This window comes from Gilliamella intestini, assembly GCF_900094935.1.
In the GTDB taxonomy this organism is placed as follows: Bacteria; Pseudomonadota; Gammaproteobacteria; order Enterobacterales; family Orbaceae; genus Gilliamella; species Gilliamella intestini.
Genome location: NZ_FMBA01000018.1, coordinates 1 through 46,484, shown reverse-complemented (window position 1 = coordinate 46,484; position 46,484 = coordinate 1). Strand labels below are relative to the sequence as shown.

Annotated in this window: 37 protein-coding genes; 13 read left to right on the top strand and 24 right to left on the bottom strand. The window is 34.4% G+C overall.

Features of this window, described 5'->3' with window-relative positions; translation table 11 throughout:
* The 4 genes from GA0061080_RS06390 to ubiG form a co-directional block, all read right to left on the bottom strand.
* Window positions 1-515: PoNe immunity protein domain-containing protein (locus tag GA0061080_RS06390; protein ID WP_091122832.1), on the bottom strand; the 515-nt coding region annotated here is incomplete at its 3' end.
* A 750-nt stretch (window positions 516-1,265) separates the two neighbouring features.
* On the bottom strand, window positions 1,266-2,732 hold the full coding sequence (gene guaB, locus GA0061080_RS06385; protein WP_091122827.1) for an IMP dehydrogenase: 1,467 nt from the start codon (window positions 2,730-2,732) through the stop codon (window positions 1,266-1,268).
* A gap of 206 nt (window positions 2,733-2,938) precedes the next feature.
* Window positions 2,939-4,261 (bottom strand): gluconate transporter, encoded by a 1,323-nt coding sequence (gene gntT, locus GA0061080_RS06380; protein ID WP_091122825.1) that lies wholly within the window; start codon window positions 4,259-4,261, stop codon window positions 2,939-2,941.
* Window positions 4,262-4,386: 125 nt separating this feature from the next.
* Window positions 4,387-5,085 carry a bifunctional 2-polyprenyl-6-hydroxyphenol methylase/3-demethylubiquinol 3-O-methyltransferase UbiG gene (gene ubiG / locus GA0061080_RS06375; RefSeq protein ID WP_091122821.1) on the bottom strand — a complete coding sequence of 233 codons (699 nt, stop codon included), beginning with the start codon at window positions 5,083-5,085 and terminating at the stop codon, window positions 4,387-4,389.
* Between the two features lie 191 nt (window positions 5,086-5,276).
* Here ubiG and GA0061080_RS06370 point away from each other — a divergent pair, with 191 nt between their 5' ends.
* The 9 genes from GA0061080_RS06370 to GA0061080_RS06330 all read left to right on the top strand — a co-directional run bounded on the left by GA0061080_RS06370 (window position 5,277) and on the right by GA0061080_RS06330 (window position 16,935).
* Complete coding sequence (locus tag GA0061080_RS06370) at window positions 5,277-5,537, top strand: hypothetical protein (RefSeq protein ID WP_091122817.1); 261 nt, start codon at window positions 5,277-5,279, stop codon at window positions 5,535-5,537.
* A gap of 227 nt (window positions 5,538-5,764) precedes the next feature.
* Window positions 5,765-7,126, top strand: coding sequence for a sodium-dependent transporter (locus tag GA0061080_RS06365; protein ID WP_209435756.1), 1,362 nt, complete (start codon window positions 5,765-5,767; stop codon window positions 7,124-7,126).
* A gap of 336 nt (window positions 7,127-7,462) precedes the next feature.
* Window positions 7,463-9,337 carry a molecular chaperone HtpG gene (gene htpG / locus GA0061080_RS06360; RefSeq protein ID WP_091122814.1) on the top strand — a complete coding sequence of 625 codons (1,875 nt, stop codon included), beginning with the start codon at window positions 7,463-7,465 and terminating at the stop codon, window positions 9,335-9,337.
* Window positions 9,338-9,523: 186 nt separating this feature from the next.
* The gene (licT, locus tag GA0061080_RS06355) at window positions 9,524-10,366 is read left to right on the top strand and encodes a BglG family transcription antiterminator LicT (protein ID WP_091122808.1); all 843 of its coding nucleotides are present in this window, start codon (window positions 9,524-9,526) and stop codon (window positions 10,364-10,366) included.
* A gap of 193 nt (window positions 10,367-10,559) precedes the next feature.
* Window positions 10,560-12,470 carry a beta-glucoside-specific PTS transporter subunit IIABC gene (locus GA0061080_RS06350; RefSeq protein ID WP_091122804.1) on the top strand — a complete coding sequence of 637 codons (1,911 nt, stop codon included), beginning with the start codon at window positions 10,560-10,562 and terminating at the stop codon, window positions 12,468-12,470.
* A gap of 3 nt (window positions 12,471-12,473) precedes the next feature.
* On the top strand, window positions 12,474-13,868 hold the full coding sequence (locus GA0061080_RS06345) for a glycoside hydrolase family 1 protein (RefSeq protein WP_091122800.1): 1,395 nt from the start codon (window positions 12,474-12,476) through the stop codon (window positions 13,866-13,868).
* 269 nt (window positions 13,869-14,137) lie between these two features.
* Window positions 14,138-15,469: an OprD family porin gene (locus GA0061080_RS06340; RefSeq protein WP_091122795.1), complete on the top strand. Its 1,332-nt coding sequence runs from the start codon at window positions 14,138-14,140 to the stop codon at window positions 15,467-15,469.
* A gap of 13 nt (window positions 15,470-15,482) precedes the next feature.
* Window positions 15,483-16,247, top strand: a complete 765-nt coding sequence (locus GA0061080_RS06335) for a histidine phosphatase family protein (protein WP_091122835.1) — start codon at window positions 15,483-15,485, stop codon at window positions 16,245-16,247.
* Window positions 16,248-16,389: 142 nt separating this feature from the next.
* Window positions 16,390-16,935 carry a methylated-DNA--[protein]-cysteine S-methyltransferase gene (locus GA0061080_RS06330; protein WP_091122791.1) on the top strand — a complete coding sequence of 182 codons (546 nt, stop codon included), beginning with the start codon at window positions 16,390-16,392 and terminating at the stop codon, window positions 16,933-16,935.
* Window positions 16,936-16,959: 24 nt separating this feature from the next.
* Here the strand turns inward: GA0061080_RS06330 and GA0061080_RS06325 are convergent, their stop codons facing one another.
* The 6 genes from GA0061080_RS06325 to GA0061080_RS06300 form a co-directional block, all read right to left on the bottom strand.
* Window positions 16,960-17,844, bottom strand: coding sequence for an ATP-dependent metallopeptidase FtsH/Yme1/Tma family protein (locus GA0061080_RS06325; RefSeq protein WP_091122788.1), 885 nt, complete (start codon window positions 17,842-17,844; stop codon window positions 16,960-16,962).
* A 42-nt stretch (window positions 17,845-17,886) separates the two neighbouring features.
* A complete protein-coding gene (locus GA0061080_RS06320) occupies window positions 17,887-18,801 on the bottom strand; it encodes a LysO family transporter (protein ID WP_091122784.1) in 915 nt (304 codons plus the stop codon).
* Window positions 18,802-18,885: 84 nt separating this feature from the next.
* Window positions 18,886-19,812 carry a VirK/YbjX family protein gene (locus GA0061080_RS06315; protein WP_167349193.1) on the bottom strand — a complete coding sequence of 309 codons (927 nt, stop codon included), beginning with the start codon at window positions 19,810-19,812 and terminating at the stop codon, window positions 18,886-18,888.
* A 242-nt stretch (window positions 19,813-20,054) separates the two neighbouring features.
* Complete coding sequence (gene eno, locus GA0061080_RS06310) at window positions 20,055-21,356, bottom strand: phosphopyruvate hydratase (RefSeq protein WP_091122775.1); 1,302 nt, start codon at window positions 21,354-21,356, stop codon at window positions 20,055-20,057.
* Between the two features lie 47 nt (window positions 21,357-21,403).
* Window positions 21,404-23,041, bottom strand: a complete 1,638-nt coding sequence (pyrG, locus tag GA0061080_RS06305) for a glutamine hydrolyzing CTP synthase (RefSeq protein WP_091122769.1) — start codon at window positions 23,039-23,041, stop codon at window positions 21,404-21,406.
* A gap of 233 nt (window positions 23,042-23,274) precedes the next feature.
* Window positions 23,275-24,987 (bottom strand): IgaA/UmoB family intracellular growth attenuator, encoded by a 1,713-nt coding sequence (locus tag GA0061080_RS06300; protein ID WP_091122766.1) that lies wholly within the window; start codon window positions 24,985-24,987, stop codon window positions 23,275-23,277.
* 848 nt (window positions 24,988-25,835) lie between these two features.
* Between GA0061080_RS06300 and GA0061080_RS13115 the strand changes: the two genes are divergently transcribed.
* Entirely contained in the window at window positions 25,836-25,991 is a 156-nt protein-coding gene (locus tag GA0061080_RS13115) for an integrase core domain-containing protein (RefSeq protein WP_091122756.1), read from the top strand.
* A gap of 36 nt (window positions 25,992-26,027) precedes the next feature.
* On the opposite strand, the gene GA0061080_RS06285 is transcribed toward GA0061080_RS13115, so the two are convergent.
* From GA0061080_RS06285 to ilvI, 4 genes are all read right to left on the bottom strand, one after another.
* A complete protein-coding gene (locus GA0061080_RS06285; protein WP_091122753.1) occupies window positions 26,028-28,628 on the bottom strand; it encodes an IgaA/UmoB family intracellular growth attenuator in 2,601 nt (866 codons plus the stop codon).
* A gap of 106 nt (window positions 28,629-28,734) precedes the next feature.
* On the bottom strand, window positions 28,735-30,912 hold the full coding sequence (locus GA0061080_RS06280) for an IgaA/UmoB family intracellular growth attenuator (protein ID WP_091122749.1): 2,178 nt from the start codon (window positions 30,910-30,912) through the stop codon (window positions 28,735-28,737).
* 156 nt (window positions 30,913-31,068) lie between these two features.
* A complete protein-coding gene (ilvN, locus tag GA0061080_RS06275) occupies window positions 31,069-31,563 on the bottom strand; it encodes an acetolactate synthase small subunit (protein ID WP_091122746.1) in 495 nt (164 codons plus the stop codon).
* Entirely contained in the window at window positions 31,563-33,281 is a 1,719-nt protein-coding gene (ilvI, locus tag GA0061080_RS06270; protein WP_091122742.1) for an acetolactate synthase 3 large subunit, read from the bottom strand. The genes ilvN and ilvI overlap by 1 nt, the downstream gene beginning before the upstream one ends.
* Window positions 33,282-33,717: 436 nt before the next feature.
* On the opposite strand from ilvI, the gene ygfZ reads away from it, so the two are divergent.
* Window positions 33,718-34,593: a tRNA-modifying protein YgfZ gene (gene ygfZ, locus GA0061080_RS06265; protein WP_091122739.1), complete on the top strand. Its 876-nt coding sequence runs from the start codon at window positions 33,718-33,720 to the stop codon at window positions 34,591-34,593.
* 70 nt (window positions 34,594-34,663) lie between these two features.
* On the opposite strand, the gene GA0061080_RS06260 is transcribed toward ygfZ, so the two are convergent.
* The 5 genes from GA0061080_RS06260 to ppdD form a co-directional block, all read right to left on the bottom strand.
* Entirely contained in the window at window positions 34,664-35,821 is a 1,158-nt protein-coding gene (locus GA0061080_RS06260; protein ID WP_091122736.1) for a M20 aminoacylase family protein, read from the bottom strand.
* A 211-nt stretch (window positions 35,822-36,032) separates the two neighbouring features.
* Entirely contained in the window at window positions 36,033-36,782 is a 750-nt protein-coding gene (locus GA0061080_RS06255) for a prepilin peptidase (protein ID WP_091122733.1), read from the bottom strand.
* Window positions 36,782-37,957 (bottom strand): protein transport protein HofC, encoded by a 1,176-nt coding sequence (gene hofC, locus GA0061080_RS06250; protein WP_091122730.1) that lies wholly within the window; start codon window positions 37,955-37,957, stop codon window positions 36,782-36,784. Before hofC ends, GA0061080_RS06255 begins: the two co-directional genes overlap by 1 nt.
* Window positions 37,954-39,063, bottom strand: a complete 1,110-nt coding sequence (locus GA0061080_RS06245) for an ATPase, T2SS/T4P/T4SS family (RefSeq protein WP_091122727.1) — start codon at window positions 39,061-39,063, stop codon at window positions 37,954-37,956. Before GA0061080_RS06245 ends, hofC begins: the two co-directional genes overlap by 4 nt.
* 39 nt (window positions 39,064-39,102) lie before the next feature.
* The gene (ppdD, locus tag GA0061080_RS06240) at window positions 39,103-39,534 is read right to left on the bottom strand and encodes a prepilin peptidase-dependent pilin (RefSeq protein ID WP_091122723.1); all 432 of its coding nucleotides are present in this window, start codon (window positions 39,532-39,534) and stop codon (window positions 39,103-39,105) included.
* A gap of 197 nt (window positions 39,535-39,731) precedes the next feature.
* On the opposite strand from ppdD, the gene ampD reads away from it, so the two are divergent.
* A complete protein-coding gene (ampD, locus tag GA0061080_RS06235) occupies window positions 39,732-40,583 on the top strand; it encodes a 1,6-anhydro-N-acetylmuramyl-L-alanine amidase AmpD (protein WP_091122719.1) in 852 nt (283 codons plus the stop codon).
* A 121-nt stretch (window positions 40,584-40,704) separates the two neighbouring features.
* On the opposite strand, the gene mltG is transcribed toward ampD, so the two are convergent.
* The 3 genes from mltG to GA0061080_RS06220 all read right to left on the bottom strand — a co-directional run bounded on the left by mltG (window position 40,705) and on the right by GA0061080_RS06220 (window position 43,356).
* Window positions 40,705-41,727: an endolytic transglycosylase MltG gene (gene mltG / locus GA0061080_RS06230; protein ID WP_091122716.1), complete on the bottom strand. Its 1,023-nt coding sequence runs from the start codon at window positions 41,725-41,727 to the stop codon at window positions 40,705-40,707.
* Window positions 41,720-42,820 carry an alanine racemase gene (gene alr, locus GA0061080_RS06225; RefSeq protein WP_091122713.1) on the bottom strand — a complete coding sequence of 367 codons (1,101 nt, stop codon included), beginning with the start codon at window positions 42,818-42,820 and terminating at the stop codon, window positions 41,720-41,722. The genes mltG and alr overlap by 8 nt, the downstream gene beginning before the upstream one ends.
* A 206-nt stretch (window positions 42,821-43,026) precedes the next feature.
* A complete protein-coding gene (locus tag GA0061080_RS06220; protein WP_091122709.1) occupies window positions 43,027-43,356 on the bottom strand; it encodes a nitrous oxide-stimulated promoter family protein in 330 nt (109 codons plus the stop codon).
* A 70-nt stretch (window positions 43,357-43,426) separates the two neighbouring features.
* Between GA0061080_RS06220 and GA0061080_RS06215 the strand changes: the two genes are divergently transcribed.
* Window positions 43,427-44,257 (top strand): shikimate 5-dehydrogenase, encoded by an 831-nt coding sequence (locus GA0061080_RS06215; RefSeq protein ID WP_091122705.1) that lies wholly within the window; start codon window positions 43,427-43,429, stop codon window positions 44,255-44,257.
* Window positions 44,258-44,313: 56 nt separating this feature from the next.
* Here the strand turns inward: GA0061080_RS06215 and ycaO are convergent, their stop codons facing one another.
* Together ycaO and GA0061080_RS06205 are read right to left on the bottom strand one after the other, a co-directional pair.
* On the bottom strand, window positions 44,314-46,080 hold the full coding sequence (ycaO, locus tag GA0061080_RS06210) for a 30S ribosomal protein S12 methylthiotransferase accessory factor YcaO (protein ID WP_091122701.1): 1,767 nt from the start codon (window positions 46,078-46,080) through the stop codon (window positions 44,314-44,316).
* Window positions 46,081-46,280: 200 nt separating this feature from the next.
* Window positions 46,281-46,484, bottom strand: a 204-nt coding sequence (locus tag GA0061080_RS06205) for an IS3 family transposase (RefSeq protein ID WP_141671739.1), incomplete at its 5' end; no start/stop codon positions are given.

The following is a 46,484-nucleotide window of genomic DNA, read 5'->3' as shown; positions in this document are numbered from 1 at the left end:
GCCAATGAAATAATGTCTTGGGTTGCTTTATAAGGTCTTGGAAATTCAAACTTTGCCGTTTGTTTGCTCCATTGGGTACTGTTTTGTAAAAGAAAATCAACCAGATAATCATTGAGATGATCCCTTTTAACCAAAGATTTTAATTTTTCAAATATATCTGGCTCTGCTTCCAGCATAATACCGATAGACAACATCCAAACCATATCAATATAACCGGATATTGCTTTCCAACCTTTTTCCATAAAAGAAACACTTCTTTTATAATCTTCTATTAAGTTTGGTATAGGTTGTCCTATGGAGTATTTGGCAATTAAAATATCAGATTGATAAATGAAAATACCTTTGTATGTCGATTTTATAATTTCATTATTTGGTTTGGGGTGTTTCTGTATTCCTTCCTTTTCATCTTGTTTTAAATTTTCAATTTTTTCAAAACGTTCTTTAATGAACTGTATCTTTAAATCTATAATTTCTTGATACCCTTCTAGGGAGTTTAATTTGTCTCTTAGTTCCATATAGTTATCTCTTTTTTTGGTAAAATTAATTATTTTTTAGTTAAGACCAAGGGCTGACTGATCCTCTAAAAACGCATAAGGCGTTTTCCCTAAAATCATTTTATGCAGTTTAGCGGTATTATAAAAATTAATAAAACATTTAAGTATTTGTTGTCTTTTTTGTATCACTAAATATTTGTTGATTATGCCATATTTCAATTTAAAGTTCATATCACTCTTTTCATTTTTTAATCTCCAGACGGTATAGACTCCTGAATATTTTTTACAAAAATTTAACCTAAAAAATTACACTTTTATTAGTGTGTTATATTCAGAGGAGTGATGTTATTTAATGTTAAATGCGTTTTTTGAGGTTATAAATAGCATGTTCTAGATAGAAATCGCATTTTGACAGGCAGTTTTTTATAGTGTTCATTCTAGCAGGTTAAAAGAACTGACAGCTTTCATCAGGCTTGTTTAGCATATTATAAATGCTCTAGCGAATGACCATAGAGCGTTTGGCCTAATTAGTGACGGTTATTTTTCTTTATGATATCAGCGCCCTATTTCTTGTCTGTGATAGGGCGTTAATTTTGGTTTTTTATGTATATTTATTACAGTAGTTTTTCAAATTACTACAAACAACACGAGGAATTGCTATACTTTAAGTAAGTTTTGTTAAAAAATTAACAAGTAGAAATATTTATTTTTTAGTAAAAACCAAATCAAAATCTAACAAAAATACAAAATAAAAAGAGGGGTTCCCCTCTTTTACGCACCAGCTCGATAATTAGGTGGCTCTTTGGTAATAAGAACGTCGTGGACGTGGCTTTCTTTCATACCTGCCCCCGTAATACGATAGAATTTAGACTTAGTTCTTAATTCATCAATCGTTGCACAACCTGTTAATCCCATACAAGATCTTAAACCACCCATTTGTTGGTGAATAATCTCTTTTAATTGTCCTTTATAGGCAATGCGTCCTTCTATGCCTTCTGGCACAAGTTTATCAGCAGCGTTATCGGTTTGAAAATAGCGATCAGAAGATCCTTTAGCCATGGCACCAAGGGATCCCATACCTCGATATGATTTATAGGCTCTACCTTGGAATAGTTCAATTTCGCCTGGCGCTTCTTCAGTACCTGCAAACATGGAACCAACCATCACACAAGACGCGCCTGCAGCAATCGCTTTAGCAATATCGCCAGAAAAACGAATTCCACCATCAGCAATAACTGGGATACTGTGCTTTTGCGCTACTTCGACTGCGTCCATAATAGCACTAATTTGTGGTACACCAACGCCAGTGACAATACGAGTTGTACAAATAGAGCCTGGGCCAATTCCAACTTTAATTGCACTAACGCCGGCATCAATTAAGGCTTTAGCACCTTCGGCTGTAGCAACATTACCTCCAATAATTTGTAGTTCTGGATAGGTCTTTCTTGCTTGGCGAATGCGTTCAAGTACACCCTCGGAATGACCGTGTGACGAGTCAATTAATAATACATCAACACCTGCTTCAACTAATGCTGCAATGCGCTCTTCATTACCAGCGGCTGCGCCAACAGCTGCTCCAACACGCAAACGACCTTTTTCATCTTTACAGGCATTCGGCTTTTGTTCTGCTTTATTGTAATCTTTGACGGTGATCATGCCTTTTAGATGGAATCGTGAATCAACAACAAGAACCTTTTCTACCCGGTGTTCGTGCATTTTTTGTAGTACAATTTCGCGTTGTTCACCTTCATTGACCGTAACTAAACGGTCTTTTGGTGTCATAACTGCGGTAACAGGTAAAGATAAGTCTGTGGCAAAACGTACATCACGCGCGGTAATAATACCAACAAGCTCTTGGCTTTCGGTCACAACAGGAAATCCTGCAAAACCGTGCTCTTTAGCAAGTTCAATAACCTGCTCTATGGTAGCAGTTGGTAAAACAGATACAGGATCTTGTACAATACCACTTTCGTGCTTTTTAACTCGTCTTACATGATTGGCTTGACTTTCAATTGACATATTTTTGTGTATAAAACCAATTCCACCTTCTTGGGCTAATGCAATAGCAAGATCTGATTCGGTGACGGTATCCATTGCTGCTGACAGCATTGGAATATTTAGCTTTATGGTTTTAGTTAGTTGAGTAGAGATATCAGCTGTATTAGGTAAGACGGTTGAGTGAGCTGGAACTAATAACACGTCGTCAAACGTGAGGGCTTCTTTAACTATGCGAGACATGACAATATTCACCATTGAGTTGAATTGTTGATAAAATATTGCCAAAGCATTCTATCTGCTTTTAATTTAAAAAACCAGTAAAATTTTATTTTCTATTAAAATAGAAAATAAATAAAAATGAATGAGTTCAAAATGTGTGAAGATATAGGAAAAATACCTCATCAGTAAGATAAACCTGATGAGGTAAAATAGACGATGAAGCTTGATTAAATAAACATATTAATCACTAAGCAACCTGCTAACCCACAAACAGAAATTATTGTTTCTAACAATGACCATGATTTCATTGTTTCAGTAATGCTTAAATTGAAATACTCTTTAAATAACCAAAACCCTGGATCATTAACGTGTGAAAACACAACGCTACCTGCACCCGTTGCAATAACCATCAGCTCAGGACTTACTCCTGTTGAGGCAATTAGTGGAAATACAATACCACCAGCAGTTAATGCTGCTACTGTCGCTGAACCTAGTGCCAAACGTAATAATGCCGCAATTAACCAAGCCATTATAATAGGTGAAATATTCGATGAATGCATCATTTGTTCAATGTAAACTTTTACACCACTATCAACTAGCACTTGTTTAAATGCTCCACCACCACCAATAATTAATAACATCATGGCAATAATTTTGATTGAATCAACTAGAGTAGCATTAACCTCAGTCATGGTTCGTCCACGTAAAAGACCAAATGTAAATACCGCAACTAATACAGAAATTAAAGTTGCAATGACTGGATCACCTAGAAACTCTACATAAGGTAATACTACATGTCCTTTATCTAAAGTCATATCGCAAACCGCACGAATTGACATTAAAATAACCGGAATTAAAGCAGTAAAAACACTGACAGCAAAGCTTGGCATTTGCTCATCAGTAAATTTTTTAGAATTATATAAACCTTCTTCAATTGGATGATTAATTACGCGAATAAATGGTAATCTTGCTAATACTGGCCCTGCTAAAATTACTGTTGGGATACCGATGATAGTACCATAGAGTAAGGTACGTCCCATATCTGCTTTAAAAATTTCTGCAATAGCTGTAGGGCCAGGATGAGGAGGTAAAAAGCCATGGGTCACAGATAAAGCCGCAGCCATAGGAATACCAATATATAGTGGCGATATACGTAACGTGGCAGCAATAGTTAATACTAATGGTAATAACAGAACAAAGCCAACTTCATAGAAAAGTGCAAAACCAACAATAAAACCGGTAAGTGTAACCGCCCATTGGATTTTCTTGTCGCCAAATGTTTCAATTAGCGTTGTTGCGATACGTTGAGCTCCACCACAATCGGCCAATAGTTTTCCCAACATTGCTCCAAAGCCCATAATTAAGGCTAAACTACCAAGCGTACCACCTACTCCATTTTTTATGGATTTCACCACATCCATAACTGGCATGCCTTCCATTACACCAACACTTAGTGCAACTAGAATTAGAGCAATGAAACCATTGACTCGAAGTGGTAACATTAAAATAAGTAGCAGTGCTACACCAATAGCAATTATTATTAACGGCATAAATAGATCCTCTAAAATAAATTATCCCTTGTTATCGGTAACATGCTAAATTATAGAGGATTTAAAAAAAAATACAGGGGGAAAATATCTAAAATGAGAATTTGATCACATTTTTAAAATAAATCTTATTTTTGTGCCATTAATATATAATTTATATCCACATTTGAACTTAATTTAAATTGATTTTTAAATAAAAGATATTCCATACCAATAATAGCCTCCACATCTAAATTTGCTTGCTCAACAAGTGCCATTAACTCTGATGGGCGAATAAAACGGTTAAAGTCGTGCGTACCTTTAGGCACTAAGCGAGCAATATATTCAGCCCCATAAATTAATAATAATTTGGCTTTATGATTGCGATTAATGGTTGATAAAAATAATTTTCCATTAGGTTTAAGTAATACTGAGCAAGCTTGAATAACTGAAAATGGATCTGGCACATGCTCTAATAATTCCATACAGGTAATTACATCATAATGCTCAGGGTGTTGCTGTGCATGTTCTTCAACTGTTTGCTTTTGATAATTAATTGTAAGATCATTTTGCTCAGCATGCATTTTAGCAACAGCAAGCGACTCATCAGCAAGATCAATAGCGGTAACATTTGCCCCTAATTTAGCTAGGCTTTCAGACAAAATTCCGCCACCACACCCTACGTCTAACACAGTTTGGTTAGTTAACGATCCGCATTTTTGTTGTATATAATCCACTCGCAATGGATTGATTATATGCAGTGGCTTACATTTGCCATTGGGATTCCACCAATCGACAGCAAGTTGTGAAAATTTGTCGATTTCGTTTAGATCAATATTTTGTGACATGGTTGCTCTTTAATATCAATAAAATCTGCAATCAACTATATGCTATGTCCTTGTAATTATCAATAAACAACCCTAATTATTCTTGTCTGTTTTAGAAATGGTATAGCAAACTACACGATTTGATATATAATTTAAGTTTAAAAAATCATCATATCAATAAGTTAAATATCTAGCAGGAATTTAATTTAAATATGATTATTTCACTTAAAACAACCTATGCTTGCTTAAACAGTGTAATGCACGTTTCTGTGATTGGTGCTTATGTTATTTTCTTATTGGCGATCATTCCTATTACTATTATTATTGATGCAATATGGCCTTATGGCTATACTCACGAAACCGCTATTATTCAAATACTGGTCACCTTTTATAATGCTATCTTGTCTTTTATTTTTAAAATCAAAAATTGCGATTATGTTTGTTCCTTGTTGGTTGTTATTTTCCTTTTTTAGGGTATTACAGATGTTCAATATGATATAAGTGCTAATATATACGCCTTAAAATTACAGATAATACCTGTCATTTGACCTACTAGGTTTTCTAGCAAATATAGCTAATAACCTGAATAATGTCTTGTTTATAGATTTATTTCATGGCATGATTAAAAGTTTACTAACGAAAATGTACTATTTTTACAACAACGCTGAATTAAACTAATTGAGATTAAAGGAAAATATTAATGAGTACTGGTACTATGAAAAAAAGCCACTCACAGTGGAGTTCACGCATGGGATTTATGCTAGCTGCAGCGGGTTCTGCTGTTGGGTTAGGTAACATTTGGAAATTCCCCTATATGGCAGGTCAAATGGGGGGGTCTGCATTTGTGCTTACCTATTTGCTATTTATGTTCGTTATAGGTTTACCAATTTTAGTTTTAGAATGGCTGATTGGTCGTCGTGGACAAAAAAATCCAATTCATACAATGGAAGATGTAGCTGTTTCAGAAGGCCGTTCTAGATCATGGCGTTGGGTCGGCATCATTGGCGTTGTAGGTTCATTTTTAATTTTATCGTTTTATAGCGTTATTGGTGGTTGGGCGACCGATTATATTTTTATAGCAGCTAAAGGCTCATTTAATGGAGCAAATGGTACAATTACACAACAAATTTTTGATGATTTCCGTGGTAACGTAAGCCATTTATTAACTTGGCATACCGTATTTATGGCCATCACTGCACTTATCGTTGCCTTAGGTGTTGGTGCTGGTTTAGAGCGTGCTTGTAAGCTGATGATGCCAGGATTAGGTATTTTATTATTAATTCTTGTTGGCTATGCGTGTTATGTTAGTGGTCCGTCTTTTTGGGTTGCATGTAAATTCTTATTTTCACCTAATTGGTCTGCATTAAGTGGTAATGCTATTTTAGCAGCATTAGGACATGCATTTTTTAGCTTATCATTAGGCATGGGTATTATGATGGCATATGGCTCATACCTAGGAAAAGACGTCAACTTATTATCAACTGCGCGTACAGTTGTAATATTAGATGTTATTGTCGCGATATTATCTGGTTTAGCTATTTTCCCATTAGTTTTTGCTAACGGTTTAAAAGTTGCCGTAGGCGAAGGACTTATTTTTGTTACTTTACCTATTGCATTTGGTAATATGGCTGGTGGTACGATTTTAGGTATATTGTTCTTTATATTCTTAACTTTTGCGGCATTAACGTCTTCTATTTCGTTACTTGAACCAACCGTTGAATTATTAGAAGAAAAAACTCCACTAGGCAGAAAATCAGCAACCATTGCAAGTAGTATCGTCATTTGGGCTTTAGGTATTGCTTGTTTGCTATCCTTTAACTTATGGTCCGACGTTAAACTCTTCGATAAACACATTTTTAATTTATTAGACTATTTAACAAGTAAAATCATGTTACCTGTGACTGGTTTAGGTACAGTAGTTTTTGGGGCTTGGATGATGAATCAAAAACGCATCCGTGAAGAATTAAATTTAAGTGATTTTTGGTTTAGTGTTTGGACTTTATTATCACGATTCGTTATTCCTATTGCGGTTATCCTAATTCTTATTTATGGATTTATGTAATTGCCATTGAGCATAATGTGTTTATGAGTAAAAAAGCCTTGATTCGCTCAAGGCTTTTTTACTCCATTTTTGTAGTGGTTTCAGTTAGGGTTGTTAACAAAAAACAACCAAACAATATTTAAATAATGAATAAATTTACTCATTTCTATTGAAATTCTCTTTTTTATTCCCATATAGCAATACATCAATAAATCAAACCATTATGTTAATTTTATTCAGTTAATACTAACTACAATGCGCCAAAAAATGGTGCAAAATGATAAAAGTGGTTATAACAAGATCATTTTTATTGTTAGCATTGATTGGAATGACTAAATATAATAGAGGTACTAGTTAATGAGTAAGCAAGGCACTGAAACTCGTGGATTTCAATCCGAAGTTAAACAAATTCTACATTTAATGATTCACTCTTTATACTCAAATAAAGAGATTTTTTTAAGAGAACTTATTTCAAACGCATCCGACGCCGCTGACAAACTTCGTTTTAAAGCGCTAGAAAATCCAGATTTATACGCGGGTGATGGCGAACTTGGTGTGCGCATTTCAACCAATAAAGAAGCTGGTACTTTAACGATTGCCGATAACGGTATTGGTATGACACGTGATGAAGTGATTGAAAACTTAGGTACTATTGCTAAATCCGGCACTAAAGCGTTTTTAGAGTCTATTGGTAGTGATCAGGCTAAAGATAGTCAATTAATTGGTCAGTTTGGCGTAGGTTTTTATTCTGCTTTTATTGTTGCCGATAAAGTCACGGTTAGAACACGCGCAGCCACAGCAAAAGCTGACGAAGCGGTTATGTGGGAGTCAGCAGGTGAAGGTGAATATACAATATCTGACGATAATAAAGAAACTCGTGGTACCGAAATCACTTTACACTTAAAAGAAGATGAAAAAGAGTTTTTAGACGATTGGCGTTTGCGTTCTATTATTAGCAAATATTCTGATCACATTTCACTCCCTGTTGAAGTGCAAACCACTGACGAAGAAAGTAAAGAAGTTAAATGGGAAAAAGTCAACAAAGCCCAAGCACTATGGACACGTAGTAAATCTGAAGTGACCGACGAGGAATATAAAGAATTTTATAAGCATATTTCGCACGACTTTGCCGATCCATTAAGTTGGAGCCACAACCGTGTCGAAGGTAAACAAGAATATACTAGTCTACTTTATATCCCATCAAAAGCGCCTTGGGATATGTGGAATCGCGATAACAAACATGGTTTAAAATTGTATGTACAACGCGTATTTATTATGGATGATGCAGAACAATTTATGCCAAACTATTTACGTTTTGTTAAAGGCTTAATTGATTCCAATGATCTGCCATTAAATGTATCGCGCGAAATTTTACAAGATAACAAAATCACCCAAAACTTGCGTAACGCATGTACTAAGCGTGTGTTACAAATGCTTGAAAAACTTGCCAAAGACGATAAAGAACAGTATCAACAATTCTGGAGTGAGTTTGGTTTAGTACTAAAAGAAGGTACAGGTGAAGACTTTACCAACCGTGAAACAATTGCAAAATTACTTCGTTTTGCGTCAACTCATACTGATAGCGATGCGCAAACTGTATCACTAGAAGATTACATTAGCAGAATGCAAGAAGGTCAAGAAAAGATCTACTATATTACTGCTGACAGCTATGGTGCCGCTAAAAATAGCCCTCACCTAGAGCTATTCCGTAAAAAAGGCATTGAAGTCTTATTATTATCTGATCGCATCGATGAATGGATGATGAGCAATTTAACGGAATTTGATGGTAAACAGTTCCAATCTATCAGTAAATCAGACGAGTCAATCGAAAAACTAGCCGATCAAGATAGTGAACAGCAAAAGCAAGTTGAAAAAGAACTTGAGCCATTTATTGAACGTGTTAAAACTGCATTAGGCGATAAAGTGAAAGAAGTAAAATTAACGCATCGCTTAACTGATACACCTGCGATTGTTACCACCGCCGCCGACGAAATGAGCACACAAATGGCAAAACTATTTGCTGCTGCAGGACAAAAAGCACCAGAAATCAAATACACGTTTGAAATCAACCCAGATCATAAGTTGGTTAAACGTATTGCTGATACGCAAGATGAAAGCGCATTTAACGATTGGGTAGAACTACTACTAGATCAGGCTTTACTTGCTGAAAAAGGTTCACTTAGCGATCCAAGTAAATTTATTCAAACCATGAATAAATTGTTAGCGCAATAATCACGATAAATAATAAAATACTGCCCCGATAGATTTTAGCCAATCGGGGCTTTTTACTAATATTGATTAATTTTCAAAGAAGTTATCAGGTAAAAGTTTGATACCTATCACACTTTTTTATATTTCTGCTTTCTATTTTCTCAATGAGATTGATAATAGTTTAATCTAAAAATTAGATTTAACGTAATGAAAGTTTATAAAGTACTAAATAATAATGTTGTTGTTACCCTTGATGCAAAAGGTAAAGAGTTAATTCTTACTGGTCGTGGTATTGGTTTCAAAAAACGCGAAGGCGATTTAATTGATTCCAATCTTATCGAAAAAAAGTTTTCATTAGACGATAAAAACACTGTGTCCAAATTTTCCGAATTACTGTCTCAAATACCGCTTGAGGTATTGACCACATCTGAAATTATTATTAATCATGCAAAACAGTTTATTGAAGGTAATTTGCAAGATAGTATCTATATTTCATTAACCGACCATATTTATTCGGCGATTGAACGCCACAAGCACGGCTTTGATATTCCTAACGGTTTTTTGTGGGAAATTAAAAAATTCTATCCTAAAGAGTTTAAAATTGGTTTATATGCTCTGTCAGTCATTAAAGAACGTTTAGCCATTGAACTACCGGAAGACGAAGCAGGCTTTATTACATTCCATATTATTAATGCGCAACTTGATGGTACTATGCCTAATGTTGTTAATATGACTAACATCATGCGTGAAATACTCAATATTGTAAAATACCATTTTAACTTTGAATATGATGAAAGCTGCCTATCTTATCAACGCTTTGTTACTCATTTAAAATTTTTTGCGCACCGTATATTAAATCAACAATCACAAACACAACAAGATGCTTCGTTATATGAAATTATCCGCCAAAAATACCAAGAAGCCTATTTATGTACTAAACAAATCGATCTGCATTTAATACAACAGTATCAGCATCCGCTTTCTGATGATGACAGCCTTTATTTAACCATTCATATTGAAAGGCTACGCACTGAACTTAAAAATTCATAATGTGAAGTAAATCACAATTTGATGATCATTATTGTGGAAGTCTTATCTGTTTTTTTTAATTTATGCTAATCTAGACAAACTATTAATTGGATTGTTATTGCAAAGTTAAAATCGTTTACTTTGCAAGCAAAACCTAGATACCAAACTGTTTTAGGGATCTAGGTTTTTTTTTGTTAAAAAATAAGGATAAAGTATGAAAAACAAAGAACTTGCTGAATCAATTATTCAGCACGTTGGCGGAAAGGACAATGTTATTAGCTTGGTGCATTGTGCAACCCGTTTACGATTTGCACTAAAAGATGAAACTAAAGCAAATGCCGAAGTTTTAAAAAAGCAAAAAGGCATAATAACCGTTGTACAAAGTAGTGGACAGTTTCAAATTGTAATTGGTAATAATGTTGCTGACGTTTATAGCGACATAATGCAGTTAACTAATTTAAATGAAACAGCCAACACAAATACACAACCAAATAAAAAATCAAGTATATTATCTAAACTGATCGACTTAGTCTCAAATATTTTCATTCCTGTATTAGTCGTTATGGTAGCAGGTGGTATTTTAAAAGGAGTACTTGCGTTATTACTAACAATGGATGTTGTCCAGCGCAATACCTCAACTTTTAACTTTTTAGATGCAATATCCGACGCCCCACTTTATTACTTACCAATGATTTTAGGCTTTTCTGCTGTTAAAAAATTTGGTGGTAACCCTTATATGGGGCTAGCAATTGGCGGAGCATTGCTTCACCCTAGTGTTAGTAATATGATACCGCAAGGAGAGTTCTTGCTAAAAACGCATTTATTTGATATACCAATTGACTTAATTCCTTATGCTTCATCTGTATTTCCAATCATTTTAGCAGCATGGTTTTATTCTTTATTAGAACGAAACTTCAATAAAATTATGCATGATTCTTTCAAAAAATTCATAGCTCCATTACTTAGCTTTGTCATTACAGTGCCATTAACCTTTGCACTTATTGGCCCAGCTGTGACTTATGGTAGCAGTTATATAGCAACTGGAATTGAATATCTATATGCACTTAATCCAGTTATTGCATCGATGATTTTAGCACCACTTTGGCAAGTATTAGTAATTTTTGGCATTCATTGGGGACTTGTTCCGCTTTGCTTAAACAATGTAGCAACAAATCATGAAGATTTTCTATTACCAATATTGTTCCCTGCGGTATTTGCACAAGTTGGAGCCGTATTTGCTGTTATGCTTAGGGCCAAAGATCCTCAATTTAAAGCATTAGCAAGCTCTTCTGTTCTGTCTGGTATTTTTGGCGTAACTGAACCTGCTATTTACGGTATTAACTTACCACTAAAAAGACCATTTGTTATTGGTTGTTTATCGGCAATTGTTGGCGGTGCGATTGTTGGTTATTACCATAGTGTGATCTATTCTTTCAGTTTTATTAATGTTTTCTCTTTTTTACAATTAATTTCACCAGAACACGGCATTGATGATAAATTTTATGCAGTTGTTTTTGCATGTGTTATCTCATTTGCTATCGCTTTAATTGCGACTTATCTGTTTGGTATATCAAAAGATAAAATTAGCATGATATCAACAAACGATATTCCTCAAGATCAAACAAATAACCAAAACAACACAAACCAAACAAATACCAATAATGTCACAATTTTTAGTCCAATGACAGGAAAGGTAGCGCCACTGAGCGAAGTCAATGACCCTACATTTGCTAGTGAATTAATGGGTAAAGGTATAGCTATCATTCCAACTGTTGGTCAAGCTCTAGCGCCTGATGATGGCGAAGTCGTTTCACTATTTAGAACAAAACATGCTATTGGTTTTCAAACTGATTCTGGTGCTGAAATACTTATCCATATCGGAATTGATACTGTTAAATTAGATGGTCAACATTTTGAAGCACATGTTGAAGCAGGTCAAAAAGTGAAAAAAGGCGATCGGCTTGTTAGCTTTGATATTGAAGCAATTAAACAAGCTGGTTTTGAAGTTACTACACCAATTATCGTTACTAATAGTGATAATTATCAAGATATACAATGTATCTTTGAACAAGATAATATTCAAAGTGGAGAGGCTTTATTAGCGTTATCCCAAAATAAGGAGTAAAACATGTCAACACAATTTCCTAATAATTTTCTTTGGGGCGGAGCTATTGCCGCCAATCAAGTTGAAGGTGCTTATCAAAAAGGCGGAAAAGGATTATCCACTTCAGACTGCACACCAAACGGCTTATTTGGCGATATTATTGATCGAAATAAACATAATATTACTAGCATAAAAGATAATGCGATTGATTTTTACCATCGCTATCCTGAAGATATTGCCCTATTTGCCGAAATGGGTTTTACCTGTTTACGCACGTCAATTGCTTGGACACGCATATTTCCTAATGGCGATGAAGAACAACCTAATGAAGCTGGTTTAGCCTTTTATGACAAATTATTTGATGAAATGGCAAAACACAACATAAAACCACTAGTCACTTTATCACATTATGAAATGCCCTATTATCTTGTTACCCAATATGGTGGATGGGGAAATCGTAAAGTAATTGAGTTCTTTACCCATTACGCAAAAACCGTATTTGAACGTTACAAAAATAAAGTCAAATATTGGTTAACATTTAACGAAATCAACATGTCACTACATGAACCATTCACTGGTGTAGGTTTGGATAGAAATAGCACTAAACAGCAAATTTACCAAGCTATTCACCACCAACTTGTTGCCAGTAGCCGAGCGGTCAAATTGTGTCACGACATCATCCCTGATGCCAAGATCGGTAATATGTTATTAGGTGCTGTAGCCTACCCATTAACACCAAAACCTGAAGATGTTTGGGCTGCACATAACGAAAACCATGGTTGGTTATTCTTTGGTGATGTGCAAGTGCGTGGTTATTACCCAACCTATATGAATCGATTCTTCAAAGAACATAACATCAAACTGGAAATTACCGAACAAGATAAACACGATCTAAAAGAAACCGTCGATTTTGTTTCATTTAGTTATTACATGAGCTGTTGTGCAACATCCGATGAGTCTCAAAAAACCAAAGGTAATATCTTAGATATGGTGCCTAACCCTTACCTTAAAGCATCCGAATGGGGGTGGCAGATCGATCCAATTGGGATCCGTTACCTACTTAATTTACTTTATGAACGTTATCAAAAACCATTATTTATTGTCGAAAATGGACTTGGTGCTAAAGATAAATTAGAAGCAGATGGCACGATTAATGACGATTACCGTATTAACTATATGAATGATCACCTAGTACAAATCCGAGAAGCCATTAACGATGGTGTTGAAGTTATGGGCTACACAAGCTGGGGACCAATCGACCTTATCAGTGCATCAAAAGCCGAAGTAACCAAACGTTATGGCTTTATATATGTTGACCTAAACCAAGACGGCACAGGCACAATAAATCGTTATAAAAAGAAAAGCTTCTACTGGTATCAATCAGTGATTTCATCAAAAGGTGAAAATTTGAAAGCATAAGATAATCTGGGAGGATTGACGCTACTCATCCCCCCTATTATTTTTTAATAAACATGTGACAAGGTAAATAGCTAATCGAATGGAGATATAAATTATTTAAATTAATCATATTACTATAAAAAACATATATACATAAAAATAAAACAAAACTTTAAATTATTGGATTGTTACTGCTTTTTGGCAGGCAAAACCTAAATATTAATTAGAGAATTATTCTCTGATTTGGTATTTAGGTTTTTTTAATATAAAAACGATTAGGAAAAAGAACAATGAAAATAAAATATCTCACAATAATGCTATTAGGGATATCAAGTTATTCTATGCTAGCAAATGCAACAGCCCACAACAACTCAATCCTCGATGATACATTTTTTAAAGACACCAAATTTGTATTTTCTACCCGAAACCATTGGAAATATTTAAAAGAAAATGCATCCCAACCTAAAGAGGTACACAGCGCTTGGGGGCAAGCATTTAGTTTTGATTATAAATCAGGTTATTTATTTGACATGATTGGTTTTGATGTCACCTATGATAACATAATAAGATTAGGCGCCAGTGATTACTTTGCGACCCGTAACCTACTTTATAACGATGGCAAAGGTTATAACAAGCACAACGCTCACGGTTTTAATAAATTTACCCAACGCTATGCCAAAATTAAAGTTGGTAATGACACCATTAATTTCAAAGGCAAAGTTGGCTGGCATAGTTTGAAAGATTTTGGGGTAATAAGCTCATCAAGACATCTTACTCGCAATAGTTATTTGGGTTATAGTGGTACGCTAAAATATGATAACTTCTACTTTTCATTGGCTTATATTGATAGCACCCTACCCCGCGAATCTGCTAAAAAATTACGTTTTTTAACGGCCGATCGTAAAAAAATCATTAATAATATTTCAACAGCTGAAATCGCTTATAAAGATAAAAATCTTACTTTAGATTATTCTTATGGTGTTGCTAAAGATTATTTAAGACGCCATGTGATTGAATTATCGTATAAACCAATACAAAAATTAATCTTAGGCGGACAATTCTACGGAAGTTATGCTCTTGACAATTATGATGCCATGAAACAAAACAAAAAAGAGTTTGAAGATCACGCATGGCACTATGCAACCGATGTCGAATGGAAAGAAGAAGACTGGAGTATTAAAGTCGGTTTAGCCTATACAGACGCTAACAAACATAACGCTATCGGATATTATAATCGACATTTAGGTAAAAATACTCGTGCTCGCTTTAACGGTCTTGCCGCTGCTGGCTCAGATTATTTACGTGATGGTGAACTAGTACTAACAACAGTAATGAGTTATGATTTTGTTAAAGATAATAGCACTGGTCTATATATGAATTATGGACAATTTAACTACAAACATAATACATTAAAAAATGGCGAAATTAACGTTTTTGATATATGGAAACCAACTAGTGGCGCTTTTAAAAATTTTTCTATTTTATCGAAGGTTGGATATGGTTGGTCTTATAAAACTGTCAGTGCTTCAGACCTTACACCTAAACTTAGACATGGAAAATACCAACGTTCACCTTCACTTTCGGCGGAAACGGTAATTGATTACCGATTTAATTTATTATAAAGAGGACAAAACAATGAAAAAATTTATTATATTAATCAGCTCATTAATCATCGCTATTTCAACTCTATCACAAGCTTTTGCTGATGATGTTTACCTTTACGTCACTAGGCATGGCAAAACCATGTTCAATAACGTACATCGTGCTCAAGGTTGGTCTGATACACCGCTAACAAAACCAGGTGTCGAGGTGGCTGAACAACTAGGACGAGGGTTGAAAGATGTCAAATTTATTTCAGTCTATTCAAGTGATTTAGGTAGAGCACGACAAACTGCTCGCATTGTTTTAGAAGCTAAAGGCGATAAAATTCAAATTAATGAAATGGAAGGTTTACGTGAACAGTGTTTTGGCGATTATGAAGGAGATTTTGATCCGAACATGTGGACACCAGCTGCACAGCATTTAGGTTATGCATCAGATAAAGAGCTAATGGCGGATATGGCTCAAGGCAAGGTTACCCTAAAAACAATGATGGATGCAATCGCCGCAGTTGAGAAATCAGGCGAAGCCGAAGACTACAATAAAGTAAAAAATCGTATGCAAGCATCATTAAAAGCCATAGCTGAATCAGCCAAATCACAAGGTGGTGGCAACGTACTTGTAGTATCTCACGGTTTAGCAATTATGGCTATGGTTCAAGAGTGGCAAGATAAACCAATTACAGCTGGGTTAGGTAACGCAAGTGTTACTAAAATTCGTTACACCGACGATGGTAAATTTATTGTTGAAAGCCTTGGAGATATGAGCTACGTCGAAAAAGGCAAAAATCAAGCAAAATAACTTCAAAATATATGGCTCACCAATGAGCCATATTCCACATTTACTATTAGCTCATAATATTAATCGATAAATTTGTAGTATTTATCGCCATAAACAAGCATAATTTAATAGTGTATTTATTAAATGTTACTAAAAGGCCAATATGTTTTATTTATGCAATTATTCATCTCCAGTGGGACTAATAACCCTAGCCAGTCAACAAAATAAGCTCGTTGGGGCTTGTATTGAAGGTGAAAAATATTTTGGTCATACAATCAATAAACAAACGGAAGAAAACCCAAATTTATCGATTTTTAACTCAACTAAAAAATGGCTTGATGATTATTTTTCAGGAAAGAAACCGAATCTATCTCAACTTGAGCTTGCACCAAATGGCACGCCTTTTCGAAGCTTAGTATGGGAAATTTTATGCAAAATTCCATATGGTCAGGTCATTACTTACGGCGATATCGCAAAACAGATCGCCATTAAAACAAACAAAGCAAACATGTCTAGCCAAGCCGTAGGCGGGGCTGTTGGTCATAATCCCATATCAATCATTATTCCTTGCCACCGAGTTATCGGCGCAAACGGTAATTTAACGGGTTATGCTGGGGGTATAGATAAAAAAATTCAATTGCTACAACACGAAGGGGTCGACACCACACTATTTTTTATGCCTAAACAAGGTCATTTAAGCACAATCTAAAAAAACGAAATCTTTTTAATTTGTTTATTTTAAGTGATTGGTTATTTGTACATCATATTTACTTTCATCTATAATATTTACCCAACTTGGTATAATGGGTGTTCGACAGTAATAATTAGCTGAATGCTGTATATCTTTATTTCTAATTTTTTGAAATTCTGGCGTTTGAGGATCATCAAATAGCTCAGGATCCCGACGACGATTCATTTTGAAAAACAAGAATTCTTCATACCAACTGTTGTGTAACCACGGTTTTGGATAACCTAAAGTGGCATAAATACGGTTACAAATAAAAGTTGACCGCCCACCAAAAACGAAGAAGAAAAAGAACACAAAAGCAACAAAGCCAATACAGCTTGTTGTGGTAATTTCTATCACTTCTGAAGAACCCCACTCATGATTGAATAATATACTAATGAAAATCAGAATATCAGTACATAATATTATCGAGCCAACACCAAACATACAATACTTCAGCAATTGCAACGTCGAAAGACCAACTCCTTTAGGAAAAAATAAAGCATGATATTTAGGAAAGCGGACGGCATAAGCTTGATATGTGTTCTTATCAATTTTTTTGACGACCATTTCGACGTAATCACCATTGTTAAAAGCGACATTTTCTAGCTTACCTTTAACTTTGACATTACCGATATAACAAACAAATGGTGTGCCTTTTAATAGCTTGGTTTGTAGTAACCCAAAAGTTAATAAACTAAGCACAAATTCATAAACAAACTTACATATAGCTACGGTTATTAGAATAAATCCACCGATCATCTCGATAATAAATAGCCCCAAAATTGACTCAATAAAACCACTTTCTTCAGGATTTTTATACTTTTCTTCTTTTTCTTTAGATATTTTTAAATATCTTACTTTACCTTTTAATAAACTATACTTTCCCATTACCTTTTTTACTCCATTTAAGTAGGCTTTGCTTTTATTAAGCTAAAGCCAAACCCCTCCATAGTTAAATAGCGTGATTAATATCGGCATTATAAGTGTCAATAAAAAACCTTGAGCAATAGCGGCAGGGACAATTGCTATCCCACCGCCTTTTTGTAACATCGGTAGGGTAAAATCCATTGATGTTGCACCACACAGACCTAATGTGGTTAATTGGTAGCGTTTAATTAGTGTTGGGATTAAGATAATTGCGCATAATTCACGCAGAATATCATTTAAAAAAGTAGCACTACCAATAACTGGGCCGTGAGCTTCTGTCATTAAAATACCCGATAACGAATACCAACCAAAACCCGATGACATAGCAAGACCAACTCGTGCGGGCAAATCTAAAACAAATGACGCAACAAAGCCCCCCAAAAATGCACTAATCGTAACTACTAGCGTTGTAATTATGCCTATTTTGTTGAGCAGAATATGCTTGATTGAAATATTATTACTGCGCAATTGAATACCGACTAAAAACAATAAAAAAACCAATACAACCTGAGTGGTACTTTCTGCATATTGCCAAATAAATAATGGAAATAATCCACAAATAAACCCGATAATTAATGCAATACAAACACGCAATGACTCAAAAATCATTTTAAAACATGATTCGTAAGTTTGATCTGTTTTATATGCCTGGGTAGAAAGAAAATAATCAAAAATAATTAAAACAACAAAATTACCGCCAAATGTACAAACAAAAAGAACACCGGTATAACATAAAATCATTTGTAAATTTGTAGTTAAGTTATCTAAATGTGCAAGTTCAGATCCCATAATGAATAAAATAAGGTAAACCATCCAACTCAACGTTTGGTTAATCTTGGCTATCAAATTATCATTTTTAATCTTAATTAAGTAACCAATAAACAATGGCACTAACGCAATAAGAATACCAAAATACATATTTTATTATTCCTTAACTATTCCTGATTTTGATTTTTAAATAATTGGATCAAACCTATGTTTTAAACATGTTACTGCTAATCATTAAATCAATGATGCTAATTTTTGCTCAATATTAAGTTGAAGCTGATCCAATAAAGCGTAACGGTTTCGGTATTCTGAACGTTTTTTACTGGCGATTTCTTCAATTGATTTTCGATTAATTTGACTTGGTAATATAAATAAACCATTGGCATCTTGTTTGCTATCAAGTGTTAACCAAAAATTATCATAATCAGACAAAATACGCTCCTGACGACTGTTATAACGCCAATTATTATAGATGTGGGTTTTATTGCCCACGGCAACAATTTGCGTTAACTGGTAATAACGCGCAATCGTTAGTGCGGCTTCGACCGCAATGCGTTTAGGAAACAGTCCATAGCACGCTTTAGTCGCTTTTTGCACACGCGTACGCGCATCATCATGCCCTGTCCCTTGTAAGCCAGCAATAAACAGTGTTGGCTTACCTTGATATTCAACGATTGAAAACGTCAAAGTGGCTAAATCAATGCCATCACTATCATAAAAATAAAGGCTGATTTCGCCCTCTCTTGCAAATTTATTACGGGCTTGCACTGCTATTTGGATGTTTTGTTCATTTTTAACCGTTACATCTGCCAATACAAAAGGCAATTGTGGATTATAAAAAGCCTTGCTTACACTGTCAGGTTGTTTAGCTAAAAAATCATAGTGATACGCCAAAGCGTCATAACGGGCTTTTTGACTCAAGCAAGAGGCTAAATAAGGACGCTGTAATTTACACGGCAAATTTGTTTGGCACGAAAAATAATCGCCAAGTAGAGGGTACTGTCTTAATTTATCAAGCCATTTTAAGGTGATTGGGCTTAAAAACAAGGTTCTGAAAAAAAACTTATAACGATAAGTCGGATTAAGCCATAATTCGTTTAACGGTAATTTACCAGTATAAAGCCAGTTAAAAAGTTGCCATTTACTTTTTGGCCTAGACATATTCGTAATATTATTCATAAGTAGAAATTAAAATCGAGTTAGTTATTCTGTTAATTACTGGCGATTAAATCAATACGCATTGATATTTATAATCAGCCATAAAAAAATCAAACGATAAGAGTACAACACAACCTGAGTTGGTGCAACTGTTCCTATGATTATGCAAGATTAAATTAAATGAAAATAAAAAACGGTGAACTAGTCACCGTTTTTTAAGCAATAACGTCTTTTGTAAAAACGAATTATTGACCTTTAACTTCTTTTAAACCGTTGAATGGTGCTTTTGAACCTAATGCTTCTTCAATACGGATTAATTGGTTGTATTTAGCAACACGATCAGAACGGCTCATTGAACCTGTTTTGATTTGACCCGCAGCTAAACCAACAGCTAAATCAGCGATTGTAGAATCTTCGGTTTCACCACTACGGTGAGAAATAACTGCAGTATAACCTGCATCTTTCGCCATTTTAACTGCAGCGATAGACTCAGTTAATGTACCGATTTGGTTTACTTTAACTAAGATAGAGTTAGCGATACCTTTTTCAATACCTTGTTTAAAGATTTTAGTATTAGTTACAAATAGATCATCACCCACTAATTGGATTTTGTGACCTAATGCTTTAGTTTGGTAAGCCCAACCTTCCCAATCGCTTTCATCTAAACCGTCTTCGATTGATACGATTGGATATTCATTAGTTAAGCCTTCTAAGTAATGAGTAAATTCTTGAGCAGTGAATTCTTTGTTACCTTCACCTTTCAATACATATTTACCAGTTTCTTTGTTATAGAATTCAGATGCAGCACAGTCCATAGCTAAAGTGATGTCTTTACCTAAAACATAACCTGCTTTTTCTACTGCTTCTTTAATACATGCTAAAGCTTCAGCATTTGAACCTAAGTTAGGCGCAAAACCACCTTCATCACCAACAGCAGTATTCATGCCTTTAGCATGTAAAACTTTTGCTAAGTTGTGGAAGACTTCTGAACCCATACGGATTGCTTCACGTACTGTTTTAGCACCAACTGGTTGGATCATGAATTCTTGTAAATCGATGTTATTATCAGCGTGCTCACCACCGTTGATGATGTTCATCATAGGTAATGGCATTGAATATTGACCTGGAGTACCGTTAAGGTCAGCAACGTGTTGATAAAGTGGCACACCTTTAGCGGCTGCGGCTGCTTTAGCCGTTGCTAAAGATACTGCAAGAATTGAGTTAGCACCTAAGTTAGATTTAAAATCAGTTCCATCTAAATCAAGCATAGCTTGGTCAACAGCCGCTTGATCTAATGCATCTTTACCCACTACAGCTTTAGCAATTGGGCCGTTAACGTTTTCAACCGCTTTTAATACGCCTTTACCTAAAAAGCGAGATTTGTCACCATCACGAAGTTCTAACGCTTCACGCGAACCTGTTGACGCACCAGATGGAACGATAGCAAGACCAACAAATCCACCTTCTAAATGAACTTCCGCTTCAACAGTTGGATTACCACGAGAGTCGATGACTTCACGACCATGTACTTTAACGATTTTTGCCATGTTATTTTCCTCTATATGACAGATATATTACAAATGTTAATTTAAAACTATTTTTGTTGCTGCTCTTGATAAGCTTTGGCAGCCTTAACAAAACTACTAAATAGCGGGTGTCCATCACGCGGTGTTGAAGTAAATTCTGGATGGAATTGACAGGCAACAAACCAAGGATGATCAGGAACTTCAATGATTTCAACCAATTTTTTATCGGTTGAAAGCCCAGTCACCTTTAACCCTGCTTTAACCACTTCTGGTAATAAATTATTATTCACTTCATAACGATGACGATGACGCTCGGTAATCGATTCATTTTTATACATATTATATACTAATGAATTTGGCTCCAAATGGCAAATTTGTGAACCTAAACGCATGGTGCCGCCTAAATCACTATTTTCGTTACGTTGTACTACATTGCCCGATTCATCGCTCCATTCTGTAATTAAAGCAATAATTGGGTTTGCACAATCTTTGACAAATTCAGTTGAGTTAGCATCTTTAATACCTGCAACATTACGTGCATATTCGATCATAGCCACTTGTAAACCAAGGCAGATACCTAAGTACGGGATCTTGTTTTCACGTGCATAGCGAGCTGCCATAATTTTGCCTTCAACACCACGATAACCAAATCCACCAGGAATTAAGATAGCATCTAAACCTTCTAGTAAATCAGTACCTCGTGACTCAAGATCTTCTGAATCAATATAACGGATATTCACCGTTAAACGATTTTTTAATCCACCGTGTTTTAATGCTTCATTCACTGATTTATAGGCATCTGGTAAAGCAATATATTTACCTACCATACCAATAGTCACTTCACCAACTGGGTTAGCTTCTTCATAAATAACTTGTTCCCACTCAGAAAGGTCGGCTTCTTTACAGTCAAGATTGAAACGTTTGCAAACAAAAGTATCTAAGTTTTGTGATTTTAATAATGCCGGAATTTTATAAATAGAATCGACATCTTTAAGTGAAATAACCGCACGCTCAGGCACATTACAAAATAGTGCAATTTTAGCGCGCTCATTAGCAGGAATAACACGATCAGAACGGCAAATTAACACATCAGGTTGAATACCAATTGATAATAATTCTTTTACTGAATGCTGTGTCGGCTTGGTTTTAACTTCGCCAGCTGATCCTAAATAAGGAACCAATGTTAAATGCATAAACAAGGTATGTTCACGCCCCACATCAACGGCTAATTGGCGAATTGCTTCTAAAAATGGCAATGACTCAATATCGCCCACTGTGCCACCGATTTCAACAATCGCAACATCAAAACCTTTCGCACCATCAATCACACGCGACTTAATTGCGTTTGTGATATGAGGAATAACCTGAACTGTTGCGCCTAAATAATCCCCACGACGCTCTTTACGCAACACATCAGAATAGATGCGACCCGTAGTAAAGTTGTTTTTTCGCGTCATTTTAGTGCGAATAAAACGCTCATAATGACCTAAATCAAGATCGGTTTCGGCACCGTCTTCCGTCACGAAAACCTCACCATGTTGAGTCGGGCTCATTGTACCTGGATCAACATTAATGTAGGGATCAAGTTTAAGCATGGTGACTTTTAAATTGCGGGCTTCTAAAATTGCAGCGAGTGATGCTGCGGCAATGCCTTTACCTAAAGAAGAAACGACACCGCCTGTAACAAAAATATAATTCGTGACCATTAATACCAGACCATTATTTATTTAATAGAATAATATTACACTAAGGCTAAATGATAAAAAACCAATGCAATATATGATGAATCAGACGGGAAACTAGTATAACAGAATCTGCCTTACCTAACAATTGAATAATTAATTTTAACGGATGTTTTCAACAAGCATATTAGCCAAACTTATAACTAGTTTAGCTAATGAACTTTTATTAAATAATATCAATAATCGCGAAAATCAATCTAAATTATACCATTAGCGTATAACTTTTTAATTCTATTGTTACGAAGTCGATTCTGAATCAGTTTCAACAAGAACATAATACCGTTAAAAATGGTCACTGAAGCTAAAAGCAAAAATAACAGCAGGTTTAAACAAATTGGCAATAGATTTTCGCTTATATCTTTTTGGTATAACTCTTGCGTATTTATGGTTAATGTTGAAATGGTATGATTAGTGTCATAATCAACATTTGAAACGAATCCCGACATCGTGACCACGATATGATCTGTATGAAAGTTTTTGTCAGATTGTGGAACTACACTTTCACCCGATTGAGAACTTATCTTTTCATTTATACCATGTAAAACAAAATATCTTGTGGAATTGGCTAAATGAAAAGAGGTATCGGTAGTTGCACTGTGAATTAATGCTTGAATACATCTATCGGCTTTATTTTTAACAGATACTTCACATGTCAATGACACGTCTAAAAAATTTAATTTTACTACATCACCCGACTTAATATTACTAGTGACTAATTTTGATGCATCATCAAAAAACCAACGTTTTGAATCGTGATTAAATTGATGATAAACAAATGAGAAATTATCACTCACTTTTGCTTGATAATTGACAGCATAAAGATAGAACATGCCAAATAAAAAAAGCCATAAATTACGCCCCCAAAATTTTGGTGGACCAAATTGTTCAACCTCTTTACTAACCGACATGTCGTAGCCATAACGGACAATTTTTTTACTGTCAATATCAACATCCAAATCAACATCAAAAGTGCTATTTTCAGGAATAAATGATTGCCAATTTTTAGGATACTTTAATATCAAATCATGACCAATTTTAATCTCATTGGATTTAACAATTTTTTTATTTATTTTTCCTCTTACTTGATTAATAAATTGCACTTTTGTTTTAGATTTTGGTTTACGAAAATAAAAGTAAATAGCAGCCAGAAAATTCACTCCAAACCAAAACAGATCGTTCAACTCTTTTGTATCCCAAAAACGATTAAAATAGCTTACTACAAAAAAACAAAAAAATGCCGTGAGTATCCCTCGATTTAATTTATTACGGGAAGCTGATTCTTGCGATGTTTCTTTTCGAACTGATAAAATTTCGTAACCCAATTTTTCACTCAGTTTAGGATGTGGACTTACAGTGTGTTTAATATTTTCATCTAAGTTTTCGCCTTTTGAGAATTTTGAAGCGCCGCTCAGCCAATATACCGAACTTTGTTTTTCATTTTTTTCATCTGCCAAATAGGTAGCATATAATGCTGAACCTATTTTGTGATCATTTAACTTAACAGCGATAGCGAAATTTTGCGTAAGCGCAATTTCAACTTCGTTATAATCACTAAGATAACGATCCATTTTGAAAGGAAATACAACATCAATATTATGGATTTTATAGGAATAAGTGTTTTCAGAATGCGAAAATTCAGTTTGTTTAATACACTCACCGGATATTAACATCACTTCTCGAGAAACTAATGATGACTTTTTTTTCCCTGATGATTGGTCACATGTTATCGATAAATAGCTTTCTACACTTTTTCTTTCCTCTTCAGTTAACATTCTAATAGATTTGAGGTTGTTAACCGAACTACCTGCCATTAGCTTTTTTTTATACTTAGTACTTCTATACTTTTTTATAGGATAAAAAATAAATGAAATAATAAATTGAATTAAGACAACCAAACCTAATATTTGCATTGTAACTTATTCCTTATAAATCTTATTTTATAATAATAACTAACTGAAAAAATTCAGTCTTAATTTCTTAACCACGAAAATTAATGATTTACTGTTTTCTCACTGCGAGAAAACCGATAATACCAGAACGAACAATTTTAACTAAAAATATAATTCGTGACCATTATATACAGACCATTATTAATTTATAAGAACAATGTTGCATCAATTTTTAAAACATAAAAACCAATACAACAAACAAGAATCAACCTTATCTCACAATTGAATAATTAATTTTAATTGATGTTTTAATTGTATGAGTTAGCAAATTGTGTCTGTTTGTATTAGATATTTAAACTGGAATTTTGCCCTTACATTTAATAAATTCTTTAAGTTTATTTATATTTTTGATTTCTAATTTTCCTTCACTTTTTTCAACAATATCTAACTTAATTAGCTCATTTACAGCACTGTAATAAACTCGATCAGTAGTTCCAAAAAGCTCAGCTTCAAGGTTTTTTTGAAAATTACTGACAGAATGTATATTTAAATAATACTGATAAAGATCGAAGGCGATAAAAAAACCTCTCTGAGTAAAATGCGACAGACTGATACCTACGGTTTGCCGTTACTTAAAAATCAAACGAAGCAGCAAACTAGAGAATATTTACTAGATAGTATCTATTTGATTTTTAAGTTTTTTATACATAAACGTAGTGCACTCCTGAAACTTTTTAACAAAAATTATACTGTATTGATTTGTTTAGATAAACTGCGTGATAATCGGCGCATCAAGCAAAAATGTACCTATCCCGCCTGCCCACAAACCGATGAGAAAGCCGAAAGAGTGATACAAACTTTGAATTGCGATGTGGCATAATCAGCATATATTTAGCGATTCAATAGATAGAAAACAAAAGCTTAAACGCTTTATTAATTTTTATAATACCGTTAAACCGCATAAAGCGATTTTTGGAAAAACGCCTTATGAGTTTTTAGAGGATTATTTTAATCATAAAGTGTAAACAACTCGGCGTTTTCCTACAAATTAAATATAGTAATTATTTGATTCTATTTTCATATGCTTTGATAATGTTGTTTTTTCGTTGATTATTGGCAATAAGTTTGCAGCAAATTATTATACCATTAGACAATGCTATTAAAGCTGTAATAATAAAAATAACAACACCAATAAATACAGGTGATGTTAGTGATAATAGCCGCTGTTGATAGATGCGATATAGCAGGTCATCATCGATAGTTAGATTCGAAACGGTGTTGTCATTTTGGTAATCAACCTCTGTCACTAAACCTGAAACATTGACCTTTCCGCCCTTTCCTGATAAGGCGTTATAGTATGTTTGTAATAGGACTATATCTTTGTCTTCATCTGGATAGTTGATTTTGATCTCATTTGCATTTGCTAACGCTAAGCTGACACTTTGTGGTGATTGTTGATAATTAGTTAGAGCTGTGTTCGCTTTTTCTAGGTAGTAAAATGACATACTTTTTTGTAAGTTGCTGATTTGTGTCTCTAGGTATTCAAGCGTACTCGCTACGATAATTTTGTCGTAGTTATGGTGTTGTTTGCTATATTCAACTAGTTGTGGCCATTGCTCTAGCTTAGAGTCGGTTAGTTTGATAGTCTTGATTAGAATTAGTTTTATTCGTTTGCATTTGTCTTCTTCTAACAATTGGCAGCTTTGGTCAACAGTTAGAATTAAGCGATCAACATGTAACAGTTTGCTTAACACACTGCCGGGTTGGTATTCCTTGTTGTAGCTGCTGTTTTTTTTGTTTTTTTCGCTATTTAGCTCTTTTTCAAGCTGTTTTACGTCGTTGTCTCGTACTGTTTTAATTAAGTCGCCGTCAAATAATGCGTCGACTAAATTACTATTCGCTTTGGCTTCTTCAATATTGCTCGCAATTTGTTGGTTGATAAACACTTTATCACAATCTTCCAAATACATATCGCTTTCTGCATTACATGATGCACCTTTAAGTTTTATATTAATTAAATCGCCTTTTTTGATTGGGCTGTTTTTTAAAGACTTGGCATCTTTAATCTCCCAAACAGAAACATTGCTATCTAAAGGATAAGTAGCTAGTTGCAAGTTGCTGGTGATATCAACTAGTTTGAAAGTCATAATAGATAAAATAAACGCAGTAACAAATAGAATAAGGTTGCGCATTATAAATTTGGGTGGGCCAAATTCTTCAATTTCACGGCTGATGGATAATAAATTGCCATAACGAAGTAGTTTTTCTTTTTTTACAATGACATCGATATCAACATCTTCATCAGATTTATAAGGTAAAAAAGGAGTCCAATAGGCGGGATATTTTAAAGTTCGATCATCGCCAACGAGTATTCTGTTTTTTATGTCGTCTTTATAGTGAATTTTTGTTTTTATGCGGTTAACCTCTAAGGTACAAGATTGTGCCTTACGCAGGTAAAAGACAATAGATACAAGCAAGCTGAGCCCAATAAATAGCGGTAACCATGAGTCAAAAGTGTACCAATACTTAATAAAGAGTATAACAGTTAAAGCTAAAAAAACAGCGGCCAATATGCCATTGTTTTTTTTGTTTCTATTTGAAGATTCTATCGGTGTTTCTTGACGTTGTTCAACTATTTTATAACTAATTATAGGTTCTATTTCAATATATTCTTCATCAAATTTCATTATGCTGTCATTGGCATCGGCTAGGTTTTGTTCCGGTAAGATTTCTTCTTTTTTGCTTTTCCAAGCGGATTCAAAATAAGTTTTTTTATTTTGTTGCTTTTGCCGTTGTTGCTGCAGTTGTTCTTGTTTTTGTTTTGCTGTTTTTAAGTCATATTGATTGATTTTGACTACTAATGCATAGTGTTCAGTAACGACAACTTGCACGATGTTAATATCTTCAACATATCGTTCCATGTCATAAGGGAAAAAGACAACAATATCACCAATTTGATAAGTATAGATAGGATCATTACTATTATTAGAATGATTAATAGCAATACATGAACCAACAATAATTGACACATCAGAACTAACTAACGTGGAGCTATGTTCATAATGTCCAACCATGGTTGGGTTGTTAAGATAAGGTTCAAGTAGTTGCTGTTCTTCTTCTTTGATTGGCCGAGTTAAGTCGGAAAAAAATGATGATGAATCATATATGTTAGTTTTTTTATTAGGTGTAGCCCCAAAATCCGCTAACGCGTCTAAACGATAGCCATTAAAACTAACGACTATCGCATAATTCGAGGTAAAAACCACTTCCGCAACATTATGACTTAAAGAAAATAGCTGTAAATTATAAGGAAATAGGGCTTCGATACCATCTATCTCATAATAAAAATCCGTTTCTTCTGAATTGGTATAAAAACTGTGGCGAATACAAGAACCCTCAATAATTGATACTTCGGAGTCAATTAATGATGATTTTAATTTATAAGGTTTAACTAATTTTTTATTGGTAAGGTAAGGTGTTATAAGCTCAAGTTCTTCTGCTGTTAATCTTCTTGTTGTTTTGCGATTATTAATAAACTCTTCTAGATTTTTTTTGTTTTGCTTACGTTCAGATTTAAAATCAGACCATTTACTTAGACCAATTAAGGCACTAAATAACGTAATTAAGAGTAAAATGATTTTTAAAGTGGAAATTGTATCCATTTTTTGTGTTTTCCTTATTCTTGCCAGTTATTATTTTTATTTTTAAAAATGTAGAGATTAAATGCAATTACGTTTAATCTCTACATCACAATAAGTTATATCATAATTAGATTATTCTATTTTTATAAAATTTAATGATTTCTGTTTGTCGTCGACGATTTGCAATTAATTTATAACACATTATTATGCCATTAAAGAATGAGATTAAGCTAGTAACACTAAAAATAACAAGGCTTATTAAAACTGGTGATGTTAATGAAAATAGATCATTTAAATTCATACTGTAACAATAATTTGCATCAACCTTTAAACCTGATATTGTATTGTTATCTTGATAATAAATGTCTTTAACCAATCCAATAATATTAATTGTTCCTGCTTTGGCCAATAGAACATCATAATAATGATTTAACTTTAATTCTAATAATGAATCTTGTTGAAGATTTCCATTATTTACACGATCTAGAGTGCTTATGTCTTTGTAGCTATAATTAAATAAATCAATTCTTAGGCTTGATTTTTGATGCTGATAATTTGAAACTTTATCCTTTATTTTTACTAATATATCTTTCTTTAATGTTGAAATTAGGCTATCAAGCCTAGATACAAATTTGTTATCAACCACCTCATTATAATTTGGATTCTTTTCAGCATTTTTAACTATTTCTTGCCAATTAGAACTATTATAAAATATAGATAATTCTTTTCTAACGTTATGACAATCCAATTCAAAAACGTTGCAAGCTTTATCTAAAGTAGTAACAATTTTTCCTATATTTTTTAGTTTTGTATAAAGGCTTTTGATATTCATGCTATAGATTGATGCTTGCCTATCATATTGTTTATACATTTCATTCAATCTGTCTTGATATTGCTGAACTCTCATAACATCACGATCGATATGAGTATCAATAAAATTGTTATCAAACAAGCTTTTCATTTGATCCGCCATTGATACTACGTGGTTATTTTCAATAGGTTGATCGTTGATAAATAATGTATGGCATCCTTTTTCATTACTCTTTTCATTGACATCACATGATGCATTACGCATTTGTATGTTAACCAGATCACCTTTTTGAATTGGGCTGTTTTTTAAGACTGATTCATCTTCTAGTTTCCAAAATATTACATTTTGATTGAAAATCCGATAAGCTAATAACGCATTACCAACAATATTTGTTTGAAAATAGACAACAGCAGATAAAATAATTCCAGTAATAAAGAGTATTAAATTACGTTTAACAAATTTTGGTGGCCCAAATTGTTCAATTTCTTGGTTAATTGAAAGCGTGTTTTCATAGCGAATTAACTTTCTATCATCTACTGTTACATCCATGTTAGCTGGAATAAACGATTTTTCAGGCAAAAACGGCAACCAATAATGCGGAACTTTTAAAATATAGTTTTTACCTATGGTAACTTCTTTTTTATTAGTTTTTTTATTATTAATTAATCCTTTAATGCAATTTACTTTATATAAATCGTATTTAGATTTTGGCTGATACCAATAAAATAGAATAAAAAAAATAAAACTAAAAATGACTAAAAAAAGAATGGCTGAATTATTCAAATACCAATACATCAGGAAAGATACTGTCATTGATACCAAAAAAAACGCTGATAATATACCATTAGTTTTTTTGTTTCTATTTTTTGATTCTAATGATGTTTCTTCTCGCTCTAACAATTGAACATAGTTAATTTTGTTATCAGTTTCTGATTTTATTTTCGCTGCTTTGCCACTACTTAGCTCATCATCTTCTAAAGTTTCAAGATCAAGAGATTGTTCGTATAGCCAAGGTTCATCGAGTTCTGAGTATATGACTCCGTCTTGAGAATCTGCAACTGTTTTTATATCATAATCATTGATTTTAACGACAAATGCATATTTTTTAGTAAAAACGACTTCTACAACGTTAAAAGCTGTAATATAGCGATACATGTTATATGGAAAAAAGAGTTCAATCCCCCCAATCTCATAATAAAAAGATGTTTCTTCAGTATTAGTGTATAAACTATGGCGGACACAATTTCCTGCTAACTTTGATACCTCTAAATCAATTAAAGAAGATTGATATTTATAAGGGAATACTAACCATTTATTATCTAGATAAGGCTGTAGAAGTTGAAATTCGTCTTCTGTTAATTTTCTTATTGAAATGCGTTCATTAATAATATCATTTAAATTTTGTTTATTTTGATGTCTTTCTGACCTATAGCTAATCCAAGAGAATAAAGCAAGACCTATCAAAAAAACTTTAAATAACCAATAAAACTCCATCCCTATATTTTCCTTATATTATTGCTGGTATTAAATAAAGTTAACAATATAACTTTTCTTTTATATTTTTTATTATTGTATCTTTGACAAAATTAAGGCGTATAATACGCCTTTGATTAAATAAGTTATCTATAAATATCTTAATTATAAATATAGCTATTTAACTGTTTTTTCACTACGCGATAAACCAATAATGCCAGAACGGACGGTTTCAACAATGTTGCAAGTTTCACGTATCAAGGCTAAAAATGAGTCTAGTTTTTCGCTAGTACCCGATAATTGTACGATGTAATGTGTTGCTGTTACATCTACAATTGATCCTCTAAAAATATCAGCGCAACGTTTAACTTCATCACGAGCATCAGATCCTTTTGCAGCGACTTTAACTAGCATAATTTCGCGCTCAACATGAGGTCCTTCGGTTAAATCATGTACGCGGTAAACATTAACTAGCTTATGTAGCTGTTTTTGGATCTGTTCAAGGACGTGTTCGTCACCACTAGTCTGTATTGTCATGCGGTGCATGGTAGGATCTTCAGTCTGCGCAGTGGTGATAGTTTCGATATTAAAACCACGTTGCGAAAACAAGCCGATAATTCGTGACAATGCGCCCGGTTCGTTTTCGGTTAAAATTGATAAGATATAACGCATTAGGTTCTCTCCGTTTTGCTAAGCCACATTTCGTTCATTGCACCACCACGAACTTGCATTGGGTAAACATGTTCAGTAGCATCGGTCATAACATCAACAAAAACTAAGCGGTTTTTAATGGCTAAGGCTTGTTTGAGTTTTGGTTCTAGTTCTTCACGTTTAGTAATTACCATTCCAACATGACCATAGGCTTCGGCAATCTTGGCAAAATCGGGGAGTGATTCCATATAAGAGCTAGAATGCCTGCCTGCATAAATCATATCTTGCCATTGCTTAACCATACCTAAAAAACGATTATTTAAATTTAAAACAAGCACAGGTAAGTCATATTGCAATGCGGTTGATAACTCTTGAATATTCATTTGGATACTGCCATCGCCCGTTACACAAACTACAGTTTTTTTAGGGAACGCCAATTTAACTCCAAGCGCTGCTGGCAATCCAAATCCCATTGTGCCAAGCCCTCCGGAGGTAATAAAATGACGTGGCTTATCAAATGGGTAATAAAGCGCTGTAAACATTTGGTGCTGGCCAACATCGGTTGCTACAAATGCATCGCCTTTCGTTAATTTATACAATACTTCAACCGCTTCTTGAGGTTTGATGCTTTCACCTTCATGGCTATACGCTAAACAGTGACGAGCTCGCCAATGCTCAATTTGCTTCCACCAATCAACTAATGCATCTAAATCACGCGTTACATTTAGCTCATCAATTTGAGATAACATTGTTTCAACCACTATTTTAGCATCACCCACAACTGGGATACTTGCCATAATGGTTTTTGATATTGAGGTTGGGTCGATATCAATATGAATGATTTTAGCTTTTGGGCAATATTTTTCAACATTATTTGTTGTTCTATCATCAAACCTTGCCCCTATAGCCAAAATAACATCAGCATTATGCATAGCTACATTGGCTTCATAAACACCATGCATACCAACCATGCCAAGGTAATGTTTGTCAGTACCAGGAAAGGCACTAATTCCCATTAGTGTTGACGTTACTGGCAAATTTAATTTTTCAGCAAATTTTTTAATTACATCACTGGCATTTGCCGCAATCACCCCACCACCGATACACAAAACAGGCTTTTTAGCTGTTAATAAAGTGGTTAACGCTTTTTTAATTTGCCCTTTATGCCCTTGTATAGTTGGGTTGTAAGAGCGCATAGTCACTGATTTTGGATAATGGTAATTATATTTGTTGGCAGGATTCACAATGTCTTTAGGTAAATCAATAACGACAGGACCAGGCCGACCAGTTGAGGCAATATAAAACGCTTTTTTGATGGTTTCAGGTATGTCTTTGCTGTCTTTGACTAAAAAACTGTGTTTTACAATTGGACGTGAAATACCAACCATATCACACTCTTGAAATGCATCATTGCCAATTAAATTACTAGCAACCTGCCCAGATAATATTATTAACGGTACCGAATCCATATAAGCGGTTGCAATACCTGTAATAGTGTTAGTTGCACCTGGACCTGATGTAACTAAAACCACGCCCACATCGCCCGTTGCTCTTGCATAACCATCAGCCATATGTACTGCAGCTTGTTCATGGCGAACTAAAATATGTTCAATTCCACCTAGTGTATGAATTGCATCATAAATATCAAGAACACTACCACCGGGATAACCAAATATCTGTTTTACTCCTTGGTCAATCAAAGATTGAATAACCATCTCTGCACCTGACAGCTTCACCATGGTTGTTGCCTCCAATGTTATTGATTTATTATATAGTGAGTCATTTTGCATCAACTTGTAATAAAAATCAATAAAGTCAATTAGCTAAGTTATAGGAGAACGCCGACTTGTTTACACTTTATAGTTAAAATAATTCGCTAAAAACCCATAAAGCGTTTAACCAAATTAGTAACGGTTATTTTTGTTTATTTTATCAGAGCCCTATCGCTTTTATGTGATAGAGTTTTAATTTTGTTTTTTATAACAGTAATTTCTCAAATTACAGTAAACAACGCGAAAAACTTCTACACATGAATAATACCCATAAAACTAACAATTTTATTCAAATATTGCAGATTGATTTTATTGTTATTTTTTTATTTTTTATATAAACTCAGAAGATAAGTATTTCTAGCCATAACGGTACTAGGATTCTTCTTCACCCAAAGGTACAAATATGAGCAATATTTCTTCTAAACCAACCTCTCTTGCTGACTGGCAATTAGTTAAAGTTACTGGTGAGGATAACCGCACTTTCCTGCAAGGTCAAATAACCAACGATATTAACCGACTTTCAGAACAATCTACGCTTTATGCTGCTCATTGTGACAATAAAGGCAGAATGTGGAGTACTTTATTGTTATTTCAACGAGGTAACGATATTTACTATATTGAGCGCAAAAGTGTTGTTAAAAAACAGGTTGCCGAACTAGCTAAATATGCTGTTTTTTCTAAAGTTACTATTACACCAGTCGACGATTTAAATATGGTCGGCTTGGTTGGAGATGCGATTCCCACTGAAATCGCAAGAAAATTAAGCGATAAAAACTGTTTTACTGAAAATAAGATCACCTATATCAAACTACCTTTACCGCAAATGCGTGTTATTATGGTAACACCGGAGCCTATTTCTGAAGATTTACATCCATGTAGCGACTGGCTAAAACTTGATTTGCAAGCTGGTTACCCTATTATTGATAATGACAATATGGCAATATTATTACCACAAGCCTGTAATTTACAATCTTATGACGCAATCAGCTTTGAAAAAGGTTGTTACTGTGGGCAAGAAATGGTAGCTAGAGCGCAATTCCGTGGAGCAAATACTCGTGGAATGTATGTAATAAAAGGTACGAGTGATGTTCTACCTAAAATAGGCAGTACGCTTGAGTATAAACTTGCTGGTGGTTGGCGAGAAGGGGGACTTGTGTTAGCTGCGGCAAAATTGGACGAAAAAGACGGTGTTTGTGTCCAAGTGGTACTTAATAATGGAATTGATTTAAATACGCCATTTAGAGTATATGGAAATGATAACAGCCGAATGACATTTTAATTTTTTAACCCCAACGACAGCTGGAATGACACAACGTTTATCCTAGCTGTCGTTGGTTTATCATTCTAACTTAATTAGCAAGTTCTTGGTTAACAATTTCAACAAAATAGCTTACACCAGTTGTTAACACTTCATCATTAAAGTTAAAAGCTGGATTATGCAAATTAGCCCCTTTACCAGCGCCCAACCATACATAAACACCTGGGATTTTTTGTAGCATAAAAGCAAAATCTTCTGAACCCATTGAAGGAAGAGGATCAATAATTAAGTTATCTTGTCCCACAACTTGTTTAGCAGCGGCAATAGCAATATCAGCTTGTTTAGCGTAATTGATGGTGGCTGGGTAACGACGTTGATAATCTACTTTCGCCTTGGCGCCAAATGTTGTGGCAATACCTGTTGCTATTTGTTTAATACGATTTTCAGCCATATCTTGTACTTGTGCACTAAATGTTCTAACCGTGCCACGAATCACCGCTTCTTGTGGTAACACATTCCAAGTATCGCCGCTATGAATTTGCGTTACGCTAACTACCAACGAACTTAAAGGATCAGCATTACGGCTCACAATACTTTGTAATCCATTCACGATTTGCGTAGCTGTTAAAATTGTATCTTTCCCTAGATGAGGCGCAGCAGCATGAGCACCAACACCCGTTATTTTGATCTCAAATACATCATACGAAGCCATCATAGGACCATGATTAATATAAAAGTGATTTAACTCCATATTAGGTTGGTTATGAATGCCATATACGGCTTCAATCGGGAATCGTTCAAATAAGCCATTTTCAACCATTACTCTGGCTCCACCTTCGTTTTCTTCAGCTGGTTGAAAAATAACAACAACAGTACCGGCAAAATCACGGTGTTCACTAAGATATTTAGCCGTTCCTAGTAACATAGCAGTATGCCCATCATGACCGCACCCATGCATTTTGCCGGAAATGGTTGAGCAATAATCAATATTATTTGATTCAATAATATCTAATGCATCTATATCAGCTCGCAGAGCAATCCATCGCCCATCACAATTACCTTTAATAATACCAACAACCCCAGTTGGCGCAAAATCAGTATATAGCTCGGTAATACCAAAGGATTGTAACTTTTCGATAATAAATTGCGTGGTTTTAACCTCTTCAAAGGCTGTTTCTGGATGGGCGTGAATATGATGGCGCCATGTTATCATTTCGGTTTTTAATTGATTAATACTATTAGATATCATAAGTAATTCCTTAGTAGGTGAATAACCTGCGGTTCAACAAACCTAGCTAACACTATAACGCGATTTTCACTTTTATAAAAATAACTATTTTTACTATGGATATCAATTTTAGTTATATATTGCATTTAATGAAAAAATAATACATTTATGCACTTTTAACACTTATTGATTAACAATAAATTGATTAAAACACCTATTTTCCTGAAACTTTTTAACAGAAATAATAAATCACATAACCAGAAATTAATAAGAAAGGACCAAATGGAATAACTTTTGATTTTGGTTCATTGATCACATATCGCAAAAAAAGAGAATATATAATCCCCAATAGGGAAGCAAAAAATAATAACATTGGTAATGATGTATAAGGCAACCAAGCACCAAGAGCGGCAAGCAATTTGATATCACCTCCCCCTAATCCCTGTTTTTTAAATACCAAATAAAATAAAGTAGCAGGTATTTTTAATAATAGATATCCCCAAAAGATACCTAGCAAAGCATCGGTTAAAACGATGTTTGCCAAATCAAAATAGGCAAGCATTACACCTGTCCACATTAGTGGTTGGGTAAACAAATCTGGCAATAAATAGTATTTAAAATCGATTAAAGCTAAAAGTAAAAAATAACAACCAAGAATCATTAAAATACCGCTTTGATAATTGATGCTTTTATCAATATAAATAAAAGTAAATAAAACAGCGACAAATAATTCAACAATAAGATATTGGCATGAAATATTAGTATTGCAGTAATAACAACGCCGTTTTAATATTAACCAAGAAATAATCGGTATCAATTGCCAAGCTTTAAGCTTACTATGACAATGTGGGCAAGCAGAACGATGAAAACTAATTCGACATAAATATTGGTACGGTGTCAATGTTGGCAAATAACGGTAATAAGCAACATAAACAAAGCTACCGATACAAAGACCTAAATAGATAATAATAAAGACTAACATTAGTGAATCACTTCGCCCATTTGGAATATCGGTAAATACATAGCTACAATTAAACTACCAATAATCAACGCCAATACTAGCATTAATAGTGGCTCAAACGCTTGCGATAAATTATCGGTTAGGGTTTGATTTTGTTCTTGATAATAGTTAGCTAGCTTATCAAGCATTAAATCTAGCGTACCTGACTCTTCGCCTACATGAATAAGCTGGGCACATAAGCTAGGAAAGTATAATTGCTGATGCAATACATGGCTAAATGCATGTCCTTGCTCAATACTAGCTATAATTTTCGAAAGACTATCACGATAAAGGCAATAATAAGTGGTATTAGCCGCTGCAGCTAAACCCGCTAATAATGGTATGCCTGCTTTTTGGGTGATCGCAATGGTTTGAAAAATCTGCGTTAAGCAGCTGGTTTTGATCACTGGACCAATAAAAGGACTTTTGATTATTATCTTTTCGATTTTATAGCGATAGCGTACTTTTAAATAGCGCTGATAACAAAAATAGCTAATAAAAAAAATTACACACCAAATTAACCAGCTTTGTTGCAAATAATTAGAAAAATCAATAACACCTTGTGTAAAAGCAGGTAACTTGGCATCAAAGTCTTGATAAATATCGGAAAATTTTGGCAAAACAAACAACAACATCACCAAACTTACAATTACCGCAACCAATAATAAAAACATTGGGTAACGCATTGCCTTTTTTAAGCTTTTTTGTAGTTTGATTGATTTTTCAAGCAATACAGCTAACTGCTCAAAACTTTCATCAAGCTGCCCTGTCAGTTCGCCTGTTGCTATAATTTCGCAATACAGGGCAGAAAATACCGAAGAATGTTGCCGTAATACTTGGGATAAAAATTCGCCTTTAGCTATTTGTTGCTTAATATCAAGTAACAAATATTGCCAGTGTGGTTTAGTTTGCTCTTGGGCGAGTAACTGCAATGTATCAATAATAGATAATCCAGCTTTTAACATCGTCGCTAATTGTTTAGTAATCATCAGCAAATCAGTACGATTAAAGCTATGTGCGGTAATAATATTACCTGCTTTAATCTTAATGGCGATTTTACCTTGTAACAATAAATGCCGTTTAACAGCCTGTGATGATTCGGCGATAATTTTGTGTTGATTAAAATCGACATCATACCAATAATAGAGCCGTTTCATACTGTATCACCCAAGACTCGATTTAATTCAGCTAATGTTGTTATTCCCTGCTTCACTAATTTTTGTCCAGCCATTTTTAGCGAAGTCATATTTGAAGGTAAAATTGTTTGATTGGTTAATATTTGCTGTTGAATGTCGGAGCTGATGACTAAAAACTCGTATAATCCAATTCGCCCTTTATAGCCGCCAATACAATTTGGGCATCCTGAAGCTAAATAATGGGGTTGGTATTCATTGTCTAACTTAACCAAATCACTTGCCACAACTTTGCAGTGTGGGCACAATTTTCGAACTAACCGCTGAGCAATAATTAATTTTAAACTTGATGACAATAGATAATTTTCTATTCCCATTTGCTTTAATCGTGTTATTGCCTCGACACTTGAATTAGTATGCAATGTAGATAACACTAAATGCCCGGTTTGCGCAGCTTGAATGGCAATTTCGGCGGTTTCACGATCGCGAATCTCGCCAATCATCATTACATCAGGATCTTGCCGTAGTAAGGTACGCAATACAATAGCAAATGTTAAGCCAGCCTTAAGATTAATCGCAGTTTGGTTAATGCCCTCTAGGGGAATTTCAATGGGATCTTCAACACTACAAATATTACGTTCGGTTTTATTTAACCGCTTTAATCCGCTATATAGTGTTACCGTTTTACCGCTACCTGTTGGTCCTGTAACTAAGATCAAACCTTGTGGATAGTTTAAAATTTGCTTGAATGTTAAAAGATCAGCGTCTGTTAACCCTAAATCATTAATTGTTAGTTCTGATTCATGATTATCCATAACTCTTAAAACAATTTTTTCACCATACATGACGGGTAAAGTGGCAATACGCATGGTGTAACGGTCAATCACAAGTTGTCCATCTTGGGGTAATCTATGTTCAGCAATATTTAACTTAGACATAATTTTTAGCCTTGCGGTAATTTGTTTTGCTAATGCAACAGGTGGTGATAGCATATCGTGCAAAACACCATCAATACGCATACGAATACGATAACTATGTTGATAAGGCTCAAAATGAATATCCGAAGCACGCTTATCTAATGCTTCAAGCAGTAATTTATCAATACTTTCAATTAGCTGTTCTTCTTGCATAATGGTGCTTCCTTATCAGTTAATTTTTAAATACAAACATTAAAATTTAAAAATATCTTCACAAGCACTGGTTAAACTGGTATCAACAGGTGATGTGGTACAAACGCGGCTCCAATCTAAATTGCCATGAGTGGCGTTAACTGTAGGGGTTAGTGTCGTTGTTAACCCTGATAAAGCGCTGGTTCCAACCAAGGTGATAATACCGTTATTGACTGTAATTGAAGTTACATAGTTCGACGTTCGACTTGCGGGCACACCATTGTTACCATTGCTACAGTTAGTTAAACCACCTCTTTCAACAGCACAAATTTCAACAGCGGTTTTATATGATGTCATTATTTGTAACATATCAGTCAGTGCGGCTTTTTTTACGTATCCTTGATAGGCTGGTACGCCGATAGCGGTTAAAATAGCAATGACAACAATGGCTATCATCAGTTCAAATAATGTAAAACCCGATTGATTAGACATAAACACCTCAATTTTTCAGTCAGTTATTTAATAGTGGATTCTTTATAACAAGACAAAAAAATGAAATAATAACGAAATAGCTAGGTTGGAATGCAAAATCCATTATGCACTTGATTGTTACGTTGTATGTCTAATTTTCGTGAAACAGATCGCAAAACAAATCCATACATCGGTTTATTAGATAAGTTGGAGTCAATATGTCCCTAAAAATTATTAATGGTTGGTTACAAGGTGTAAAACAGATTGTTTCGCCTTTTTATAATGAACGTCCAACAAATAAACCGATATCGTTACTTGTCATCCATAATATCAGCTTGCCACCCAATCAATATGGCGGCCCTTATGTTGAACAGTTATTTACCGGTAAGCTCGATCCTAAGCAAGATCCATATTTTGAGTCGATTTATCAACTTGAAGTGTCAAGTCATCTATTTATTCGACGAGGTGGTGAAATAATTCAATTTGTTCCATTTGATAAACGGGCATGGCACGCAGGAAAGTCAGTATTTGAAGGGCAAGAAAATTGTAATGATTTTTCGATTGGTATCGAAATGGAAGGATGTGATAGCGATAATTTTACCGAACAACAATATCAACAATTAGCAAACATCACATTATTATTACAACAGACTTATGCTATCAAAGATATCGCAGGTCATAGCGATATTGCCCCCGATCGCAAAACCGATCCTGGGCCTTGTTTTGATTGGCAGTATTATCAAAATTTGCTTGCACAAAAATCACAAGCAGACATGCTACTTAAGCAACTTGAAAAAATTATTATAGAATTGCAAAAAATCGATCTATGGCAAACCACACCGCCAAATCCTCATGCTTTTTTAAGCCAAGAGCCCTTTGCTATTGATACCATGCAAGCGCACGAATGGTTGCAGTGGGTTTTTATTCCACGAATACAAGCAATGATTGATGCCAAAGCAAATTTACCAAAATTCGCTCTGCACCCTTATTTTGAAGAAGCACTAAAAGAGCAAGAACAAGATGTTAATCATCTGCTCAATCTTATTAAACAACTTGATGAATTATCGTAAATTAACAAGATAAAATGTACCGCATTAATATACAGTACATTAATGTATATCAATGGTTAAACCAAAAGGACTTAATAAAAACAGCCAGTAAAACAATTGATTTTATTTGATTTTTTTAATGTTAATTTCCATTATTCGATAATTGCCGATACACATTCACTGCTTGTAGATGATTACTATAAGTGGTTGAGAAGGTATGCCCACCGGTTCCATTCGCAACAAAAAACAGATAATTGGTTTTAGCTGGATGTGCTGCAGCTTCAAGAGAAGCAAGGCTTGGCATTGCAATTGGAGTTGGAGGAAGTCCCTCAATGACATAGGTATTATAAGGATTTTGGGTATCAGTTAAATCAACTCGCCTAATGGTACCTTTATAGTTGTCACCTAAACCATAAATAATGGTTGGATCAGTTTGTAACTTCATTTTTCTTTTTAGACGATTAACAAATACTGAAGCGACATTTGCCCGTTCAGAACTGAGGCTAGTTTCTTTTTCAATAATTGATGCAATAATAAGCAGCTCATAAGGAGATTGGTAAGGAAGATCCCCATCGCGGTTATCCCAGATTTTTTGCAAATTACTTTTCATCACCATATGCGCACGTTTTAAGATATTAATATCTAACGTATCTGCAGTATAAAGATAAGTATCAGGTGATAACCAACCTTCTATCGACCCTTCAATACCAAGTAGTTTAGCAATTTCTTCATCCGTTTTTCCCGCTAAAGTTTGTTGAATATACGGCGTATTTTGAACAACATTTAACCAATCTTTAGCCCGCTTACCTTCAACAAATTTAATCGAAAAATTACTCTCTTTGCCTGATACCAATAATTGCAAAAACTCTTCAACCGTCATGTATGGATGTAATTGGTAAGTCCCTGCTTTAATGGATCTTAATGATGGCTCTAATTTACACAAATAAGGGAGCAAATATGCCCTTTCGAGCAATTGGCTTGCTTTGACTTGCTCAACTAACTGATGCATGGATGTGCCTTTTTTCAAAACAAACATTTGATTTTCGGCAGTAACGTGCATTTGCTGTTTAGAAAACTGCTGTAAAAAGTAATAAGCAATACTGATCGAGCCACCCACAATTAATATAAGGGTGAGTAAAGTGTATAAAAATATTTTTTTAATCATAATTTAATTTATCTATATAATGAATTTTTGCGCGTGAAGTTAAGCGCGTTATTAATTCGTAAGCACTAATTCCTGTGTGCTTTGCGATTTCCTCAACAGGAAGTTCTGATCCCCAGAATATGACTTCATCACCGGGTTTTTCAAGGCTATTAATACCTAAATCAACCACAATCATATCCATTGAAACTCGACCAACAATGGGCACTTTTCGCCCATTAATCAATACAGGGGTGTTTTCTGGAATATTGCGTGGATAGCCATCACCATAACCCATGGCAACCACACCGAGCAAAGTGTCTTGCTGACTACACCAAATTTGACCATAGCCAACTGATTCACCTTTTTTGTGTTTTCGTACTGCAATTAATTCAGATTTAAACGTCATTGCAGGTTGTAGCTCAGCAATTGGTTCATCAAAAGGTGAAACACCATATAAAGCAATACCCTGACGCACAACATCACGCTGAGCTTCTGGCCAGGCTAATATACCGCCCGATGCGGCAATTGAACATTTACCAATCAGTGATTTGTCATCAATTGAGTCAATAAACTGATCAAATAGTTCTATTTGCTTTAACGTTTGTTTTGAAGTGAGATCATCAGCCGAACTAAAATGACTCATAATATTAATCGGTTTACAAACCACTGAACAACTAGCCAAACGATAAAATTCTGCCTTTGCTTCATCAGGACAAAAACCTAAGCGATGCATCCCCGTATCAAGTTTAAACCATGTGGTAATTTGATCTTCACGGAGAGATGTTTGCAACATGTCAATTTGCCATTTGCTATGAATAGCTGGTTGAATGTTAAAATCAATAAAATAATCCAAATCATCATGCGGGAAAAAACCTTCCAAAGCCAGAATCGGCGTGTTAATACCATTGTTCCGCAATTGCATGGCCTCAATAAAGCGTGATACACCAAAATAATTCACTTTATCATGTAGTAATTGAGCAATCTCCTCACTACCGTGTGAATAAGCATTGGCTTTTATAATCGCAACTAGTTGACTATTTGGAGCCATTTTTTTGAGATACTCAACATTATGAATAACTGCTTGACGATTAACTTCAACAACTGCAATAGACATTTCTTTGATCCAGACTCTTATCGAGCCATTATTTTAAATTCTATTTCTAATAATAACAAATTTTTCACAGTATACAAATCGGTGGAAGTTTTAGGCTATTTAGGAAATTAGTATTTTTAATCAATAGAATATACTAAACCGTAATTTTAACTTTATGGCGAGTTAATATTTGTTTTGCCATAGTATACGTTAATAATAGTAATAACTTACCTACTCACCAAGTTTTTATAAAGATGCCTCAATGCCATTGTAGGATGATAAATTAACATTCTTGGGCCAGCATAACGCATTACTTGTTTTATTTTATGTTTATAATCTTTACGATAACAATGTTTAGGGCAACGTTCACATGTCGTTTTTTCTTCGCCAAAACGGCACATTGTTAAGCGCTGCATAGCATATTGCAACAGATCGTTGCATTCCTCACATAACTGATGATGTTGGCTATGATGTTGTTTACGGCAATATAAATAAATCATTGCGCTCACTGTTACTTTTTCTTGCTGTATTTTAGGACCGTTATTGTTCGCAACCATAATTGCATACTCGTTAATTAAGAAAGTGGTAAAATAAAATCATCTAATATGATCACAAGGATTTGTTGTAATGGCAAGAATTATCAATAAAGACACAACAGTTTGCATGTCCCTTTCAGCAAGACCCAGCAATTTTGGTACTCGTTTTCATAATTATTTGTATGAAAAACTCGATCTTAATTACTTATATAAAGCCTTTACTACCAATAATTTGAAAGATGCTATTTATGGCATTAAAGCCTTGGCAATTCGTGGCTGTGCTATTTCAATGCCTTACAAAGAAGCTTGTATTGAGTTTATTGATGAATTAGATGATTCAGTAAAATCCATTCAATCGGTTAATACCATTGTTAACACTAATCACTATTTAAAAGCCTATAATACTGATTATATTGCTGTTGCTAAACTCATTGTAGAAAATAAGATTGATAACACAACACCATTTGTATTAAAAGGCAGCGGAGGCATGGCTAATGCGATGATCGGCGCTTTTTATGATGCGGGATTTAAAAATGGTATTATTGCCGCACGCAACCAACAAAAAGGCGAAGCATTAGCCAAACGATATAACTATAAATGGGTAAAGGATGAGCAAGAAATATTGCCACATCAAGCCAAATTGATTATCAATGTTACCCCAATTGGTATGCTTGGTGGTATTGAGTCTGAGACGCTTGCATTTCCCACAACTATGATAAAAAATGCCGATATTGTGTTTGATGTAGTTGCCCTTCCTGTTGATACTCCTATGATAAAATATGCCCAAAAACTAAATAAAATCGTTATTTCAGGTGCCGATGTTGCTGTTATACAAGCACTTGAACAATTTGTGTTATATACCGGTGTAACACCAAGCGAAGAGTTAGTAAGGCTGGCAGGAGAATTTGCAAGGCAAGGTTAAATAATGTTATCCATTCCACCGTATTCACCGGTGGAATTTAAATAAAATTTAATAATTTATAACATTTTCTGATGCAATTTATTATATACAGCTAATAATTTTTGGTGCATATCAAACTGTTCTAGATTGTTATTGGTCTGTTTTTCGATTTTCTTATAATCAGCTAAACCAAAAAATATTTTGTCACCATTAGCATATTGCCACATATCATCAACACAGGTTTTGCCATACATTTTATTAAATGCAGCTTGATAGTTATTAAACTGTTTTTTGTCTCGTTGTAAAATAAAATTAACTAATGTCTGTAAACAACGATAAGCATGATTGCGTGATGGGGTGAATATAGACTCGTTCATTTCAATCGTCCAATCAATCCACTGTTGTGCTTGTATTAAGTCTTTGCCTGCCAATGCCAGCATTGCTTTTAACTCGCCAACACGAAGAGTTAACCAAGCATTATCGTTACCAGTTGCAATACCTAGAAGTTCACGAACTCGAGCATAATCATCAAGCCCTTCATCATCAAGCCGTTCAATAATTGCTAGGTACTGTTTAGCTGTACGTTTTTGGTAAGGTAATGACAAAATAAGCTCTCGTAATCCAATAGCCATATTGCTATTGGCAATTATAAGATCTTCAGGAGGATAAATTTCAGACATACCAACGGCCAGAATTCGGCAAGCATAAACACCAAGGTGTTCGTAGTCCATAATTAACACTTCAGTTTTATGGCGGGTAAAAATTGTCATCAAATTAGCAAATTCTTGCTCGGTTGTGCCAGAAAAGTCCCAATCGACAAATTCGTAATCTGCTTGCTCATTAAATAGATCCCATGAAATCAAACCGCTAGAATCAATAAAATGCGTTTCTAAATTGCTAAGATCTGCAACATCATCATTATCAAAACTTGGAGGTGAAAACACATCAAGATCTTTTAAACTGCGTCCTTGTAATAATTCTGTTACTGTTCTTTCAAGTGCAACGCCAAAATTTGGATGCGCACCAAACGAAGCGTAACATGTTCCATTTTGAGGATTAAATAACACTACACAAATAACCGGAAACTCGCCACCCAATGAAGCATCAAAACAATAAAGCGGAAATCCTTCATTTTCAAGTGCATCAATAGCCGATAACACTGCTGGATATCGATTAATAACCTCAGTGGGAATGTTCGGTAAACTAATAGCTTCGGCAATAATTTTGTTTTTCGTATAACGCTCAAAAATTTCAGATAACCCTTGTACTCGGGCCTCATTACGAGTATTACCGGCTGACATTCCATTAGAGGCATATAAATTAGCAATTAAATTAACTGGCACATAAATAGTTTGTTTATCAGACTGTTGTTCAAATGGTAAAGCGCAGATACCTCGATCACCATTACTTGATTGTAAATCAATTAAATCTGTTGCACTCAATTCATGATCAGGATCATAAAACTTAAGTAGTTCTTTGGATAATAGTCCTTTAGGTAGGGAATTATCTTCAGGAATGGTGAACCATTTTTCACTTGGATAATGCACAAAATCGGCATTCGCTATTTGCTCTCCTAAGTAAAAATCTGAAAAAAAGTAATTGGTTGATAACCGTTCAAAATACTCTCCTAAAGCCGATGCTAATGCAGCCTTTTTGCTTGCGCCTTTACCATTAGCAAAGCACAGTGGGCACTTAGTATTTTGAATATGCACTGACCACACATTAGGTACCGGATTTAGCCAAGAAGTTTCTTTTACTTCTAAATCATATTTTGCTAATTGCTGCTGAAAATAGTTGATCGAATCTTCAAGAGCAGCATCTTTACCGGGGATATAAGTTTTCATAAGTTAATCTCAAAATAATTTTATGTTACAATTGTTGCGCTTTTCAAAAATTATCACTTTATACGCAAATATAAAAAAATAGAAGTAATAAAATCAATCCAACTAAAAAGGAAATAAAATGAACAAAAAAATAGACTTTAAAGGCTTTACCATTAAAGACTTATTCTTCTTTGATAAAATGTTGGAATGGCAACACATTTTCAAACAAAAAAATTAAGGGGTAAGTGTTTTTTAAATTCAACGGGAGGCAAGTAGCCTAACGAAGAATGTAATCGTTTATGATTATACCAATAAGCATAAGCCGAAAAAGCGCGTTGTAACTCAGCCGTTGAGTTGAAACGTTGGCCTTTTACAAATTCCGTTTTAATTGTTTTAAATGTCGCTTCCGCTACCGCATTGTCATA

What these genes read in the sequence shown, in the direction of transcription:
- GA0061080_RS06315 (WP_167349193.1), bottom strand. Translation starts at nt 19,812, where the DNA reads ATGTCTAGGCCAAAAAGTAAATGGCAACTTTTTAACTGGCTTTATACT.
- GA0061080_RS06330 (WP_091122791.1), top strand. Translation starts at nt 16,390, where the DNA reads ATGTTTTATTTATGCAATTATTCATCTCCAGTGGGACTAATAACCCTA.
- GA0061080_RS06245 (WP_091122727.1), bottom strand. Translation starts at nt 39,063, where the DNA reads ATGCAAGAAGAACAGCTAATTGAAAGTATTGATAAATTACTGCTTGAA.
- ilvN (WP_091122746.1), bottom strand. Translation starts at nt 31,563, where the DNA reads ATGCGTTATATCTTATCAATTTTAACCGAAAACGAACCGGGCGCATTG.
- mltG (WP_091122716.1), bottom strand. Translation starts at nt 41,727, where the DNA reads ATGATTAAAAAAATATTTTTATACACTTTACTCACCCTTATATTAATT.
- GA0061080_RS06335 (WP_091122835.1), top strand. Translation starts at nt 15,483, where the DNA reads ATGAAAAAATTTATTATATTAATCAGCTCATTAATCATCGCTATTTCA.
- ygfZ (WP_091122739.1), top strand. Translation starts at nt 33,718, where the DNA reads ATGAGCAATATTTCTTCTAAACCAACCTCTCTTGCTGACTGGCAATTA.
- ampD (WP_091122719.1), top strand. Translation starts at nt 39,732, where the DNA reads ATGTCCCTAAAAATTATTAATGGTTGGTTACAAGGTGTAAAACAGATT.
- GA0061080_RS06345 (WP_091122800.1), top strand. Translation starts at nt 12,474, where the DNA reads ATGTCAACACAATTTCCTAATAATTTTCTTTGGGGCGGAGCTATTGCC.
- gntT (WP_091122825.1), bottom strand. Translation starts at nt 4,261, where the DNA reads ATGCCGTTAATAATAATTGCTATTGGTGTAGCACTGCTACTTATTTTA.
- GA0061080_RS06215 (WP_091122705.1), top strand. Translation starts at nt 43,427, where the DNA reads ATGGCAAGAATTATCAATAAAGACACAACAGTTTGCATGTCCCTTTCA.
- ycaO (WP_091122701.1), bottom strand. Translation starts at nt 46,080, where the DNA reads ATGAAAACTTATATCCCCGGTAAAGATGCTGCTCTTGAAGATTCGATC.
- hofC (WP_091122730.1), bottom strand. Translation starts at nt 37,957, where the DNA reads ATGAAACGGCTCTATTATTGGTATGATGTCGATTTTAATCAACACAAA.
- GA0061080_RS06220 (WP_091122709.1), bottom strand. Translation starts at nt 43,356, where the DNA reads ATGGTTGCGAACAATAACGGTCCTAAAATACAGCAAGAAAAAGTAACA.
- eno (WP_091122775.1), bottom strand. Translation starts at nt 21,356, where the DNA reads ATGGCAAAAATCGTTAAAGTACATGGTCGTGAAGTCATCGACTCTCGT.
- alr (WP_091122713.1), bottom strand. Translation starts at nt 42,820, where the DNA reads ATGTCTATTGCAGTTGTTGAAGTTAATCGTCAAGCAGTTATTCATAAT.
- GA0061080_RS06365 (WP_209435756.1), top strand. Translation starts at nt 5,765, where the DNA reads ATGAGTACTGGTACTATGAAAAAAAGCCACTCACAGTGGAGTTCACGC.
- GA0061080_RS13115 (WP_091122756.1), top strand. Translation starts at nt 25,836, where the DNA reads ATGTGGCATAATCAGCATATATTTAGCGATTCAATAGATAGAAAACAA.
- ppdD (WP_091122723.1), bottom strand. Translation starts at nt 39,534, where the DNA reads ATGTCTAATCAATCGGGTTTTACATTATTTGAACTGATGATAGCCATT.
- GA0061080_RS06300 (WP_091122766.1), bottom strand. Translation starts at nt 24,987, where the DNA reads ATGCAAATATTAGGTTTGGTTGTCTTAATTCAATTTATTATTTCATTT.
- GA0061080_RS06255 (WP_091122733.1), bottom strand. Translation starts at nt 36,782, where the DNA reads ATGTTAGTCTTTATTATTATCTATTTAGGTCTTTGTATCGGTAGCTTT.
- GA0061080_RS06350 (WP_091122804.1), top strand. Translation starts at nt 10,560, where the DNA reads ATGAAAAACAAAGAACTTGCTGAATCAATTATTCAGCACGTTGGCGGA.
- GA0061080_RS06370 (WP_091122817.1), top strand. Translation starts at nt 5,277, where the DNA reads ATGATTATTTCACTTAAAACAACCTATGCTTGCTTAAACAGTGTAATG.
- GA0061080_RS06280 (WP_091122749.1), bottom strand. Translation starts at nt 30,912, where the DNA reads ATGGAGTTTTATTGGTTATTTAAAGTTTTTTTGATAGGTCTTGCTTTA.
- GA0061080_RS06340 (WP_091122795.1), top strand. Translation starts at nt 14,138, where the DNA reads ATGAAAATAAAATATCTCACAATAATGCTATTAGGGATATCAAGTTAT.
- pyrG (WP_091122769.1), bottom strand. Translation starts at nt 23,041, where the DNA reads ATGGTCACGAATTATATTTTTGTTACAGGCGGTGTCGTTTCTTCTTTA.
- ubiG (WP_091122821.1), bottom strand. Translation starts at nt 5,085, where the DNA reads ATGTCACAAAATATTGATCTAAACGAAATCGACAAATTTTCACAACTT.
- GA0061080_RS06260 (WP_091122736.1), bottom strand. Translation starts at nt 35,821, where the DNA reads ATGATATCTAATAGTATTAATCAATTAAAAACCGAAATGATAACATGG.
- GA0061080_RS06320 (WP_091122784.1), bottom strand. Translation starts at nt 18,801, where the DNA reads ATGTATTTTGGTATTCTTATTGCGTTAGTGCCATTGTTTATTGGTTAC.
- guaB (WP_091122827.1), bottom strand. Translation starts at nt 2,732, where the DNA reads ATGTCTCGCATAGTTAAAGAAGCCCTCACGTTTGACGACGTGTTATTA.
- ilvI (WP_091122742.1), bottom strand. Translation starts at nt 33,281, where the DNA reads ATGGTGAAGCTGTCAGGTGCAGAGATGGTTATTCAATCTTTGATTGAC.
- GA0061080_RS06285 (WP_091122753.1), bottom strand. Translation starts at nt 28,628, where the DNA reads ATGGATACAATTTCCACTTTAAAAATCATTTTACTCTTAATTACGTTA.
- GA0061080_RS06325 (WP_091122788.1), bottom strand. Translation starts at nt 17,844, where the DNA reads ATGGGAAAGTATAGTTTATTAAAAGGTAAAGTAAGATATTTAAAAATA.
- licT (WP_091122808.1), top strand. Translation starts at nt 9,524, where the DNA reads ATGAAAGTTTATAAAGTACTAAATAATAATGTTGTTGTTACCCTTGAT.
- htpG (WP_091122814.1), top strand. Translation starts at nt 7,463, where the DNA reads ATGAGTAAGCAAGGCACTGAAACTCGTGGATTTCAATCCGAAGTTAAA.